This is a genomic window from Sphingopyxis sp. (assembly GCF_036261875.1).
In the GTDB taxonomy this organism is placed as follows: Bacteria; Pseudomonadota; Alphaproteobacteria; order Sphingomonadales; family Sphingomonadaceae; genus Sphingopyxis.
The window spans coordinates 1-56318 of sequence record NZ_DATAJZ010000005.1; the positions used below are offsets into that span (position 1 = coordinate 1).

The 56318-nt window shown below is 65.8% G+C and carries 53 protein-coding genes and 2 tRNA genes (1 of these 55 running past the window's edge); 29 read left to right on the forward strand and 26 right to left on the reverse strand.

The genetic code is table 11. From position 1 onward, the window contains the following. From VHO04_RS01015 to VHO04_RS01025, 3 genes are all read left to right on the forward strand, one after another. Positions 1–1598: ATP-dependent helicase (locus VHO04_RS01015; RefSeq protein WP_329626621.1), on the forward strand; the 1598-nt coding region annotated here is incomplete at its 5' end. Positions 1599–1672: 74 nt separating this feature from the next. Continuing rightward, positions 1673–2560, forward strand: a complete 888-nt coding sequence (locus tag VHO04_RS01020) for a DUF4349 domain-containing protein (RefSeq protein WP_329626622.1) — start codon at positions 1673–1675, stop codon at positions 2558–2560. A gap of 57 nt (positions 2561–2617) precedes the next feature. Further along, entirely contained in the window at positions 2618–3667 is a 1050-nt protein-coding gene (locus VHO04_RS01025) for an aspartyl/asparaginyl beta-hydroxylase domain-containing protein (protein WP_329626623.1), read from the forward strand. 20 nt (positions 3668–3687) lie between these two features. On the opposite strand, the gene VHO04_RS01030 is transcribed toward VHO04_RS01025, so the two are convergent. Further along, positions 3688–3763, reverse strand: a tRNA-Ala gene (locus VHO04_RS01030). Positions 3764–3858: 95 nt separating this feature from the next. On the opposite strand from VHO04_RS01030, the gene VHO04_RS01035 reads away from it, so the two are divergent. Then, positions 3859–4875: an NADP-dependent oxidoreductase gene (locus VHO04_RS01035; protein ID WP_329626624.1), complete on the forward strand. Its 1017-nt coding sequence runs from the start codon at positions 3859–3861 to the stop codon at positions 4873–4875. Positions 4876–4942: 67 nt separating this feature from the next. Here VHO04_RS01035 and VHO04_RS01040 read toward each other — a convergent pair whose 3' ends face one another. Together VHO04_RS01040 and VHO04_RS01045 are read right to left on the reverse strand one after the other, a co-directional pair. Further along, entirely contained in the window at positions 4943–6313 is a 1371-nt protein-coding gene (locus VHO04_RS01040) for a DEAD/DEAH box helicase (RefSeq protein WP_329626625.1), read from the reverse strand. Positions 6314–6426: 113 nt separating this feature from the next. Continuing rightward, positions 6427–6957: a hypothetical protein gene (locus VHO04_RS01045; protein ID WP_329626626.1), complete on the reverse strand. Its 531-nt coding sequence runs from the start codon at positions 6955–6957 to the stop codon at positions 6427–6429. Positions 6958–7140: 183 nt separating this feature from the next. On the opposite strand from VHO04_RS01045, the gene VHO04_RS01050 reads away from it, so the two are divergent. Then, positions 7141–8565, forward strand: coding sequence for an FAD-binding oxidoreductase (locus VHO04_RS01050; RefSeq protein WP_329626627.1), 1425 nt, complete (start codon positions 7141–7143; stop codon positions 8563–8565). A gap of 113 nt (positions 8566–8678) precedes the next feature. Further along, positions 8679–9455, forward strand: coding sequence for a SapC family protein (locus VHO04_RS01055; RefSeq protein ID WP_329626628.1), 777 nt, complete (start codon positions 8679–8681; stop codon positions 9453–9455). A gap of 65 nt (positions 9456–9520) precedes the next feature. Here the strand turns inward: VHO04_RS01055 and VHO04_RS01060 are convergent, their stop codons facing one another. Beyond that, positions 9521–9727 carry a DUF1674 domain-containing protein gene (locus VHO04_RS01060; protein ID WP_329626629.1) on the reverse strand — a complete coding sequence of 69 codons (207 nt, stop codon included), beginning with the start codon at positions 9725–9727 and terminating at the stop codon, positions 9521–9523. A 58-nt stretch (positions 9728–9785) separates the two neighbouring features. Here VHO04_RS01060 and VHO04_RS01065 point away from each other — a divergent pair, with 58 nt between their 5' ends. After that, positions 9786–11081, forward strand: a complete 1296-nt coding sequence (locus VHO04_RS01065; RefSeq protein WP_329626630.1) for an RsmB/NOP family class I SAM-dependent RNA methyltransferase — start codon at positions 9786–9788, stop codon at positions 11079–11081. On the opposite strand, the gene VHO04_RS01070 is transcribed toward VHO04_RS01065, so the two are convergent. The 3 genes from VHO04_RS01070 to VHO04_RS01080 are packed head-to-tail and all read right to left on the reverse strand — an operon-like array spanning position 11070 to position 15761. Then, positions 11070–12845 carry an adenylate/guanylate cyclase domain-containing protein gene (locus tag VHO04_RS01070; RefSeq protein WP_329626631.1) on the reverse strand — a complete coding sequence of 592 codons (1776 nt, stop codon included), beginning with the start codon at positions 12843–12845 and terminating at the stop codon, positions 11070–11072. The genes VHO04_RS01065 and VHO04_RS01070 overlap by 12 nt on opposite strands. Next, on the reverse strand, positions 12842–13987 hold the full coding sequence (locus tag VHO04_RS01075) for a YARHG domain-containing protein (RefSeq protein ID WP_329626632.1): 1146 nt from the start codon (positions 13985–13987) through the stop codon (positions 12842–12844). The genes VHO04_RS01070 and VHO04_RS01075 overlap by 4 nt, the downstream gene beginning before the upstream one ends. Positions 13988–14039: 52 nt before the next feature. Beyond that, positions 14040–15761, reverse strand: a complete 1722-nt coding sequence (locus VHO04_RS01080; RefSeq protein WP_329626633.1) for a DUF885 domain-containing protein — start codon at positions 15759–15761, stop codon at positions 14040–14042. 127 nt (positions 15762–15888) lie between these two features. On the opposite strand from VHO04_RS01080, the gene VHO04_RS01085 reads away from it, so the two are divergent. The 4 genes from VHO04_RS01085 to VHO04_RS01100 all read left to right on the forward strand — a co-directional run bounded on the left by VHO04_RS01085 (position 15889) and on the right by VHO04_RS01100 (position 20274). Beyond that, positions 15889–17199 (forward strand): MFS transporter, encoded by a 1311-nt coding sequence (locus VHO04_RS01085; RefSeq protein ID WP_329626634.1) that lies wholly within the window; start codon positions 15889–15891, stop codon positions 17197–17199. Positions 17200–17498: 299 nt separating this feature from the next. Continuing rightward, positions 17499–18167: an alpha/beta hydrolase gene (locus VHO04_RS01090; RefSeq protein ID WP_329626635.1), complete on the forward strand. Its 669-nt coding sequence runs from the start codon at positions 17499–17501 to the stop codon at positions 18165–18167. Beyond that, positions 18164–19084, forward strand: a complete 921-nt coding sequence (gene cysK, locus VHO04_RS01095; protein WP_329626636.1) for a cysteine synthase A — start codon at positions 18164–18166, stop codon at positions 19082–19084. The genes VHO04_RS01090 and cysK overlap by 4 nt, the downstream gene beginning before the upstream one ends. An 8-nt stretch (positions 19085–19092) precedes the next feature. Further along, the gene (locus VHO04_RS01100) at positions 19093–20274 is read left to right on the forward strand and encodes a cell wall hydrolase (RefSeq protein WP_329626637.1); all 1182 of its coding nucleotides are present in this window, start codon (positions 19093–19095) and stop codon (positions 20272–20274) included. Positions 20275–20435: 161 nt separating this feature from the next. Here VHO04_RS01100 and VHO04_RS01105 read toward each other — a convergent pair whose 3' ends face one another. From VHO04_RS01105 to VHO04_RS01125, 5 genes are all read right to left on the reverse strand, one after another. Then, on the reverse strand, positions 20436–21572 hold the full coding sequence (locus tag VHO04_RS01105; protein ID WP_329626638.1) for a zinc-binding dehydrogenase: 1137 nt from the start codon (positions 21570–21572) through the stop codon (positions 20436–20438). A 76-nt stretch (positions 21573–21648) separates the two neighbouring features. After that, positions 21649–22392 carry a 3'(2'),5'-bisphosphate nucleotidase CysQ gene (locus VHO04_RS01110; RefSeq protein WP_329626639.1) on the reverse strand — a complete coding sequence of 248 codons (744 nt, stop codon included), beginning with the start codon at positions 22390–22392 and terminating at the stop codon, positions 21649–21651. A 2-nt stretch (positions 22393–22394) separates the two neighbouring features. Further along, positions 22395–24296 carry a sulfate adenylyltransferase subunit CysN gene (gene cysN / locus VHO04_RS01115; RefSeq protein WP_329626640.1) on the reverse strand — a complete coding sequence of 634 codons (1902 nt, stop codon included), beginning with the start codon at positions 24294–24296 and terminating at the stop codon, positions 22395–22397. A 142-nt stretch (positions 24297–24438) separates the two neighbouring features. Further along, complete coding sequence (cysD, locus tag VHO04_RS01120; RefSeq protein WP_329626641.1) at positions 24439–25344, reverse strand: sulfate adenylyltransferase subunit CysD; 906 nt, start codon at positions 25342–25344, stop codon at positions 24439–24441. 88 nt (positions 25345–25432) lie between these two features. Next, a complete protein-coding gene (locus VHO04_RS01125; protein WP_329626642.1) occupies positions 25433–26329 on the reverse strand; it encodes a LysR family transcriptional regulator in 897 nt (298 codons plus the stop codon). A gap of 100 nt (positions 26330–26429) precedes the next feature. Here VHO04_RS01125 and VHO04_RS01130 point away from each other — a divergent pair, with 100 nt between their 5' ends. From VHO04_RS01130 to VHO04_RS01140, 3 genes are read left to right on the forward strand one after another with little or no spacing between them, the layout of a single operon-like run. Beyond that, the gene (locus VHO04_RS01130; RefSeq protein ID WP_329626643.1) at positions 26430–27599 is read left to right on the forward strand and encodes an isovaleryl-CoA dehydrogenase; all 1170 of its coding nucleotides are present in this window, start codon (positions 26430–26432) and stop codon (positions 27597–27599) included. After that, positions 27596–27946, forward strand: coding sequence for a hypothetical protein (locus VHO04_RS01135; RefSeq protein WP_329626644.1), 351 nt, complete (start codon positions 27596–27598; stop codon positions 27944–27946). The genes VHO04_RS01130 and VHO04_RS01135 overlap by 4 nt, the downstream gene beginning before the upstream one ends. Further along, positions 27943–28221 (forward strand): hypothetical protein, encoded by a 279-nt coding sequence (locus VHO04_RS01140; protein WP_329626645.1) that lies wholly within the window; start codon positions 27943–27945, stop codon positions 28219–28221. Before VHO04_RS01135 ends, VHO04_RS01140 begins: the two co-directional genes overlap by 4 nt. Positions 28222–28330: 109 nt before the next feature. On the opposite strand, the gene VHO04_RS01145 is transcribed toward VHO04_RS01140, so the two are convergent. Continuing rightward, complete coding sequence (locus tag VHO04_RS01145; protein ID WP_329626646.1) at positions 28331–30418, reverse strand: M13 family metallopeptidase; 2088 nt, start codon at positions 30416–30418, stop codon at positions 28331–28333. 146 nt (positions 30419–30564) lie between these two features. Between VHO04_RS01145 and VHO04_RS01150 the strand changes: the two genes are divergently transcribed. The 6 genes from VHO04_RS01150 to VHO04_RS01175 all read left to right on the forward strand — a co-directional run bounded on the left by VHO04_RS01150 (position 30565) and on the right by VHO04_RS01175 (position 36282). Next, positions 30565–32163 carry a carboxyl transferase domain-containing protein gene (locus tag VHO04_RS01150; protein WP_329626647.1) on the forward strand — a complete coding sequence of 533 codons (1599 nt, stop codon included), beginning with the start codon at positions 30565–30567 and terminating at the stop codon, positions 32161–32163. Between the two features lie 76 nt (positions 32164–32239). Next, positions 32240–32686, forward strand: a complete 447-nt coding sequence (locus tag VHO04_RS01155; protein ID WP_329626648.1) for an endonuclease domain-containing protein — start codon at positions 32240–32242, stop codon at positions 32684–32686. Continuing rightward, entirely contained in the window at positions 32683–34521 is a 1839-nt protein-coding gene (locus VHO04_RS01160; protein WP_329626649.1) for an acetyl/propionyl/methylcrotonyl-CoA carboxylase subunit alpha, read from the forward strand. Before VHO04_RS01155 ends, VHO04_RS01160 begins: the two co-directional genes overlap by 4 nt. Further along, positions 34518–34976: a GNAT family N-acetyltransferase gene (locus VHO04_RS01165; RefSeq protein WP_329626650.1), complete on the forward strand. Its 459-nt coding sequence runs from the start codon at positions 34518–34520 to the stop codon at positions 34974–34976. The genes VHO04_RS01160 and VHO04_RS01165 overlap by 4 nt, the downstream gene beginning before the upstream one ends. Before the next feature lie 2 nt (positions 34977–34978). After that, positions 34979–35431, forward strand: a complete 453-nt coding sequence (locus VHO04_RS01170; RefSeq protein ID WP_329626651.1) for a MaoC family dehydratase — start codon at positions 34979–34981, stop codon at positions 35429–35431. Then, entirely contained in the window at positions 35431–36282 is an 852-nt protein-coding gene (locus VHO04_RS01175; RefSeq protein ID WP_329626652.1) for a CoA ester lyase, read from the forward strand. The genes VHO04_RS01170 and VHO04_RS01175 overlap by 1 nt, the downstream gene beginning before the upstream one ends. A gap of 110 nt (positions 36283–36392) precedes the next feature. Here VHO04_RS01175 and VHO04_RS01180 read toward each other — a convergent pair whose 3' ends face one another. The 5 genes from VHO04_RS01180 to hisI all read right to left on the reverse strand — a co-directional run bounded on the left by VHO04_RS01180 (position 36393) and on the right by hisI (position 41195). Continuing rightward, positions 36393–37880 carry a phospholipase D-like domain-containing protein gene (locus tag VHO04_RS01180; protein WP_329626653.1) on the reverse strand — a complete coding sequence of 496 codons (1488 nt, stop codon included), beginning with the start codon at positions 37878–37880 and terminating at the stop codon, positions 36393–36395. 43 nt (positions 37881–37923) lie between these two features. Then, positions 37924–39726 carry an acyl-CoA dehydrogenase C-terminal domain-containing protein gene (locus VHO04_RS01185; RefSeq protein WP_329626654.1) on the reverse strand — a complete coding sequence of 601 codons (1803 nt, stop codon included), beginning with the start codon at positions 39724–39726 and terminating at the stop codon, positions 37924–37926. A 65-nt stretch (positions 39727–39791) separates the two neighbouring features. Continuing rightward, positions 39792–40223, reverse strand: coding sequence for a MerR family transcriptional regulator (locus VHO04_RS01190; RefSeq protein WP_257549977.1), 432 nt, complete (start codon positions 40221–40223; stop codon positions 39792–39794). A 65-nt stretch (positions 40224–40288) separates the two neighbouring features. Further along, the gene (locus tag VHO04_RS01195; protein ID WP_329626655.1) at positions 40289–40828 is read right to left on the reverse strand and encodes a hypothetical protein; all 540 of its coding nucleotides are present in this window, start codon (positions 40826–40828) and stop codon (positions 40289–40291) included. Continuing rightward, positions 40821–41195: a phosphoribosyl-AMP cyclohydrolase gene (gene hisI, locus VHO04_RS01200; RefSeq protein WP_329626656.1), complete on the reverse strand. Its 375-nt coding sequence runs from the start codon at positions 41193–41195 to the stop codon at positions 40821–40823. Before hisI ends, VHO04_RS01195 begins: the two co-directional genes overlap by 8 nt. A gap of 144 nt (positions 41196–41339) precedes the next feature. Between hisI and purF the strand changes: the two genes are divergently transcribed. The 3 genes from purF (at position 41340) to VHO04_RS01215 (ending at position 43994) form a co-directional block, all read left to right on the forward strand. Further along, positions 41340–42797, forward strand: coding sequence for an amidophosphoribosyltransferase (purF, locus tag VHO04_RS01205; protein WP_329626657.1), 1458 nt, complete (start codon positions 41340–41342; stop codon positions 42795–42797). A 10-nt stretch (positions 42798–42807) separates the two neighbouring features. Next, complete coding sequence (locus VHO04_RS01210) at positions 42808–43536, forward strand: SDR family NAD(P)-dependent oxidoreductase (RefSeq protein ID WP_329626658.1); 729 nt, start codon at positions 42808–42810, stop codon at positions 43534–43536. A gap of 62 nt (positions 43537–43598) precedes the next feature. Beyond that, the gene (locus tag VHO04_RS01215; RefSeq protein WP_329626659.1) at positions 43599–43994 is read left to right on the forward strand and encodes a hypothetical protein; all 396 of its coding nucleotides are present in this window, start codon (positions 43599–43601) and stop codon (positions 43992–43994) included. Between the two features lie 163 nt (positions 43995–44157). Here the strand turns inward: VHO04_RS01215 and VHO04_RS01220 are convergent, their stop codons facing one another. From VHO04_RS01220 to VHO04_RS01245, 6 genes are all read right to left on the reverse strand, one after another. Then, positions 44158–45342 (reverse strand): serine hydrolase domain-containing protein, encoded by a 1185-nt coding sequence (locus VHO04_RS01220; RefSeq protein WP_414713068.1) that lies wholly within the window; start codon positions 45340–45342, stop codon positions 44158–44160. A 17-nt stretch (positions 45343–45359) separates the two neighbouring features. Beyond that, positions 45360–46640 (reverse strand): cyclopropane-fatty-acyl-phospholipid synthase family protein, encoded by a 1281-nt coding sequence (locus VHO04_RS01225; RefSeq protein WP_329626661.1) that lies wholly within the window; start codon positions 46638–46640, stop codon positions 45360–45362. Between the two features lie 145 nt (positions 46641–46785). Further along, positions 46786–47739, reverse strand: coding sequence for a metal-dependent hydrolase (locus VHO04_RS01230; RefSeq protein ID WP_329626662.1), 954 nt, complete (start codon positions 47737–47739; stop codon positions 46786–46788). 40 nt (positions 47740–47779) lie between these two features. Then, positions 47780–48817: a 2-oxoacid:ferredoxin oxidoreductase subunit beta gene (locus tag VHO04_RS01235; protein WP_329626663.1), complete on the reverse strand. Its 1038-nt coding sequence runs from the start codon at positions 48815–48817 to the stop codon at positions 47780–47782. Continuing rightward, positions 48814–49362, reverse strand: a complete 549-nt coding sequence (locus VHO04_RS01240; RefSeq protein ID WP_329626664.1) for a cysteine hydrolase family protein — start codon at positions 49360–49362, stop codon at positions 48814–48816. The genes VHO04_RS01235 and VHO04_RS01240 overlap by 4 nt, the downstream gene beginning before the upstream one ends. Next, positions 49359–51221, reverse strand: a complete 1863-nt coding sequence (locus tag VHO04_RS01245; protein WP_329626665.1) for a 2-oxoacid:acceptor oxidoreductase subunit alpha — start codon at positions 51219–51221, stop codon at positions 49359–49361. The genes VHO04_RS01240 and VHO04_RS01245 overlap by 4 nt, the downstream gene beginning before the upstream one ends. A 185-nt stretch (positions 51222–51406) precedes the next feature. On the opposite strand from VHO04_RS01245, the gene VHO04_RS01250 reads away from it, so the two are divergent. Next, positions 51407–52348, forward strand: a complete 942-nt coding sequence (locus tag VHO04_RS01250; RefSeq protein WP_329626666.1) for an alpha/beta hydrolase — start codon at positions 51407–51409, stop codon at positions 52346–52348. Next, positions 52345–52818, forward strand: a complete 474-nt coding sequence (locus VHO04_RS01255) for an RNA pyrophosphohydrolase (RefSeq protein WP_329626667.1) — start codon at positions 52345–52347, stop codon at positions 52816–52818. Before VHO04_RS01250 ends, VHO04_RS01255 begins: the two co-directional genes overlap by 4 nt. Here the strand turns inward: VHO04_RS01255 and VHO04_RS01260 are convergent. Beyond that, positions 52779–53468: a uracil-DNA glycosylase gene (locus tag VHO04_RS01260; protein WP_329626668.1), complete on the reverse strand. Its 690-nt coding sequence runs from the start codon at positions 53466–53468 to the stop codon at positions 52779–52781. The two genes, VHO04_RS01255 and VHO04_RS01260, sit on opposite strands and share 40 nt — an antisense overlap. Before the next feature lie 23 nt (positions 53469–53491). Here VHO04_RS01260 and folK point away from each other — a divergent pair, with 23 nt between their 5' ends. Both folK and VHO04_RS01270 read left to right on the forward strand, forming a co-directional pair. Beyond that, positions 53492–54040 carry a 2-amino-4-hydroxy-6-hydroxymethyldihydropteridine diphosphokinase gene (gene folK / locus VHO04_RS01265; RefSeq protein WP_329626669.1) on the forward strand — a complete coding sequence of 183 codons (549 nt, stop codon included), beginning with the start codon at positions 53492–53494 and terminating at the stop codon, positions 54038–54040. 42 nt (positions 54041–54082) lie between these two features. After that, positions 54083–54158 (forward strand) — tRNA-Lys (locus tag VHO04_RS01270). 212 nt (positions 54159–54370) lie between these two features. On the opposite strand, the gene VHO04_RS01275 is transcribed toward VHO04_RS01270, so the two are convergent. Continuing rightward, positions 54371–55090 (reverse strand): HAD-IB family hydrolase, encoded by a 720-nt coding sequence (locus VHO04_RS01275; protein WP_329626670.1) that lies wholly within the window; start codon positions 55088–55090, stop codon positions 54371–54373. Between the two features lie 104 nt (positions 55091–55194). On the opposite strand from VHO04_RS01275, the gene VHO04_RS01280 reads away from it, so the two are divergent. Further along, a complete protein-coding gene (locus VHO04_RS01280) occupies positions 55195–56301 on the forward strand; it encodes an ABC transporter permease (protein ID WP_329626671.1) in 1107 nt (368 codons plus the stop codon). Then, on the forward strand, positions 56301–56318 hold the 5' portion of the coding sequence (locus VHO04_RS01285) for an ABC transporter ATP-binding protein (protein WP_257543558.1). 849 nt of this gene lie beyond the right edge of the window; only the first 18 of its 867 coding nucleotides appear in the window; the start codon lies at positions 56301–56303; its stop codon lies off the right edge, out of view. Before VHO04_RS01280 ends, VHO04_RS01285 begins: the two co-directional genes overlap by 1 nt.

Below are 56318 nucleotides of genomic sequence, written 5' to 3' on the forward strand. Positions count from 1 at the left end.
AATATCAGGACACCAACGCCAGCCAATATCTGTGGCTCCGCTTGCTTGCGCAAAGCCGGAAGAATATCTGCTGCGTCGGCGACGACGATCAGTCGATCTATTCGTGGCGCGGCGCCGAGGTGGCGAACATCCGGCGGTTCGAAAAGGATTTCCCCGGCGCGACGGTGATCCGCCTCGAACAGAATTACCGCTCGACGCCGCAGATTTTGGCCGCCGCCTCGGCGCTGATCGCGCAGAACAGCGACCGGCTCGGCAAGACGCTGTGGACCGAACTCGATGCGGGCGACAAGGTGCGCGTCGTCGGCGTGTGGGACGGGCCGGAGGAAGCGCGGCGGATCGGCGAGGAACTCGAAGACCTTCAGCGCCAGCGCCTGTCGCTCGACCGTGCGGCTATCCTCGTCCGCGCGCAGTTCCAGACGCGAGAGTTCGAGGATCGCTTCATCGCGATCGGTATGCCGTATCGCATCGTCGGCGGCTTCCGCTTCTACGAACGCGCCGAAATCCGCGATGCCCTCGCTTATCTCCGTCTCGTCCAGTCGCCAGCCGACGATCTGGCATTTGAGCGCATCGTCAACGTCCCGAAACGCGGGCTCGGCGACAAGGCGCTCGCGCGCATCCACCAGTTTGCACGGCACGAGCGCGCGCCGCTGTTCCACGCCGCGTCGCGGATCACCGAGACCGACGAACTGACGCCGCAGGCGCGCCGCCAGCTCGCCAATTTCGTCGCGCAGATGCGCGGCTGGCAGGGCAAGGCGGCCGAGCTGTCGCATCCTGAACTGACCCAGCTCATCCTCGACGAATCGGGCTATACCGCGATGCTCCAGGCCGACCGCAGCGCCGAGGCGGCGGGGCGGCTCGAAAACCTCTCCGAACTCGTCCGCGCGATGGAGGAATATGAATCGCTCGAGGCGTTCCTCGAGCATGTCAGTCTGGTCATGGACCGCGACAATGACGACAGCAGCGAGACCGTCACGATCATGACGATCCACGCCGCCAAGGGTCTGGAGTTCGATCATGTATTCCTCGCGGGATGGGAGGACGGCGTCTTTCCATCGCAGCGCGCGATGGACGAAGGCGGCACCGCGAGCCTGGAGGAGGAGCGCCGCCTTGCCTATGTCGCGATCACGCGCGCGCGGCGGCGCGCGAGCATCTATCACGCCGCGAACCGCCGCATCTATGGCCAGTGGATGAGCAGCATCCCGAGCCGCTTCATCGGCGAAATTCCGCCCGAGCATGTGACAAGCGAAAACAGCTTCGGCGGCGGGCAGAGTCTGTGGCGCGCGAACTGGTCGGCGCAGGGCGATCCCTTTGCGCATGTCGCGACAAGCAATCCCGCACGCACGATGACGCGCGGCCCGGCGTGGCAGCGCGCCGCGGCGCAGTCCTCGACGATCACCCGCGCCCCCGCACCCAGCGAACGCGGCCCCGCCGCATCGGTCGGCGCCAAGCCGCGCTCCGACCTCGCAATCGGGATGCGGGTGTTCCACGAAAAGTTCGGCTATGGCGAGATCATCGACATCGACGGCAACAAGCTCGACGTCGAATTCGACCAGGCGGGCAGCAAAAAGGTTCTCGACGGCTTCGTGCGCGCGGCCTGAATCTTATTGTCAACTACATCGCTTATGATATTCCGTCTCCTGCGATCGACGAGTCGCGTTTTGGGAGAAATTATATGCGAAACAGGCTCTTGGCGGGCGCGATGGCGCTCGCCCTGGTCGGCTGCGGCCAAAAGGCCTCCGATCGAAGCTCCAGCGAGGCCAGTCCGCCTGCCCTTGCCGAAGCCGCCGATGCCGCCGGCGGGCCCGATGTAGCCGTCACCACGGCACCCGGCGTTGCCTTCAACTACCAATATGCCTTCCGCCTTGAGGACGACCGCATCGCGCGCGTGCAGGAAGAACATGCGGCCGCGTGCGAAGCGCTGGGCATCGCGCGCTGCCGGATTACCGGCATGAGCTATCGCCTCGTTCGCGAACATGAGGTCGAGGGGCAGCTTCAGTTCAAACTCGATCCCGCTATTGCGCGCCGGTTCGGCAAGGATGCCATCGCCAGCGTCGAAAAGGCCGAAGGCGTTCTCGCGCTCGCCAGCATCAGCGGCGAGGATGTCGGAACGCAGATCAGCGACTCGCGGCGCCGCAGCGCGGGGATCGCGGATGAGGTCGCCCGCCTCGAGGCGCGCCTTAAGCAGAGCGGCCTCGGCGACCGCGAACGCACCGAGATCCAGCAGCAGATCGCCGAATTGCGCCAGCAACTCGGCAGCGAGCGCGACACCCGCCGCGCGGGCGAAGCGCTGCTGGCGACGACCCCGATGACCTTCGACTATCAGGGCACGGGCGGGCTGCCCGGCATCGGCTATGGCAATCCGTTCCGCGAAGCCGCCACGGTGCTCGTTCGCAGCGGCGGCACCCTGCTTTCCTTCGTGCTTGTCGTCGGCGCGGCGGTGCTGCCCTGGGCGCTGCTGTTCGCGTTCCTGCTGTTCCTCTGGCGCACCGCGCCCGCCGTCCGCGTGCGGCAATGGCTGGGCGGACGCCGCAAGGCCGATGCGACGGCGGCGACGGTATAGAAATCAACGGCGCGGGCGTCGCTTGCAAAGGTCCGGCGCCGCGTTATGGCTTGGGCCATGACGGGGCAGACGATATGGCTGGACCAGGCGCGCGACGCCCATCGCCGCGGCGACATTGTGGCGGAGACGGCGGCGCTCGACGCTGCCATCCGGGCCGATCGCGGCAATATCGCCGCGATCCTCGCGATGGCCGAACTCAAGCGGCGCCAGCAGGACGATCGCGCCGCGCAGAGCTTTTATCGCCTCGCACTCGGAGTGGCCGCGCAGGCGCGGGCAGTTCACCCTGCCCTGCATTCCGGCCTGGAACGCGCCCAGACGTTTCTGACGGCGAATGAGCAGGCCTTTTCGGACCATCTGCTGGGTCAGCTTCGCGGTGCGGGGATCGACCAGCGGAACGCGGCGCCACGGGTGGCGGAGGCCTTGCGGATGCTGGCGGGCGAGCAGCCGCTCTATCTGCAACAGCCGAGCATGTTCTATTTTCCGGGCCTGACGCAGCGCCCTTTCTTCGAGCGGGCCGCGTTCGATTGGGTTCCCGCGCTCGAAGCCGCCACCGGCGCGATCCGCGCCGAATTGACGTCGCTGATCGAGCAATCCGCCGACCACTTCGGTCCCTATGTAACGGCCAGCGCCGACAGGCCGCCGCCGAACAATCCGCTGCTCGACAACGGTGATTGGGGCGCCGCCTGGCTGTGGAAGGAGGGCGCGGTCGCCGACGGCATGGATGCACTCTGCCCACAGACGCTCGCCGCGCTCTCTCTGGCCCCGCAGCCTGTGATTCCGGCCCGCGCTCCGTTCGCGCTCTTTTCCCGCCTCAGGCCCGGAACGCATATCGAGCCGCATCACGGACTGCTCAACACGCGCTTGATCTGTCATCTGCCGCTGATCGTTCCCGATGGTTGCGGCATTCGAGTCGGCGGCGAGACGCGCGCCTGGCGCGAAGGCGAACTGCTGATCTTCGACGACAGCTTTGAACATGAAGCCTGGAATCGGGGCACCGCCGACCGTATCGTCCTGATCTTCGAGATATGGCGGCCCGATATCGACGCCGACGAACGCGCGCAGTTGACGCGGATATTCTCGGCGATCGACAGCTATGGGGAGGGATAGAGATGGGGGAATATGGTCGCTGGTGGAGCCGAGGGGAATCGAACCCCTGACCTCTGCAGTGCGATTGCAGCGCTCTCCCATCTGAGCTACGGCCCCGCGACCGGGCGGCTCTTAGCGAGACTGGTTGACAGTGGCAACGGCTTTTCTGACGATTGTCGCCGCGACCGGAAAATTTGGGGGAAACGGGCACCATGAGCAAGGCATGGCATTTGATCCGCCGTCCGCAGGGACTGCCGACGCACGACGATTTCGCATTGCGCGACCTTCCCGACAGCCCGCTCGACGCCGACCAGATCCGCGTCCGCAACCTGTGGCTCTCGGTCGATCCCTATATGCGCGGACGGATGAACGACGCGAAAAGCTATGCGGCGGGGTTTCAACTCGATCAGCCAATGACCGGCGGCGCGATCGGCGAGGTCGTCGAAAGCCGGATGGAGGGTTTCGCGCCCGGCGATCTGATCCTGCATATGGGGGGCTGGCGCGATGGCGGCGTCATCGGGCTCGACATGATGCCGAACAAGCTGCCCGCCGAGGCGCTGGCCGCGGGCCTTTCACCCCAGACCTTTCTGCACAATATGGGCCTGACCGGCGGAACCGCGTGGATCGGCCTGCTCCGCGTCGCGGCCGCGAAACCCGGCGACACCGTTTTCGTTTCGGCGGCGGCGGGCGCGGTCGGCTCGGCGGTGGTCCAGATCGCCAAGGCGCGCGAGATGACGGTCATCGGCTCGGCGGGCGGCGCGGAGAAGGGCTGCTGGGTCGAGGAACTCGGCGCCGATGCGGTGATCGACTATAAGGCCGGGCCGGTCCTGCCACAGCTCGCCGCGGCGCTCGAACGCCTCGGCAAGCCGGGCATCGACGTCTATTTCGACAATGTCGGCGGCGAGCATCTGGACGCCGCTTTCGCGGCCGCCAATGATTTCGCGCGCTTCGCGATCTGCGGGATGATCGACGTCTACAACGACGGCAAACCCCAGGAGATGAAGCATCTGATCCGCACCATCCCGGCGCGCATCCGCATGGAGGGCTTCATCTACACCGACCAGTTCATCGACTGCGCCGAGGAGTTCTACGCCGACATGGGCGGGCTGATCGCCAGCGGCGCGGTGACGATGCGCGAAACGGTGCGCGAGGGACTGGATACGGCCCCCGACGCGTTTCTCGGCCTGTTTTCGGGCGAGAATATCGGCAAGATGCTGGTTCAGTTGTAGGAGCGGCTTCTCTTCTCCCCTCCCGCCTGCGAGAGGGGAAAGCGTTACTGCATGTTTTTTGTGCTGGTCAGTTGCCGAAACCGACAGAGAGGAATCCTGGCATCGGGCCGTTCCAGCCGTCGTCGGGACCGTCGTCGTCGTGCCGCGAAGCCGGCGCGGGTTTGCGTCCGCCATCCTTGTTCGGTGCTTCGGGCTTTTTCTCCGCCGCGTGCTTGGGCGTACGAGGCGCTTTCTCGGCGCTGGAGCGGACGCCACGTTCGGAGCGCCCACCGCGCCGTGGTTCGCGCTGCTCGTCGCTGTCGCGCTCGGGCCGCGCCTCCGCCTTGCCGGTGTCGTAGACCGGGATCTGATAGCCGGTCAGCTTCTGGATATTGTCGAGCGCTTCGTCGTCCGACGGCGTCACCAGCGTGAAGGCCCGGCCCTTGGCCCCCGCGCGGCCCGTGCGGCCGATGCGGTGGACATAATCGTCGGGATGCCAAGGAGCGTCGAAATTAAAGACGTGGCTGACGCCCTTCACGTCCAGCCCGCGCGCGGCAACGTCGGATGCGACCAGGATGTTGATCGTGCCGTTCTTGAAGCGGTCGAGTTCGGCAATGCGGCTCGACTGGTCCATGTCGCCGTGGATTTCGCCGGCCTGGTAACCCGAACGCTGAAGCGACTTCGCCAGTTCGCGCACCGTCGTCTTGCGGTTGCAGAAGATGATCGCGGTGCCGACGTCCTCGGCCTCGAGCAGGCCGCGCAGCGTGTCGCGCTTGCCGCGCTCCGCCGTCTTGACGACGAACTGCTCGATATTCTCGTTGCGGCTGGCCGGGCGCGCGACCTCGATCGTCTTGGGGTTCGACAGGAATTTGTCCGCCAGTTTCTTGATCGGCGGCGGCATCGTCGCCGAAAAAAGCAGGGTCTGCCGATTCGCCGGCAGCTTGGTGCAGATATTCTCGATATCGGGGATGAAGCCCATGTCGAGCATCCGGTCGGCTTCATCGATCACGAGCAGGTTGCAGCCGGTGAGCAATATCTTGCCGCGTTCGAACAGGTCCATCAGGCGGCCCGGGGTCGCGATAAGGACGTCGACGCCCTTTTCGAGCGCCTTGACCTGATCACCCATCTGCACGCCGCCGATCAGCAGGGCCATCGACAGCTTGTGATACTTGCCGTATTTTTCAAAGTTTTCCGCGACCTGCGCCGCCAGTTCGCGCGTCGGCTCGAGGATCAGCGAGCGCGGCATCCGCGCGCGGGCGCGGCCATGCGCCAATATGTCGATCATCGGCAGCACGAAGGACGCGGTCTTGCCCGTCCCCGTCTGGGCGATACCGATCATGTCGCGCATCATCAGCACCGAAGGGATCGCGCCGGCCTGGATCGGCGTCGGCTCGTCGTAGCCCGCTTCCGTCACGGCGCGCAAAAGTTCATCGGAAAGGCCGAGGTCGGCAAATTTCATAAGGGCAAACTGTCCGGAAAATGTTTCGGCATGGCGTCCCACGAGCGCCGTCGCTGCGGCGCCCCTTGCGGAAGCGGGGACGAAAAGTCAAGAAAAGGCGTTGATTGCCGCGATTAATCGTCGTCGCGCACGACCGGAACCATCAGGCGGAATTTCTTGATCTGGCATTTGGCGCCGGTGCGGGCGTGAATCTCGTCGCGATCCTCGCAAAGCTGTCCGTCCTTGGTCCCTTGCATATAAAAGCCGGCATAGAAGTCGAGGCCGCGGCATCCGCGGCTCAGTTCGGCGCGCAATCGCTGGCGCTGGCGCGTGATCAGGTCGATGCTGTCATGCTCGGTCGCCTGCATCCCCGCGATGTTCCGCATCGCGATGCATTTCGGCGCCTTCTTTTCCTTCCACTCGACCGGCAGTTGCCGGACGCGCGCCTGCGGAGCCGGGGCGGCGGAGAAATTGTTCAGCGGGGACCGCTGCGCCGGAACGCGGATGATCAGCCGCTGTTCGATCACCATCTGCCAGAATCCCGCCGTCTGCTCTCCAGGCTCCGGCATCGAAACGACGACCAAAGGTTCGGGCGGAATCGACGGCATCGGCGTATCCGCGGCGGGCGCCCAGATCATCGCCAACAGGGTCGCAACGGTCAGCACGGCCGCGCGGCCGTCCTTCCGGCGCCCTGACAGAAGATGATGTCCACCCGCAACTCCCGCTTCGATGCTGGACGAAAAGCCAACTGTCGTCCATCGCCCCCTTTAACGCCCCTGATTGAACATCAAATGAATTGCTGTCGAGACCCATATGGTCGATCGGCATCGATTTCCCGGAGGTCCGCCATGCCCCACGCCCCATCTCCCGCATTGCTCGCGAGGCTCGCCGACATATTGGGACCCAAGGGTTTCAGCACCGATCCCGATGTCATGGCGCCGTGGCTCACCGACTGGCGCGGCAAATATCACGGCCAGACGGCGGCGATGCTGTCGCCTGCGACCACCGCCGAGGTCGCGGCAGCGGTCGGCGCCTGCGCCGCCGAAGGCGTCGCGCTCGTTCCGCAGGGGGGCAACAGCGGCATGGTCGGCGGCGCGACGCCCGATGCCTCGGGGCGGCAATTGCTCCTGAGCCTGCGGCGCATGAACCATATACGGGCGCTCGACACGACGGCGCGGATCGTCGTGGCGGAGGCGGGCGTCATCCTCGAAAATCTCCACCACGCCGCGCTCGACCAGGGACTGCGTTTCCCGCTGACGCTGGGCGGCAAGGGATCGGCGACGGTTGGCGGGCTCGTTTCGACCAACGCGGGCGGAACCCAGGTGCTGCGCCACGGCACGATGCGCGCGCTCGTCGCGGGAATCGAGGCGGTGCTGCCCGATGGCCGTATCTTCGAGGGCCTCGCGCCGCTCAAGAAGGACAATCGCGGCTATGACCTCAAGCATCTCTTCTGCGGCGCCGAGGGGACGTTGGGGGTCGTGACGGCGGCCAGTCTGCGTCTCGTTTCCGCCAATGCGGCGCGGCAGACCGCCTGGATCGGCCTGGCTTCGCCGGACGACGCGCTGCTGCTGCTCCGCCGCCTCGACGCGGCGCTCGGCGACGCGCTCGAAGGGTTCGAGATCATACCGCGCCATGTCCTGGAGGCGGTGCTGCGCCACATTCCCCAGACTCGTCATCCGCTCGCCGAGCCCAGCCCATGGTATGCGCTGGTCGAACTGGCGGGTGACGATGCCGCTATGCTCGGCGAAGAACTGGAGCGTGAATTGGCGGCGGCACTGGATGCGGGACTGATCCACGACGTCGCGATTGCCAAGAACGACCGGGAAAGCGAGGATTTCTGGCGCCTTCGCGATTCGATATCGGAGGCCGAGCGCGCCGAGGGCCCCGCGTTGCAGCATGACATCAGCGTGCCCGTAGACCTGATGCCGCGCTTCATCGCCGATAACCCGGGCCGGCTTGCCGCGGCCTTTCCCGGCATCCGCACCGCCTCCTTCGGGCATCTGGGCGACGGCAATATCCATTATCACGTCCAGCCGCCCGAAAGCGCCGACGGCGCCGCCTGGCTCGCCGAGCACGGCGCGGCGGCGAGCCGCCTCGTCTACGCCCATGTCGTCGAACTGGGCGGCTCAATTTCGGCCGAACATGGCATCGGCCAGATGAAGCGCGACATATTGGCCGAGCTCGACAGCCCGGCGCGCCTCGCCGCGCTGCGCGCGATCAAGGCGGGGCTCGACCCCGCCGGATTGTTCAATCCCGGGAAACTGATCGGCTGATCGGGGCGCCGCTCCGCACCATCGCCCCTTGCGCCGCGCCGCGCCTGCCAATATGGCGCGCCATCAGTCTTTTTGCCCCGACACCTTCGGGGCATCCGATCCGGAGTTTCACCATGGCCACCGCGCCCGCCAACAACCTGCCGATTTTCTATAACGACATCGTTCCGCTTTCGAGCGTCGACCATGCCGATTTCCGCGCCCGTCCGCTCGACAATGCGGGGTTTCTGGTCAACCAGCACGCGGTGCCGCTGACGTCGGACGAGTTCGTGTCGGCCTGCCGTTTCTTTCCGATCGTCTTTTCGGCCGGCGACAATCCGGTGCCGCTGGCGCTGATGGGGCTCAACGAAGGCGTGAACACGTTCGTCGACAGCGACGGCAAGCTGCTCAATCCGGTTTATGTCCCGGCCTATATCCGCCGCTATCCCTTCCTCCTCGCGCGGCTGAACCCCGACAGCGAGGAATTGTCGCTCTGTTTCGACCCGACCTCGTCGGCGATCGGCAAGTTCGAGGACGGCGACGCGCTGTTCGAAGACGGCAAGCCGACCGAGCCGGTCAACGCGATCCTCGAATTCTGCAAGAATTTCGAGGAAGCGGGTCAGCGCACCGGCTTTTTCATGGAAGAGCTCAAGAAGGCCGACCTGCTGATGGACGGCGAAGTCGCGATTCAGCCCGAAGGCAGCGACAAGCCCTATGTCTATCGCGGGTTTCAGATGGTCGATGAAAACAAGCTGCGCGAACTGCGCGGCGACGTGCTGCGCAAGATGATGCAGAACGGCATCCTCGGCCTTATCTTCGCCCACCTCTTCTCGCTTCAGTTGATGCGCGAAGTCTTTGCCGAACAGGTGAAGTCGGGCCGGGTGCCGGAACTGGTTCAGGTTCCGACGGTCTGACGGGAAAGCCGGGATCGTCGCCACGAACGCGGGGGCCGAAGGCTCCCGCGCTTGCGGCCTTGGCTTCAAAAATCGATCGCGAGCCCTTTCAGCTCCCAGTCGCCATAGCGAACGGGATTGCGCCCGCCCGGCTGATCCTCGGCCTTGTCCTCGCGGGGCGGCAGGGGTTCGGGCAGCGGACTATTCGTCCAGTTCGTGGGCGGCTTCACATGCGCCGGGCGCTGCGTTGCGCGGGGCGTTCTACCCATCATCATTTCATCATTCTCGGCCATGGCGCCCCTCCTACAGGATTTCGCTTGCTCCGCGCCAGCCATAACGGGATGGAAAGCTATGGCCGATCCTAGAAAACGCCGCCGCCCGGCCGAAGCCGATCCGCCGGGCACGGCATCTCGCCGCGCCGCGCTGCGCCTGCTCGACGCCGTCCTGCGGCGCGGCGACCCGCTCGACATCGCGGCGCACGCCGCGACGCAGGGCCTGCCGCCCGCCGACCGCGGCTTCGCCATCGCCATCGCATCCGAAACCCTGCGCTGGATGGGCGATATCGATGCCCTGATCGACGGCGCGACCGAACAGGTTCTGCCCGAAGACGTGAAGTCGCGCGCGGTGCTGCGGCTCGCGCTGGCGCAATTGCTCGTCCTCAAGACATCGCCGCACGCCGTCGTATCGACCGCGTTGCCGCTCGTTGCGGGCGGTCCGCGCCGCCTCGTTCACGCCCTCCTTTCGCGCGCCCAGCAGGAAGAGTGGAGCCTTCCCGAAAACGCCAGCCTGCCCGAAGCGGTCGCCGAACGCTGGGCAGCAGAGTGGGGCGACGCGATCGTTGCGGCCGCCGCGACGGCGTGGAGCGCGCCGCCGCCGATCGACCTCAGCTTCGCCGCCGAACCGGACGGCGGGGACTGGGTCGAGGCGACCGCGCTCGCTCCCCTCCACCGCCGCCTGCCGCGCGGGCAGGCGGTCGAGGCAATGCCCGGCTATCGCGAAGGCGGCTGGTGGGTGCAGGATCTCGCGGCGAGCCTTCCCGCGCGGCTTTTGGGGCCGGGGAACGGGCAAAGCCTGCTCGACCTCTGCGCCGCGCCCGGCGGCAAGACGATGCAGCTTGCGGCGGCGGGCTGGCATGTCGTCGCGGTCGATTCGAGCGCCAAGCGGCTGGGGCGCCTTTCGGACAATCTGGCGCGCACCGGCCTTCGCGCCGAGATCGTCCAGGGCGATATTCGCCGATGGCAGCCCGATGCCCCCGTCGACGCGGTGCTGCTCGACGCGTCCTGCTCGGCAACCGGCATTTTTCGCCGCCATCCCGACGTGCTGCACCGGGTCGAACCGCGCCAGGTCGAAGAGATGGCCGAATTGCAGGGTGAACTGCTGGCGCGCGCCGCGCAATGGGTCAAACCCGGCGGCACTTTGATCTATGCGACCTGCTCGCTCGAACGCGCCGAGGGGGAGGATCAGGTTGCGGCCTTTCTCGACTGGCATCGCGATTGGGCCATCGCCCCGGTGACGCCCGATGAACTGCCGGACGGCATCGTCCCCGACGACAAGGGCTTCGTCCGCACACTGCCCGGCGTGCTCGCCGACGCAGGCGGGCTCGACGGCTTCTTCATCGCCCGGCTGCGCGCACCGTCAGCCGCCTGAGCGGCGCGAGAGGCGATAGAGCGCGAGTTCGCCATAATCCTTGGCAAGCCCGACCTTGCCGACATAATCGCAGTCGAAATCGCGCGCATTGTCGAGCGCGAGCATCGCGGCGAGCGGCTGGGTACAGTACACCTGTCCGACCAATGTCACCGGCTCGATCCGCGCGGTGCGCGTAACCTCGGTGCCATACCACAGCTCGTTGCCGACCACCGGGTCGACTCCTCGATAGATCGGGCCGAAGTGGATGCCGGTGCGCATTCCCGCCTTATGCCCCTCCAGCCTCAGTCCCGGAGGCAGGATATCGAGCCTTTCCTGCATGGCGAGCGCGATCCGCGCCGCCGCCGCGGGATTGTCGATCACCGCATAGACCGCATCGCCCCAGGTGTTACGGAACAGCACGGCGTCGCCGAATTGGTCGAGGATGCGCCCGATGCCCCCCATCACCTCCTGCGCGAAGACCGGGAGTTCTGCTTCGCCGAGCTTCGAGAAGCCCGCGAAATCGGCGAACAATATCGCGTAGAGACCGCGCTGCGTGCCCACGGGCGGTTTCGGCGCGGGTGGAAAATCGAGATTGCGATCGAGACCGCCGACCGGGATCGTCAGCGTCTCCCCGCCCCCGCCCTCCCAGAGCGCGATATCGGCGTTGGTTCCGGCGATCTCCGCCCCCGAGCGCGCGGCGACCGCCGGATCGACCACCGCAAGCTGGATCGCCATCGTTTCGAGTTCGCGCGCGCGCAGCTTGGCAAGCCCCATCGCGGTGTGCGAGCCAAGGATGAACTGGCAATCGTCGCTGACATAGCCCGCGTTGCTCGCGAAATGCACCATCGCGGCGCCATCGCGGCAGCGGCGATAGCGCGGAAGCCATTCGGCGCCGCCCGACTGGACCGACTGGGCGATGAAATCATCCTCGGCAAAGGGCAGGACGACGGTCAGGTCGATGCCGCGGTCGAGCGCGGCCTCCGCGAACAGGATGTCGGCGCCGCACGCCAGCGGGCCGATCAGCGCCGAAAGCGGCTGCGCGTCGAGCGTCCCGGCGATCGCCCGCGCCGCATTCGCTTCGCCTGCCCCGCCCGCGCGGAACATGCGGCCGCAATAGACGCCGACCGGCGCGGGACGCAGCAGCGCGGTGATGTCCTGCGCATCGCCCGCGTCGATCGCGCCGCTGGCCGCGAGCCGGGCGATCTGGCGGCAGGTCGAGGCGCGGTCACCCGCGCGCGTTCCTGCCTGTGCATGGGCGCCGCGCGCATGGACGAGCGCGTCCGCGCCGCGCCCGAGCAGCAGCAGCGCCTCGACGAGCGTCGCCTGATCCCAATAATTGTCGGCGGCGCCATGCGCCGCGATCGGTTCGGCCAGCGCCGCCGCGCGCTCGCGCTCGCCGAGCATCGCGTAAAGGCTGGCCGCATTGATGGCCGGGAAATCGGCGCCCGACGCCTGAAACGCATGGTCATAGGCGGCGGCGGCCTTGCGCAGGAAACCAGCGCGCCGGTCGCCGTCATGATCGAAGGCTTCGTCCTTCCAGATGCGCCCCGCGAGCGCGAGGCTGTCGACGTCGCCCGTCGCGCCGAGGTCGAGTTGTTCGTAAAGGTGCATCGCGCCCAGGCTGTCGCCCGACGCCGCGAGCGCGCGCACCATCAGATAGCGCAGCCGCGGGCTATCGATCCCGTCGCGCCGCGCCGCCGCCGCGCAGTCGAACGCGCTCAGCGCATCGCCCTGCCCCAGCCGGTGCGCGACCTCTGCTTCGACGGCGGCGGCCGATGCCGTCATTGCGCGGCGGCTTCGGCCGATTGGAGCAGCGCGACATTCGCCTTTTCGACCGCCGAAAGTGCGACGCTGTCGCTGGCCGGCCGATACCAGGGCAAGGAGCCGAAATAGGATTGCAGGCCGGAGTCCTTGAAGCGCAGGCCGTGGCGCGCGAAAATCTCGTTCCGTGCCAGCCGCGCCTGCTCCGGGGTGAGGCCCGCGACATCGGCCGCGGTCAGCGCGCGCGTCGAGGAATCGGCGATGATCGCGCCCTTGCCCGTGTCGGCGGGCGGCGGCGGAGGCGCGCCCCCTTCGATCAGCCGGATATATTTGCGGAACATATATCCGGTGGTGCCGTCGGCCTTGCGCACCCGCCACCATGAACCGGGCTGACGATAGGTCAGGAATGTCTCGCCCTCGAGCACCTTCCCGATGATGGCCGCCTTGGTGCTCCGCCCCGAGCGGATGTTGGTGAAGCCGTCGGGATCGTCGATCACCGCCGCCAAGGTGAAGGCCTCTGCGGGCGACGTGGCGACCGGTGTCGCTTTTGCATCGGCTTCCTCGGGGGCCGCCGTGGTTTCGGTGGGTGCCACCGCCGTCGCGGGTCCGGGCGACGGTTGAAGGAGTTTCCACGCGAGCAGGGCGACGGCAACGACCGCAAGCCCCAGCAGCGCCCATGGCAGGAAGGATGATTTTCGGACCGGGGGCGGCTCCTGCCGGTCGGCCGCAGCCGGTCTGGGCGGTGCGGGCTGCGAAGCGGCCGCAGGCGCCGCCTCCCGTCCGCACAGTTCCTCCAGGCTCATCATCACCTTGCGCCAGCCGCGATGGCCGGGCTCGCCGTTCCAGTCGGCGAGTTCGGCGAACTGGATCTGGTTGAAGGGCAGCGGCGGCATCACATCGTCGATCGACGTCTGCACCAGCTTCTTCTGGTTGCGCGCAACATCGGCCTCGGCGCGCACCCATTCGGATTGCGCCGAGGTCTGCGACCAGACGACGATCGCGGCCTTGGCGCTGCCGATCTTCTCGGTGATCACGTCGCCGTAGGAGCGATGCGGCGGCAGTTCGGCGTCCCACCAGACGTCATAGCCCGCCGCCGCGACCGCCTCGGCAATCTCGGCCACGCGCGCCTTGTTGTCGCGCGAATAGGAAATGAAGACATCGACCATCGGCTAGCCCCTTTCGCAAGAGGCTAGCCGTGGGGCATTCGATTCGCCAGCCTCAGAAGACCGCCTTCGGCGCGTCCTCCTTCATCATCGCGGCGCGCACCATCGGGATCGGCGGGCCGCCGTAGGAGAGGAATTCGTCGTGGAACGCTTTCCACTTCGTCCGGTCCCCCTTGGTCCAGTCGTCGCGCAGCTTGCGGATCATCAGCTTGCCCATCGTATAGTTGAGATAGAGCGGATCATATGTGCCGCGCGCCGCCTGCTGCCGCGCGTTGCCTTCGTCCTGATAGCATTGATCCTTGAACAGCTTTTCCGAATCCGCGACGCTCATCCCCTTGGTGTGGAGCCCGATCGCCGAGATGAAGCGGCAGTCGCGCAGCAGCGCGTTCGACAACTGGCCGATATGCGTTTCGGGGTCGCCGTTGCCGAGCCCCGCATCCCACATCATCTCCTCGGTATAATGCGCCCAGCCCTCGGCGAAGGCATAGCCGACGAACAGCTTGCCGAAGATGCTTTCCGCGCGGTTCGCGTGGAGGAAATTGAGGAAATGGCCCGGCCACACCTCGTGGACCGAGGTGAAGAGCAGGTCCTTCTTGCCCGGAACGAACGCATCCTGCGTCGCCTTGTCCCAGCTCGGATCGGGCGGCGAGATGTAAAAGACCGACGGCAGGCCTTTCTCATACGGCCCCGGAATATCGATATAGGCGCTGTTCTGGCGGTTGTAGGGCGGCGATTCCTCGACCTTGGCCTGCTCGGTGCCGGGGATCGAGACCAGGTCCTTTTCGACGATGAAGGCGCGAAGCGCCGGAAGCTGGCGCCGCGCCTCGGCGACCGGGCCGTCCGCGGGCTTGTCGTCGTTCATCTTCTTCATGCAGTCGGCGATCGTCATCCCGGCGGCGTAAGTCGCGCAGGCGGCTTTCAGCGCATCCTGGTTGCGCTTGAGGTCGGCCTGGCCGATGCGTTCCAGTTCGCCCAGCGGCGTATCGACCGCTTCGTTGGTCAGGATCATCTTCGCGAACTTGTCGGCGCCGAGCGCATAGCCGTCGGCGGTGCCGGGTTTCGAGCCGATATAGGCGGCGAGACCCTTCATCGCCGTCGCGGCCTTCGCCGCCGCTTCGTCGAACTGCTTTTGAAGCTCGGGGTCCTTGACCTCGGCAAAGGCCTTCTTGGCGTCGCCGGTATAATAGTCGGCGAAACCGCCGAAGCCCGCAGTGCCATATTTGACGAAGGTCGCAGGCAGCGGCAGCTTGATGTTCGCCTTGATCTGCTCGGCCGCCGCCGGAACCTTCTGCGCATAGGCGATGAACGCCTTCATCCGCGTCGGCGCATCGGCATAGGGCCGCGAGACATAGACGTTGGGGTCGAGCTGCCCGACATAATAGGCCGGATTCTTGTGCGGGAAATCGGCGTCCTTCAGGAAGAAGAGCTGCCCCTGGGCGACGTGGACCAGATAGTCGCGCTCGAATTTTTCGGCATCGGTCATCTTGCCGTCGAACGCCTTGGCGTCGGTGATCGTCTTCTCCAGGAACGCGATCTGTTTCTGAAGGCCGTCGGCCGACCAGTCGGGAAGTTGGCCGTCAAATTCATGCTTGCCCTGATAGACCGCGAAATTGGGGTTGAGCGGGAAATAGCCCGCGAGGAAATTGTCGCGAAATTCGGTCCAGCTCTTCGCGTCCGATCCCGACGCGGGCTTGTCGCCCGAAGCGTTGCAGGCGGTGAGGACGAGCAGCGCCGCGGCCATGGCGGCACCGCCGAAGCGGGCAAATTGACGTGTCATTCGATAGTCTCCCTCAATCGATGGCGGGTTTCTGCCACCGCGTCCGACGAATGACACCCGTTAATCGACGAACGGCATGTCCATGCGCTCTGGACAGAGCCGAATTCCCCTCTAGGGCGTGAGGCCGATGGCAACGATATTTCCCCCAGACGGCGAAGAGCCGGAGATGCCGGGCCCGGCGATCCTCGATCCCTCTCCGCTAAGCATCCCCGACTATCGCTATTACTGGATCGCGCGCTTCACCGCGGTGATGGCGACGATCGCGGTGGTCGTGGTGATCGGATACCAGCTCTACGACACCGCGCGCACCGATTACGGCATGACGATCAAGGAAGCGTCGTTCCAGCTCGGCCTGCTCGGACTCGTCCAGTTCGTGCCGATCGCGCTCTTGACCCCCGTCGCGGGCTGGGCCGCCGACCGGTTCGAACGGCGCAGCGTCGCGATCTTTTCCAACGCGATCGATTTCGGAATCGCGGCGGCGCTCGGCTGGTTCACCTGGACCGATGGGCTGACGCTTTCCCTGCTGTTCGGCCTCGCCGCCATGCACGGCGTCGCGCGCGTCTTTTCGGGCCCGGCGATGAGCGCGATCGCGCCCAATATCGTCCCGCCCGCGATCCTGCCCCGCGCGATCGCGATGAGCAGCATCGCCTGGCAATCGGCGTCGGTGATCGGCCCGGCGGCAGGCGGGCTGCTCTATGCCGCGCATCCGACGTCAGTCTATATCTTCGCCGCGATCCTCCTCGTCATTTCGGCCTGGACGATCAGCCGGGTGCGGCCCGTGCTGCCGCCGCCCGCCGAGGTGCGCCGCCATCCGCTACGCGAAATGGTTGACGGCCTGCAATTCGTGTGGGCCGAGCGCTTCCTGCTCGGCACGATCACGCTCGATCTGTTCGCCGTCATCCTGTCGGGGGCGACCGCGATGCTGCCCGTCTATGCCCGCGACATATTGCATGTCGGGTCCGAAGGACTCGGCCTGCTTCGCGCCGCGCCGGCGGTTGGGGCCGCGGTCGTCGCGCTCGGCCTTGCGATCCGCCCGATCGAGCGCAATGTCGGGGTCAAGATGCTGTGGGCGGTCGCGGTGTTCGGCGCCGGGACGGTGGCCTTCGGGTTTTCCACCAACATCCTGCTCTCGCTGACGCTGCTCGTCCTGATGGGCGCGGCCGACATGTTCTCGGTCTTCGTGCGCGGCACGCTGATCCAGCTCAACACGCCCGATCATATGCGCGGCCGCGTCAGCGCCGCGTCGGGCCTCGCGATTTCGGCATCGAACGAGCTCGGCGAGATGCGCGCGGGCGCGATGGCGGCGGCGCTGGGGCCGATCAACGCGGTCGTCGTGGGGGGCGCGGCGGCGATCGGCGTCACCGCGCTCTGGGCGTGGCTCTTTCCCGAATTGCGGCGCGCGAGGACTTTCGAGGCGCGGTTCGATAGGGGCGACTGACGCATTTTCGCGCCGTTTCGGATCGCCTCGATTTTATAAAAAGCCGTGTTCCCCCGCGAAGGCGGGGGTCCATCTCCGGACCGCGCAATTTTGAACCGACCGGAGATGGGTCCCCGCCTTCGCGGGGACACACAATCAGGAACGGCGGCATCCGAATCTCCATAAACCCGGTCGTCGAATCCGCTCGTCGCACGCCGCTGTCCCTTCGCCACAAAGTCATTGTCAATTTATTTGATTGAATTATGTAGATTGCACCCGTCACCGCGGTTTCCCTCCCTTTCATCGATGGAGAACCCGCCATGCAAGACACCCGAATCCGCCATAAAATCCTGACCATTCCGGGCCTGCACAACAGCGGCCCGACCCACTGGCAGAGCCTGTGGGAACGCAAGTTCGCGAACGCCGGGCGAGTCGAACTCGGCCGCTGGTCGCACCCCGACCGCGAAGCGTGGATGCGCCGGATCGCTGAGGCGCTTGAGGCCGAAAGCGCCCCGGTGCTGATCGCCGCACACAGCCTCGGCTGCCACGCCTTCGCGCACTGGTTCGCGGCGGCGAGCACTCCGACGCGCAGCCGCATTGCGGGGGCGCTGCTCGTTGCGCCGCCCGACCTTGGGCGACTGCGGCACGAAAAGCGCATCACCGGCTTCGCCGATACGCCCGGCTTCACGTCGCAAACGCCAATTATCGTCGTGGCGAGCGACGACGATCCCTATGCCAAGACCGCCTATGTCTGGCGCCTCGCGCGCCAGTGGGACGCGCGTTTCGTCAACGCCGGACCGTTCGGGCACATCAACGCCGACTCGGGGCTGGGGGACTGGCCTTATGGACAGTATCTGCTCGCCTCGTTACAACCCGCGCCGACGCCTGCGCTGGCGGACGAAAGCCAGTGGCTGCGCGCCGGAGACTGGCCGAACCGCGTCCGCCGCGACCCGCGGTTTGAATTCAAGGAAAGAGCGTACCGATCATGAAAGCCAATTCGATCCTCGATACCATCGGGAACACGCCGCACATCCGCATGGCAAAGCTGTTTCCAGACGCCGAAGTCTGGATCAAGTCCGAGCGCAGCAATCCCGGCGGTTCGATCAAGGATCGCATCGGTCTGGCGATGATCGAGGCCGCCGAACGCGACGGCAGCCTGAAGACAGGCGGCACCATCGTCGAGCCGACGTCGGGGAACACCGGCATCGGCCTGGCGATGGCCGCCGCGGTCAAGGGCTACAAGCTGATCCTCGTCATGCCCGAAAGCATGTCGCTCGAACGCCGCCGCCTGATGCTCGCCTATGGCGCGACCTTTGATCTGACCCCGCGCGAAAAGGGCATGAAGGGCGCGATCGAGCGCGCGATCGAACTGGTCGAGACGACCCCCGGCGCGTGGATGCCTCAGCAGTTCGAGAATGAGGCGAATGTCGACGTCCACGTCCGCACCACGGGGCCGGAAATCCTCGCCGACTTCAAGGACACGCCGATCGACGTGCTGATCACCGGCGTCGGCACCGGCGGCCATATCACCGGGGCGGCGCAGTTCCTCAAGCAGCATTGGCCGAACCTCAAGGTCTTCGCGGTCGAGCCGACCCAGTCGCCAGTGATTTCGGGCGGTCAGCCCGGCCCGCACCCAATCCAGGGTCTCGGCGCCGGGTTCATCCCGCGCAACCTCCACACCGACCTCCTCGACGGGGTGATCACGGTCGAGGCCGCCGATTCCAAGCGTTGGGCGCTGCGCGCCGCTACCGAGGAAGGGATGCTCGTCGGCATATCGTCGGGCGCGACGCTGGCGGCGATCGAGCAGAAGCTGGCGGAGCTTCCGCCCGGCACGCGCATCCTCGGCTTCAACTACGACACCGGCGAGCGTTATCTTTCGGTTCCCGACTTCCTGCCCGAGATCTGACCCCTCGAATGGGCCTGACCGGCGATTCATCGGCGACGTCGCTGCGGCGCGACTGCCCAGCGGCGACGCCGCGTCTTGACTGGATCGGCTGGCTGTTCGTCCTGATCGCCGCTGCTGCGATCGTCGCGGTGCTTTATGCCAGCGGTCAGACGAGCACCGGCAGGCATGGCGCGCGGCCGCATCCGGTCGCGCCGCCCGCCGATGTCGTCCCCGACGTCCAGCCGATGGAACTCGCGCCGGTGACCGAAGCCGACGCCCGCGCGCAAAATGCGGAGGTTCCGCTCATCACCAAGGGATTCATCGCCGCGCGGCCCTTCCTCTATGCCGGAAGCGGCGACGCCCGCGTCCGCGCGCGCGACTGCCTTGCCGCCGCGATGCTCTATGAGGCGGGCGACGATTCGAAGGGGCAACTCGCGGTCGGCCAGGTCGTGATCAACCGCGCCCGGCATCCCGCCTTTCCCAAGTCGATCTGCGGGGTTGTGTTCCAGGGGTCCGAGCGCACCACTGGATGCCAGTTTACCTTCACCTGCGATGGCGCACTGAACCGCCGCTATTCCGACGCCGCCTGGACGCGGGCACAGGCGAACGCCGACCGGATGCTATCGGGAACGACCGATCCCAAGGTCGGGCTCGCGACCCATTATCACACCGACTGGGTGCGTCCCTATTGGAGCGACAGCCTGGAGAAGATCGCGATCGTCGATACCCACCTCTTCTTCCGCTGGCCGGGCTATTGGGGAACGCCGGGCGCGTTTCGCGGCACCGTGTCGGGGAATGACGCCGGGGTCGCCAAAATGGCGGCGCTCTCCCCTGCCCACGCGCTTGCGGTCGGTGCGTCGCCGGCCGAACTTGCCGGGGTCGATGCCAATGCCGCGGTCGGCGCACCGAAGGTCGTTGCCGGCGCCGGGGAGGCTGCAGGCCGCGACACCATCTATGTCGCGCTCGACCGCCGCGCCGCGCCCGAAAGTTTCGTCACCACCGCGCTCCGGCTGTGCGGCGACAAGCCCTATTGCAAGTTCATGGGCTGGACCAACCCGACGCTGAAACCCGACAGCGACACGATGAGCGACATGCAGCGCGCAGCCATGACCTTCTCCTACCTCCGCGACGACAAGGCGGGGTTCGAGAAGGCGCTGTGGAACTGCAGCGAGTATAAGCGCGACGACACGCGTCAGTGCATGAAGCGGTAGAGGATAGCGATTCCAGCCGCTTCCTGACCTTCGTCATTCCGGACTTGATCCGGAATCCATTCACCCGGCGCTGCGAGAATGGACCCCGGATCAAGTCCGGGGTGACGAGGAAAATTGGTCAGCTTCCGGTCGCAGCGGCCGCTGGTCGACCCAGCGGCTGCTCAACCATGCGGCCGGATCAGATATTTCTCGCCGGTCCGCTTCGCATTATAGGCGTGCGCGGTGTCGAGGTTCAGCGCCTCGGTCAGCGAGATTTCGTGGCTGTAATGGCTCTTGAAAGTGGTCGTCAGTTCATTGACGACGCGCTGGCGCATACGGCCGACGACCTCCATCCCCGCTTTCGCCATGAAGGGGGTGAGCAGAAAGCCCGACAGCGACCAGGTCAGGCCGAAGCTGCGGTTGAGGATCGTCGGACCGACGTCGAGCGCTCCATAGATGTAGACCTGCTTGAACGTGTCCGAACCATAGCGGCTGTAGCTGGTCATGCGCTTCACCGCCGCCACCTCCATCGCCGAGAGAATCTGGCCCGCCAGCTTGCCGCCGCCGATCGCGTCGAAGCCCAGCGTCGCGCCGGTTTCGACGATCGCCGCAACCAACTTGTCCTGAAAATCCTCATCGCTGCTGTTGACGATATGCTGCGCGCCGATGCCCTTCAATATGGCGACCTGCGCGTCGCTGCGTACGATATTGACGAGCGGAATGCCGTCCTTCGCGCAGATCTTCACGAGCATCTGGCCGAGGTTCGAGGCGGCGGCGGTGTGGACGATCGCGCTGTGATTTTCCATCCGCATCGTCTCGGTAAACGCCAGGCTGGTGAGCGGATTGACGAAACAGGAAGCGCCGTCGACCGGATCGGTGCCATCGGGGAGCGGCATCACCATCTGCAAAGGCAGACAGCGATATTCGGCATACATCTCGCCGCCGAGCAGCGCGACGGTCTTTCCTATCAGGGCCTGCGCTTCGGGCGAGTCCCCCGCCTTCACCACGGTGCCGCAGCCTTCGTTGCCGATCGGCAGCGCGTCGCCGATCCGCCCGCCCATCGCGCGCATCCCCGCCGGGGGCACATCGGCGGTAATCATCGGCAGGCCGTCGCGCGTTCCCGCGCGCGCCGTCGTCATGTCGGCGCCGCCGAACAGCAGGCCGAGATCCGACGGGTTGATCGGCGTCGTCAGCACCTTGACCAGCACTTCGTGCGGCTTGGGCTCGGGCATCGCGCGCCGCTCGAAATAGACCTCGAGCTGCCCCTCGGGCTTCACGAGGGTCACCATGACGGTGTTGGTTTCAGGCAGGTCGGTCATCGCGCGTCTCCCGTAGTTCGGTTTTTCGATGCAACCGAATTAGGGCGCGCCAGCCTTGCTGGCAATGGCCTGCCCGTCAGGCGGGCGAATATTCCGCGGCGAGCCGGAGGACGTCCGCGGCCAATTCCGTCCGGCAGATCAACAAATCGGGAAGATAGGGATCCGGCCTGTTGTAACGAAGCGGCGCCCCGTCGGCGCGGCTGACGTGCAACCCCGCGGCCTGCGCCACCGCGACGGGGGCGCAATTGTCCCATTCATATTGGCCGCCGGTGTGGAGGTAGATATCGGCTTCGCCGCGCACCACCGCCATCGCCTTCGCACCTGCCGAACCCATGGCGACAAGCTCCGCACCCAGCCTCTCCGCGACGAACACGGCTTCGGCGGCGGGGCGCGTGCGGCTGACGAGCATCCTGAGCGGCGTGTTCGCAGGGCGGAGCGGTGCGGGAACGCCCGAGGTCAGCGTGACGTCGAGCCCCGGCAGCGCAACCGCGCCCACCGTCGCGGCGCCATCGACCGCCAGCGCGACATGCACGGCCCAATCGTCGCGGCCCTCACCATATTCACGCGTGCCGTCGAGCGGATCGACGATCCACACCCGGTTCCGGTCGCAGCGCGCCGGATTATCCTTCTCCTCCTCGGACAGCAGCGCATCGCCGGAGCGCGCGGCGCGAAGTTCGCGGCACAGCATCGCATTGGCCTCGGCGTCTCCGGCCTTGCCGAGCTCCTTGCCCGCAAGATCGCCCCGCGTCCGAAGCTTCAACAGGATCGCTCCCGCGGCGGTCGCCAGCCTTTCGGCGAGTTGCTCGTCACTCTCGGTCATGCTCACCCCAACAAGCGATCGATGATCAGGTCCGCTGCGTCCTCGGGCGACATCGCGGTCGTGTCGATACGAATTTCGGGCTCGGCGGGCGCTTCATAGGGGCTGTCAATCCCGGTGAAATTCTTGAGCTGGCCGCTGCGCGCCTTCTTGTAGAGACCCTTGACGTCGCGGCGCTCGGCCTCGGCCAGCGGCGTGTCGATGAAGATTTCTAGGAACTCGCCTTCGGGCAGCATCGCGCGCACCATCTCGCGCTCGGCGCGGAACGGCGAGATGAAGGCGGTGATGACGATGAGGCCCGCATCGGTCATCAGCTTCGCGACCTCGCCGACGCGGCGGATATTCTCGATGCGGTCGGCCTCGGTGAACCCCAGGTCGCGGTTGAGCCCGTGGCGGACATTGTCGCCGTCGAGCAGGAAGCTGTGCCGGTTCATCCGGTGCAGTTTCTTCTCGACAAGGTTGGCGATCGTCGACTTGCCCGACCCCGACAGCCCGGTGAACCACAGCAGCGCGGGGCGCTGGTTCTTGAGGTTCGCGCGCATATCGCGGTCGATGTCGGTCGCCTGCCAATGGACATTCTGCGCGCGGCGCAGGCTGAAATGCAGCATTCCCGCCGCGACGGTCGCGTTGCTCAGCTTGTCGATCAGGATGAAGCCGCCGAGCGTGTGATTGTCGGCATAGGATTCGAACACGACCGGCTTGTCGGTCGACAGTTCGACGACACCAATGCCGTTCAGATCGAGCGTCTTCGCCGCCAGATGGTCGAGCGTGTTGACGTTGATCTCATATTTCGGCGCCTGCACCGTCGCCGACACGCTTTGCGTCGCGAGCTTCAGCCAATAGGCGCGCCCCGGGATCATTGCCTCGTCGGCCATCCAGACGAGCGTCGCCTCGAACTGGTCGGCGGCCTCGGGCGGCGCATCGGCGGCGGCAATCACGTCGCCGCGCGAGCAATCGACCTCGTCGGCGAGCGTCAGCGTCACCGACTGGCCCGCGACGGCTTCGGGCAGATCGCCGTCGAGCATGACGATGCGATCGACGGTCGTCGTCTTGCCGCTCGGCAGGATGCGCACCGCATCGCCGGGTTTGACGGTGCCGCTGGCAAGCTGGCCCGAAAAGCCTCGGAAATCGAGGTTCGGGCGGTTCACCCACTGCACCGGCATCCGGAACGGCTTCGCCTCGTCGGCGGCGCTGCCGATTTCGACGCTCTCCAGATGCTCGATCAGCGCCGGTCCCTTGAACCACGGCGTGTTCGCCGAAAGGCCGGTGATATTGTCGCCCTTGAAACCCGAAATCGGAATCGCAGTGAAGCTGGTGATACCGATTTCGCTCGCGAAGGCGCGGTAGGCGAGCGTGATGCGATCGAACACCGCCTTGTCATAGCCGACGAGGTCCATTTTGTTCACCGCGAGCACGATGTGCTTGATCCCGAGCAGATGCGCGAGAAAGCTGTGTCGCCGCGTCTGCGTCAGCACGCCCTTGCGCGCGTCGATCAGGATGACGGCGAGGTCGGCGGTCGAGGCGCCGGTGACCATGTTGCGCGTGTACTGCTCATGCCCCGGCGTGTCGGCGACGATGAACTTGCGCTTTTCGGTGGTGAAGAAGCGATAGGCGACGTCGATCGTGATCCCCTGCTCGCGCTCGGCCGCTAGGCCGTCGACGAGAAGCGCGAAGTCGATCTCCTGCCCCTGCGTGCCGACGCGCTTGCTGTCGGCTTCGAGCGCGGCAAGCTGGTCCTCGAAGATCATCTTGCTGTCGTAGAGCAGCCGCCCGATCAGCGTCGACTTGCCGTCATCGACCGAGCCACAGGTGATGAAACGCAGCAGCGATTTCTTCTCATGGCCAGCAAGATAGGCGTCGATGTCCTCGGCGATGAGGGCGTCGGTGACGTAGATGGGGTCGGTCATATCTTTAACTTCGTCATTCCCGCGAAGGGCGTTGCGAGGCGCGTGACTCGCAGCGCAATCCCGCTTCGTCCATTGGTTCCGAAAGAGGCCCCCGCCTTCGCGGGGGTTGACCCTTCGTCAATCTGAAGATTGACGTGGCGGGTCAAAAATACCCCTCCTGCTTCTTCTTCTCCATGCTGGCGTCGCCGCCGTCCTTGTCGATGATCCGCCCCTGCCGCTCCGACGTCGTAGTCAGCAACATCTCCTGAATGACTTCGGACAAGGTCGCCGCCTCACTCTCGACCGCGCCGGTGAGCGGGTAGCAGCCGAGGGTGCGGAAGCGCACCGAACGTTCCACCGGCACCTCGCCCTCTTTCAGCGGGAAGCGGTCGTCGTCGACCATCAGCAACAGCCCGTCGCGCTCCACGGTCGGTCGCGGCGCGGCGAAATAGAGCGGGACGATCGGGATGTTCTCGCGGGCAATATATTGCCAGATGTCGAGTTCGGTCCAGTTGCTTATCGGAAAGACGCGGATACTCTCACCCTTTGCTTTTCGGGCATTGTAGAAGTTCCACAGCTCAGGCCGCTGCTTCTTGGGATCCCAGCCATGGCTCGCGGTGCGGAACGAGAAGATGCGCTCCTTGGCCCGGCTCTTTTCCTCGTCGCGCCGCGCCCCACCGAACGCCACGTCGAAGCCGTGCAAATCCAGCGCCTGCTTGAGCCCTTCGGTCTTCCACATATCGGTGTGCAACGGGCCGTGGTCGAACGGATTGATCCCGCGCTCCTTCGCCTCGGGGTTCTGATAGACGATGAGTTCCATCCCGCTCTCGCGCGCCATGCGGTCGCGAAGCTCGTACATCGCTTTGAACTTCCACGTCGTGTCGACGTGCAGCAACGGAAACGGCGGCGGCGAAGGATAAAAGGCCTTGCGGGCGAGGTGCAGCATCACCGCGCTGTCCTTGCCGACGCTGTACAGCATCACCGGCTTCGCGGCGTCGGCCATCACTTCGCGCATGATATGGATGCTCTCGGCCTCGAGCCGGTCGAGATGGGTCAGCGTATCGGTCATGCCCCGCCCTTGCCGCCCCCGCATGGGGCGATCAAGCTGTATGGCCTTTCGAGGGGCCAAGCCAGACTTGAAAGCCGCCCAGCCCAAGCTAAGCCTCGACGCGCGCATCCGCCCAATCGGCAGCGGCACGCCGGAGCGCGGGAAGTGAATGCGAAAGGCGTTGCTCTATCCCACCCTGCGCGCGCCAGGCGGGGTCGATCAGCAGGCCGAGTTCGCGGCGGAAATCATAGCCGCTGACCGTGATCGGAACCACGCCGTCGATCGCGAGCGACGCGGGCGCCGTCGTGATGCCGACGCCCGCCGCGACCATGCGCAGGCAGCGGTCGTCGCTGTCGCTGCGGAGCGCAAAGCGGGGGCGAACGCGATGGCGCGTGAAGAAGCGGCTGGTCGCGTCGAGAAACTCGCACGAGCGGCGCGCGATCATTGTTTCGGGTGCAAGTTGTTCGGGCGCAACCTCGTCCTGCCCCGCCAGTGCGTGGCCGGCCCCGACGAACATCAGGATCGGCTCTTCATACAACGGAACGACGTTGGGCTCGCGCTCGCCCTGTCGGAGCGGGATGAGCGCCATGTTCAGGCGGCCGCCCTGGATTGCCGCGCGCAGTTCGGAATCGCTGTTCTCGCTGATCTCGATCGCGAAATCGCGCGCGAGCAGCGCGGCGATAGTCTGGAAGAATTCGCCCGGCGCCGAACGGATCGTGCCGAGCTTGAGCGCGGGTTTCGCGCTTTCCTTCGCGCGGCCGAAGCCATCGGCGGCGCGAAAGCCGCGTTCGAGGTCGCGCGCGATCGGCAGGAAGCGCCCGCCCGCCTCGGTCAGGCGAATCTGGCGGCGATTGCGGATGAAGAGCGGCGCGCCGACGAGCCGTTCGAGATCGGCGATCCCGGTCGAGAGCGCGGGCTGGGTCACACGAATCTGCTGCGCCGCGCGCGTGAAGCTGCCCGCATCGACGACCGCGAGGAACTGCCGGATGTGCGAGCGCTTTATCATAAATTTTCCTTATGCTGAATCGCATGCAGTTTCAATTTTCATATGAACGCGCTTTCGGGCAGACAGGGGCGATGTTCCGCCCCTGACCGAAGGGATGCTCATGCGCGCCACCCCCGATTTCGACTTCGCGCTCGGCGAAACCGCCGACATGATCCGCGAAACCACCGCCCGCTTCGCCGACGAGCAGATCGCTCCGCTCGCCGCCAGGGCCGATGCCGAGGACTGGTTTCCGCGCGCCGAACTGTGGCCCGCGATGGGCGCGCTTGGCCTGCACGGCATCACCGTCGAGGAGGAATGGGGCGGGCTTGGGCTCGGCTATCTCGAACATGTCATCGCAGTCGAGGAAGTGTCGCGGGCGTCGGGCGCGATCGGCCTGTCCTATGGCGCGCATTCCAACCTCTGCGTCAACCAGATCCGCCGCTGGGGCAATGCCGAGCAGAAGGCGAAATATCTTCCCAGGCTGATCAGCGGCGAGCATGTCGGCAGCCTTGCGATGTCCGAAGCCGGTGCGGGCAGCGATGTCGTGTCGATGAAGCTGAAGGCCGAGAAGAAGGGCGACCGCTTCATCCTCAACGGCACGAAGTTCTGGATCACCAACGCGACCTATGCCGATACGCTCGTGGTCTATGCCAAGACCAGCCCCGAGGCGGGATCGCGCGGGATCACCGCCTTCCTGATCGAGAAGGACATGCCGGGCTTCGCCATCGGGCAAAAGATCGACAAGGTCGGGATGCGCGGTTCGCCGACCGCCGAGCTCGTCTTCACCGATTGCGAGGTGCCCGAGAGCCAGGTGATGGGGCCCGAGAACGGCGGCGTCGGCGTGCTGATGTCGGGGCTCGATTATGAGCGCGTCGTCCTCGCGGGACTCCAGCTCGGCATCATGCAGGCCTGCCTCGACACGGTCATTCCCTATGTTCGCGAACGCAAGCAGTTCGGCAAGCCGATCGGGTCGTTCCAGCTCATGCAGGCGAAGGTCGCCGACATGTATGTGATGCTCCAGTCGGCGCGCTCCTATGTCTATAACGTCGCCAAGGCGTGCGACGCGGGGCAGACGACGCGCTTCGACGCCGCGGGCTGTATCCTGCTCGCGAGCGAGAATGCGGTGAAGGTCGCGGGCGAGGCGATTCAGGCGCTGGGCGGCGCGGGCTATACGAAGGACTGGCCGGTCGAACGTTATTGGCGCGACGCCAAGCTGCTCGACATCGGCGCGGGAACCAACGAGATTCGCCGGATGCTGATCGGCCGCGAACTGATCGGCGCCAGCGCGTGATCTGGACCGGGCTGTCAGCCGCCTGCATGGTGGCGGCAGCGCTGGTGCATTCGCTGCTCGGCTACCGGCGCCTGATCGCGCCGCTGCTGCGGAACCGCGGAGGCCTGCTCGCCGACGCGCTGGTCCGTCGGATCGTCCGCTTCGCCTGGCACGCGACGTCGGTGCTGATGCTCGTGTCGGCGGCGGCAGTGAGCTGGCCGGGGACGCCGAAGGCGTTGCTGGTCGTCATCGGCGCGGCCTGGCTGGCGACGGGACTCTTCAACGCCGTTTATACGAAGGGCCGCCACATCGCCTGGCCGGTGCTGAGCGCGGCGGGCCTCTGCGCGCTGATCGGCGGCCTCGCATGAGCGACACCCTGCTCGACGCGCTGCAATATTATGGCGCCGCCGCCGCGACGCTCGCGGCGCTGCTCGTCTCGCTCAACCTCGGCGAGCGGTGGAACGGCTGGGCGTTCGTGATCTTCGTGACGAGCAGTCTCGCGCTGATCGCCTGGGGTTTCCTGCAGCCCGACAGCGAAGGCATCGGCTGGCAGAATGTCGCGCTGCTCTGCATCAATCTGGTCGGCGTCTACAGCCATTTGATCCGCAAGAAGCCGGCGAAGAAGCAGGTCTCCCATGATTGACGTCATTGCGAGCGGAGCGAAGCAATCTCCAGCTTTCAGGGCCTATTTAAGGTCGATGGCTGGAGATTGCTTCGTCGCTCCGCTCCTCGCAATGGCGAGAGATCGGATATTACCCCCACACCCGCACGCGCTTGTCGGGCGCGAGGTAGAGCTTGTCGCCTTCCTTGACGTCGAACGCCTTGTACCAGGCATCGAGGTTGCGGACGGTGAGCGCGCGGTACATCCCCGGCGCGTGGCCGTCGGTCGCGATGCGTGCGCGCAGCGCCTCGTCGCGCATCTTGGTCGCCCAGGTCTGCGCATAGGCGATGAAGAAGCGCTGATCGCCGGTGAAGCCGTCGATCACCGGCGCGGCCTTGCCGCCGAGCGAAGCGTGATAGGCGTCGTAGGCCGCCTGCAATCCCGCGACGTCGGCGATATTCTCGCCCAGCGTCAGCTTGCCGTTCACCGCCAGGTCGGGGAACGGCTTGTAGGTGTCGAACTGCGCGGCGAGCGCAGCGCCGGCTTCCTCAAACTTCTTGAGGTCGGCGGCCGTCCACCAGTTGCGCAGCGCGCCGGTCGAATCGAACGCCGCGCCATTATTGTCGAAGCTGTGGCTGATCTCGTGGCCGATGACGGCCCCGATCGCGCCATAATTATAGGCGGGGTCGGCGGCGGCGTTGAAGAAGGGCGGCTGCAGGATCGCGGCGGGGAAGTTCAGCGCGTTCTGCACCGGCAGGTTGACGGCGTTGACCGTCTGCGGCGTCATCCACCATTCGGCCTTGTCCATCGGCTTGCCGATCTTGGCGAGCTGGTGCGCATATTCGGCCTTCCCGCCCGCGATCTTGTTGGCATAGGCATTGTCGGCGCTGACGGTGTAGCTGCCGTAATCGCGCCAGGTTTCGGGATAGCCGACGCCGACGACGATCGTCTCGACCTTCTTGATCGCTTCCTTCTTGGTTTCGGGGGCCATCCAGTCGATCGCGTTCACGCGCGTGGCGAACGCCGCCTTGATGCCCTTCACCATGTCGCCGACCTCGGCCTTCGCCGACGCGGGGAAATATTTCTCGGCATAGACGCGGCCGACCGCGTCGCCGAGGTCGGTGTTCAGCGCGTCGAGCGCGCGCTTGTCGCGGCTGCGCTGCTGCGGTGTGCCCGAAAGCGTCGTGCCGTAAAAGGCGAAGTGCGCATTATCGAGCGCGCTCGGCAGCACGTCGGTGTGGCTGTTGATCTGGTGAAACGCCAGCCAATCCTTCCACGTATCGAGCGGCTCCGACGCCACGAGCGCCGACAGGCCGGTGATCGCCTTCGCATGATAGGCGCCGAACTTCGCCGCCTTGTCGAGCCCCGCCGCCGCGAAATAAGCGTCCCAGTCGATGCCCGGCGCCTTTTTCGCGAAATCGCCCTTCGCCCAGACGCCCGCCGACTTGGCGAAATCCTCGCTCTCTTCGCGGCTTGCGTGCGCCTTCGCGATCTTGACCTCGAGGTCATAGATGCGCTTCGCCTTCGCTTCGGCGTCGGGTTGACCGGCGGCGGTCAGCAGCTTGGCGATATAGGCCTGATACTGCGTGCGGATCGTCGCCATCTTGGGATCGGCCGACAGATAATATTCGCGCTCGGGCAGGCCGAGACCGCCCTGCAGCACATAGGGGATCACCTCGCCGGGCGTGGCGAGGCCCTGCGTCACGAAGATGCCGAACAGATTTTCGGTGTTGAAATCGGTCGCGTTCAGCGGATCGACGTCGGCGCGCGTCTGCTCGCCCAGCACCTTCGACAGCGAGGCCTTGTCGGTGACCGCCGCGAAGCGCGCGAGATCGGCTTCGACGGGCTTCATCCCCGCGGCGTCGATCGCCTTGGTGTTCATATAGGCATTGTAGAAGGCGGCGATGCGGCCGTCGTCGGTCTTGGGATCGCCGCCGCTCTTGACGATCGCATCGACCAGCTCGCGGGTGCGCTTTTCGGTTTCGAGGAAGGCGATGTAGAAGGCGCCGGTCGACGAGCGGTCCGCCGGGATCGCGGTCGTCTTTTGCCAATTGCCGTTGGCATAGGCGTAAAAGTCGTCGCCGGGCTTCACGCTGGTGTCCATCGCGGTCTTGCTGATGCCGAGTTCGGTGCCGACGGTGTAGCTCGCGTCGGCCTTGTCGCCGCCCTTCGAGCAGGCGACCGGACCCGCGACGATCGCGGCGGTGGACAGAAGGATGGCGAAGACGGTCTTTTTCATGGGGTCGGCCTTGCTTTCATGGGGGATGCGAAGGGGCATAGGCCTGTGACGATCCGGTTTCAATGCCAACCATTTTCGGTCTGCGGTCCTTGTGGGTCGACGAGCGGCGGGGTATCCCGCCAGACTTCAGCGGGAGAGTGAAAGACGTGAGCGCGCCTGTTCTGGGAACGATGATCGATGCGGAAAGCGAGACGTTTCGCGCCAATGCCGCGCACAATCGCGGCCTGCGCGACGAGCTCTATGCGCGGGTCGCCGCGGCGGCGCTCGGCGGCAACGAAAAGTCGCGCGAGCGGCACACGAGCCGCGGCAAGCTGCTGCCGCGCGAGCGGGTCGAGCGGCTGCTCGATCCGGGCTCGCCCTTCCTCGAGATCGGGCAGCTTGGGGCGGGCGATATGTATGAGGGCGAGGTTCCCGGCGCGGGGATGATCGCCGGCATCGGCCGCGTGTCGGGGCGGCAGGCGATGATCGTCTGCAACGACGCGACGGTGAAGGGCGGCACCTACTATCCGATGACGGTGAAGAAGCATCTCCGCGCGCAGGAGATTGCCGAGGCGAACCGTCTGCCCTGCCTCTACCTCGTCGACAGTGGCGGCGCGAACCTGCCGCATCAGGACCAGGTCTTTCCCGACCGCGACCATTTCGGGCGCATCTTCTTCAATCAGGCGAATATGTCGGCGAAGCGCATCCCGCAGATCGCCTGCGTGATGGGAAGCTGCACCGCGGGCGGCGCTTATGTGCCCGCGATGAGTGACGAGACGGTGATCGTGCGCAATCAGGGCACGATCTTCCTCGCCGGTCCGCCGCTGGTGAAGGCCGCGACGGGCGAGGAGATCAGCGCCGAGGATCTGGGCGGCGGCGATCTCCACGCGAAGAAATCAGGCGTCGTCGATCACCTCGCCGAGAATGACGAACATGCGCTGACGATCGTGCGCGATATTGTGTCGAGCTTCGGCGTCGAACAAGGCTTCGAGGTGGCGATGAAAGACCCGCGCCCGCCTAAATATGACGCAGCGGAGCTTTACGGCATCATCCCGCAGGACGTGCGCGCGCCCTATGATGTGCACGAGGTGATCGCGCGCATCGTCGATGGCAGCGAGTTTCACGAGTTCAAGGCGAATTACGGTAGCACGCTCGTCTGCGGCTTCGCGCATATCTGGGGCATTCCGGTCGCAATCCTCGCGAACAACGGCGTGCTGTTCAGCGAAAGCGCGGTGAAGGGCGCGCATTTCATCGAATTGGCGCAGCAGCGGCGCATTCCCTTGCTCTTCCTCCAGAATATCAGCGGTTTCATGGTCGGCGGCAAATATGAGGCCGAGGGGATCGCCAAACATGGCGCGAAGCTTGTGACGGCGGTCGCGACGGCGACGGTGCCGAAGATCACCGTACTGATCGGCGGCAGCTTCGGCGCGGGCAATTACGGCATGTGCGGGCGCGCCTATAGCCCACGTTTCCTCTTCACCTGGCCCAATGCGCGGATCAGCGTGATGGGCGGCGAGCAGGCGGCGTCAGTGCTGGCAACCGTCCACCGCGACGCCGACAAATGGACGCCCGAAGAGGCCGAAGCCTTCAAGGCGCCGATCCGCCAGAAATATGAAGATGAAGGCAACCCCTATCACGCCACCGCGCGCCTGTGGGACGACGGCATCATCGACCCCGCACAGACGCGCGACGTGCTGGGGCTGGCCTTTGCGGCAACGCTGAATGCCCCGGTCGAGGGCCGTGGGTTCGGCGTGTTCAGGATGTGATGATGGCGCGGCGCTGCGAGATCCTCCCCGGAACGGGGAGGGGGACCATCCGCAGGATGGTGGAGGGGCACTCTCGATGATCACCGGCCCCCGCGACACGCTGAAACGCGCCCGCAAATTGCGCAGCGAAATGAGTCTTCCCCAACGGATGCTCTGGCGGGTGTTGCGAGAGCGGCCGGATGGTTTCAAGTTTCGACGCCAGCACCCGGCGGGCATCTATATTCTGGATTTCTATTGTCCGGCCGTGCGGCTGGCGATCGAGGTCGATGGCCGAACGCATGACGGTGAGCGCGCCGCGCGACAGGATGCGGTCCGATCGAATTTCCTGAAGTCGCAGCATGTCGCGACGCTGCGCGTGCCGGCAACGGCGATCTTGACCAATTTGGAGACCGCGATGATGCGGATAATGGACGTGTGCAAGGAACGGGCGATGAAGATCAGCGAACGGCAAGGCAAACCGCCTGTGCCCCTCCACCATCCTGCGGATGGTCCCCCTCCCCGTTCCGGGGAGGATCGGCTGTGATCACCTCCCTCCTCATCGCCAATCGTGGCGAGATCGCCTGCCGCATTATCCGCACCGCGCGCGAGATGGGCATAAGGACCGTCGCGGTCTATTCGGACGCCGACGCCAAGGCGCTCCATGTGCGCGAGGCCGATGAGGCGGTGCATATCGGGCCGTCGCCGGCGCGCGAATCCTATCTGGTCGGCGAGAAAATCATCGCCGCCGCGAAGGCGACCGGGGCCGAAGCGATCCATCCGGGCTATGGATTCCTGTCGGAGAATGCCGAGTTCGCGCAGGCGGTTGCTGATGCCGGGCTCATCTGGGTCGGGCCGAAGCCGTCGTCTATCATCGCGATGGGGCTGAAAGACGCCGCGAAGAAGCTGATGGCCGAAGCCGGGGTGCCGGTGACGCCGGGCTATATGGGCGAAAATCAGGACCCCGCCTTCCTCGCCGAACAGGCTGCCGGGATCGGCTATCCCGTGCTCATCAAGGCGGTCGCGGGCGGCGGTGGCAAGGGAATGCGCAAGGTCGACGCGGCGGACGATTTCGCCGACGCGCTCGCCTCGTGCCAGCGCGAGGCGGCGGCGTCGTTCGGCAACGACCATGTGCTGATCGAGAAATATATCCTGACCCCGCGCCATATCGAGGTGCAGGTGTTCGGCGACACGCACGGCAATGTCGTCCACCTGTTCGAACGCGACTGCTCGCTGCAACGCCGCCACCAGAAGGTGATCGAGGAAGCCCCTGCCCCCGGCATGGACGAAGCGACGCGCGCCGAGCTCTGCGCCGCCGCGGTGCGCGCTGCAAAGGCGGTCGACTATGTCGGCGCGGGAACGATCGAGTTCATCGCCGACGCCAGCGAAGGCCTGCGCGCCGACCGCATCTGGTTCATGGAAATGAACACGCGGTTGCAGGTCGAGCATCCGGTGACCGAGGAAATCACCGGCGTCGATCTGGTCGAATGGCAGCTTCGCGTCGCGTCGGGGGAGCCAATCCCGCTCAAGCAGGACGAATTGGCGATCAACGGCTGGGCGATGGAAGCGCGCCTTTATGCCGAAGATCCGGCGAAGGGCTTCCTGCCGTCGATTGGCACGCTCGAACTCTTCGAGCTTCCCGAGCAACTCGGCCGCATCGACACCGGCGTCTATGAGGGCGCCGAGGTCTCTCCCTTCTATGACCCGATGATCGCCAAGGTGATTGCCTATGGCGAGGATCGCGAGGAAGCGCGCGAAATGTTGTCGGAGATGCTGGAGGATAGCGCGATCTGGCCGGTGAAGACCAACTCCGCCTTCCTGATCGCCGCACTCGATCATCCCGATTTCGTCGCGGGCACGGTCGATACCGGGCTGATCGGCCGCGACGGCGATCGCATGGCCGCCGAGCCGGTGCCGTCGAGCCAAGCGCTTACCAATGCCGCGATGGCGATGGTGCCGCGCTCGCTGCAAGCAGGTTTCCGCCTCAACGCGCCCGATGTGCGCACCGCCCCCTTTCTGCTCGACGGCAAGCGCGTCGACGTGACGCTGCACGGCCCCGGCACCGACGAGCCCGCACCGGCGATGCTCGTTGCCGAAGCGGGTTCGGTCTGGCAATTGTCGCCATGGCGCGCGGCGGGCGCAGCCGGCGGCAGCGCCGGCGACGGCGCGATCCTGTCGCCGATGCCGGGCAAGATCATCGCGGTCGACGTCGCGGCGGGTGACGCGGTGACGAAGGGACAGAAGCTGCTGACCCTCGAAGCGATGAAGATGGAGCATAGCCTGACCGCGCCGTTCGATGGCGTGGTCGCCGAGCTCAACGCCGTCGCGGGCGCGCAGGTGCAGGTCGAGGCGCTGCTCGCGAAGATCGAGGCGGCCGAATGAGCGGCCTCATCCTCCGCGACGCGACGAAGGCCGACCTTCCCGCGATCCTCGCGATGCTCGCCGAGGATGTGATTCCGCCGGGGCGAGAGGCCGACCCGTCGGACCCGCGTTACCTTGCCGCGTTCGAGGCGATCGACGCCGACCCGAGCCAGCGCCTGATCGCGGCGGAACTGGGCGGCCGCGTCGTCGGGACGATGCAACTCAGCTTCTTGCCGGGACTTTCCTTTATCGGAAGCTGGCGCGGACTGATCGAGGCGGTGCGCATCGTCGCCGACCTGCGCGGACAGAGGCTGGGCGAGCAGATGATCCTGTGGGCGGTGGACCAGTGCCGCGCACGCGATTGCAAGCTTGTCCAATTGACGTCGTCGTCTACACGCACCGCGGCGCACCGCTTCTATGCCCGGCTCGGCTTCGTACAGAGCCATGTCGGCATGAAATTGCATTTGAGGGACTGACGATGGCAGGCAGGTTTTTCGACGAATGGACGATCGGCGACACGCTGGCGCACGATATCCGGCGCACGGTGACCGAGACCGACAATCTGCTGTTCACGACGATGACGCACAATCCGCAGCCGCTGCATCTCGACATCGAGGCGGCGAAGGCGTCGGAGTTCGGGCAGATTCTCGTCAACGGCACCTTCACCTTCAGCCTGATGGTCGGGCTGTCGGTCGGCGACACGACGCTCGGCACGCTCGTCGCCAACCTCGGCTACGACAAGCTGGTGATGCCGAAGCCGGTGTTCCTCGGCGACACGCTGCGCGCGACGAGCGAGGTGATCGGCCTCAAGGAATCGAAATCGCGCCCGAATGCGGGTATCGTGACCTTCCTCCACCGTGCCATCAACCAGCGCGACGAGACCGTCTGCCAGTGCGAACGCTCGGCGCTGATCAAGAAGAAGGACGCCTGATGCGCCTCCGCTCCCTGCTCTTCGTCCCCGGCGACCGCCCCGAACGCTTCGCCAAGGCGGCCGCGTCGGGCGCCGATGCGATCATCCTCGACCTTGAGGATTCGGTTTCGCTCGCGAACAAGGAGGCGGCGCGCGCGGCGATCGCCGACTATCTGGTGGGGGAGCGCGAGGTGATCACGCTCGTGCGCGTCAATCCGCTCGACGGGCATATGACCGCGGCCGATGTCACGGCGATCGCCGCCGCGCGGCCCGACGCGATCATGCTCCCCAAGGCCGAGGGCGCGCCGAGCATCCAGCAGCTCGACACGATCCTGCGCAGCGAATCCGCGCGCGATGCTTCGCTGCCGCCGATCCTGCCGATCGCGACCGAAACGCCCGCGGCGGTCTTCACCCTCGGCAGCTATCGCGAGGCGAAGGAGCGGCTCGTCGGGCTGACCTGGGGCGCCGAGGACCTGCCCGCGGCGATCGGCGCGACCACCAGCCGGACCGAGGACGGCAGCTACACCTCGCCCTATGAAGTCGCGCGCGCGCTGACGCTGTTCGCGGCGCATGGCGCGGGGGTCGCGGCGATCGACACCGTCTTTCCGGCGATCAAGGACGAGGCGGGACTCGCCGCCTATGCCGCGCGGGCGCGGCGCGACGGCTTCACCGGCATGATGGCGATCCATCCCTCGCAGGTCGGGCCAATCAACGCGGCCTTCACGCCCTCGGCCGACGAGGTCGCGCGCGCGCAGGCGATCGTCGATGCCTTTGCGGCCAATCCGGGAGTGGGCGTGCTGCAGGTCGACGGCAAGATGGTCGATGCGCCGCACCTCAAGCAGGCGCAGCATATATTGTCGCTGGCGGATTAGGGGCTCCTTCGTCATTGCGAGCGAAGTGAAGCAATCTCCAGCCTTCAGCTTTGCGCCACGTCGAAAGCTGGAGATTGCTTCGTCGCTACGCTCCTCGCAATGACGGCTGTCTATTTGAACGGCCGATGCCGCTTCATCCACGTCTTGCCGCGGTGCCAGCTTTTCTTCAGCCCGCGCTCGGCGATTCCCTCGAACATCGCATCAGGACTCGTCGGATCGAGCAGTTCGTTATCGGCGATGAATTCGTCGAGCGGCCCCGGCGGAACAAGGTCGAGCATTTCGAGCGAGCGGCCGGCGCCGCGCAGCGCCTCGATCGTTTCGATCAGCGATCCCGTGGCGTCGAAACGGCGCGCGACCTCCGCAGGGCCGGCGTCCAGATGCTCGGCAATCAGCGACTCGCGCAGGCGCCGGATGACGGGTTCGACGCCATGGTTCGCGGGCAGCGCGGTGTCGATCGTCACGTCGCACTCGCTGTCGAGCCCCATCGAGCGGTTGTTCATGTTCGCCGACCCGACGCGGAGCATCCGGTCGTCGATGATCGCGGTCTTGGCGTGGACATAGATGGGCTCGCCGTCCTGCGTGCGCGGATAATAGACTTTCAGCCGGTCGCCGTGCTTCGCCTTGGCGACCGCGCGGACGAGCTGCACCCGCGCCGCGTCCATCGCCATCTGTTCGAGCCAGCCGTCGGCGGTCTTGGGCATCACCATCACGAATTCGGGCGGATCGTCCTCGTTCAGTCGCTCAGCGATGGCGGCGGCGATCTTGCCGCAGGTGAAATATTGGTTCTCGAAATAGGCGAAGCGCTTCGCGGCGGCGATCATGTCGAGATAGAGGCGCTCGATCTCGCGGATTTCGGGATGGCCGTCATATTCGGCGCGCGTGCGCGAAATGGCGACGTCGACGCCCTCGAAGTCCGGATCGAGATCGTCCGGCCAATTCTCCCCCTTGCCGTTCAATTCACGCAGCGGCTTCTTCGTCGCGCGCTGCCAGCGCTCGTTGCCGAGGTCGGCGAGCGCGGCCCCGACCGGCCCCGCAAGGATCATCGTGCTGTCGTGCCATGGCATATAGGGCTTGCCGTCGGGCGCGGTGCGATGCGGGTCGCCGTCCTTATGCTCGCGCGTGTCCCAGCGGTTCGCGCCGACATCGATGCCGCCGCACACCGCGAGGTGATCGTCGAACACCGCGACCTTCTGATGATGGCTGCACCCGACCGGATGCGCGCTGTCGAGGCGAAAACTGATCGAGCGCGTGATCTTCCAGCGCAGTACCATCGAGACGATGCGCGGCATCGCGAACTGCTTGAGCCCGCCGAAATTCCAGCGCAGGATGTCGATGTCGCGATCGGGGCAATTCTTCGCGAGGCGGAGCAGATAGTCGCCGAGCGGTTCGCCCTTCCCTTGGCTGTCGGGCTTCAGCGCGATGCGCGGATCGAAATCCCAGCCGATGAGCAGGATGCGTTCCTTCGCGTCGGCCATCAGCCGTTCGAGCAGCGCATAATAGTCGGCGGCATCGACGATCATCCGCACCTTGTCGGCGCGTTCGATCCGCCAGCAATTGCGGCCCTCGACGACGATCGGTGCGAGATCATTCCCCATCATCGCCAGCACGCATCATGGCGGCGATGGTTGCAAGCGCTTTTCGTCAGGCGGCGAAGAATTGCTCCGGGGTCAGCGCCATCATCGCCTCGCTGCCCGCCTCGATCTTGCGGCGCAGCGCGCCGGCGTCGGGGATGAAGCGTTCGCCGAAGTGGCGCGCCGTCACGATCTTCGCCTCGAGAAACTCCTTGTTGCCGCGCCCGTCGTCGAGAGCCTTCTGCGCGGCTTCCGCCATGCGGAGCCACATCAGGCCGAGCGCGACGATGCCGGTGATGTGCATATAATGATGCGCGCCCGCGCCGACATTGTTCGGGTTGGCCATGCCGTTCGCCATGAACCACATCGTCGCGGCCTTGAGCTCGCCGTTCGCCTTTTCGAGGCGTCCCGCAAAATCGGCGAAGGCGGGCTTGTCCTTCGCGGCGGCGCATTCGGCGTCGACGATCGCGAAGAGGGCCTGGATCGCGCGGCCGCCGTTCTGCGCGAGCTTGCGCCCGACGAGGTCCATCGCCTGCACCCCGTTCGCGCCTTCGTAGATCATGGTGATGCGGGCATCGCGGACATATTGGCTCATGCCCTGCTCCTCGATGTAGCCGTGGCCGCCGAACACCTGCTGCGCGTTCACCGCGACCTCGAACCCCTTGTCGGTGCCGTAGCCCTTGATGACGGGGGTGAGCAGGCTGACGAGGTCGTCGGCCTGCTGGCGCTCCTCCTCGCTTTCGGCGGCATGGGCGAGATCGACCTGCAGCGCGCCCCACAGGCAGAGCGCGCGCAGCCCCTCGACCACCGCCTTGCCGTCCATCAGCATCCGGCGCACGTCGGGATGGACGAACAGCGGGTCGGCCTTTTCCTGCGGGTCGGCGGGGCCGGTGAGCGCGCGGCCCTGACGGCGGTCCTGCGCATATTGCACCGCGTTCTGGAAGGCGATGTCGGCTTGTCCCAGCCCCTGGATGCCGACGCCGAGGCGCGCGGCGTTCATCATCACGAACATCGCGGCGAGGCCCTTATTCTCCTCGCCGACCATCCAGCCTTTCGCGCCGTCATAATTCATCACGCAGGTCGCGTTGGCGTGGATGCCCATCTTATGCTCGATCGAGCCGCACGACAGCGAGTTGCGCTCGCCGAGCGAGCCGTCTTCGTTCACGAGGAACTTTGGCACGATGAACAGCGAGATGCCCTTGACGCTGTCGGGCGCGTCGGGGGTCTTCGCGAGGACGAGGTGGATGATGTTGTCGGTCAGGTCGTGCTCGCCCGACGAGATGAAGATCTTGGTGCCGGTGATCGCGTGACTGCCGTCGCCGTTCGGCACCGCGCGGGTGCGGATGAGGCCGAGGTCGGTGCCGCAGTGCGGCTCGGTCAGGTTCATCGTCCCGCCCCATTCGCCGGAGATCATCCGCGGCGCATAGGTCGCCTTCTGCTCCTCGGACCCCTTGACCAGGATCGCGGCGACCGCGGCCTGCGTCAGCCCCGGATACATGGCGAAGGCCTGGTTCGCGGCCATGCGATATTCCTCGACCGGAAAGCCGACGACGTGCGGCAGGCCCTGCCCGCCGAATGCCTCGGGCTGGGTCAGCAGCGTCCAGCCGGCCTCGCAATAGGCCTTATACGCCTCTTTGAACCCGTCGGGCGTCGTCACCGATCCGTCGTCGTGGCGGGTGCAGCCTTGCTGGTCGCCCGAATAGTTGATCGGGAACAGCACTTCCTCGCAGAATTTGGCCGCTTCGGTCAGCACCGCCTCGACCATGTCGGGCGATGCGTTGGCGAACCCCGGCAGGGCCGCATAGCGATCGATGCCGAGCACATCGTTGAGCAGGAACAGCGTGTCTTGAACGGGGGCGCGGTAAACGGGCATGACTCGTCTTTCTGAAAATCACGGGGTTAGCAAACATCTCGCCCGGGGAGGCCAGGAGCCGAAGCTCAGCGCACTTTTCGGCCCGCCTCGACCTTTTTGACCGTATCGATGAATCGTGTCAGTTCGTCGACGGCACTATCGATATCGTCACGCTGGCGCTGCAACAGCGCAATCCGCTGCTCGCACTTTTCGATCGTCACCTGGCGCTGGGTCTTGCGCCCGTCGCCGACGTCGTAGAGGTCGATCATCTCGCGAATGTCGGCGAGGCTGAAACCGGTGCGTTTCGCGCGCAAAATCCAGGCGAGCCGCGCGCGGTCGCGCTTCGAATAGATGCGCGACAAGCCGCGGCGCGACGGGCTGATCAGCCCTTCGTCCTCGTAAAAGCGCAGCGCGCGCGCGGTGACACCGAATTCGGTCGACAGATCGGTGATACTGAACTGGTCGCGGCCGAGGTGATCGGGCGTATCGATATGGGCGTGGCCGTATTCTTCGGTCATGCGGCGAGGATAGTTTCCGTTGACGTGAACGTCAAGGCTGGCCGAGCGGCGGGGAGCCTGCAACATCAATCGCCGCAAAGCCCGATGATATTGCCGCGCCCGTCGCTGATACGCAAGCGTTTCGCATCCTCTTCGGACCAGCTCGCGCGCGGCAGATCGAGCCCGGCGAGCGACGCGCGCGCGGGGCAGAGGCTGTCGCATTGCGACGGCAGCTTCCCGGGCAGGCGAAGCTCGTCCTCCTCCTCGCGCACCAGCATGTTGCAGCCCTCGACACCGGCAAAGCGCATCCGCCAGCCGTCGCGCTCGCTCGTCATCGTGCCGCGCGCGGTGCAGCGCAGGCCGGGGCCGAAAGACGCCGTGACCGCAAAGCGCCAGCGCCCGGCCCCATCGGGGACCGCGCACATCGCGTCGCGCCCCAGTTCATGGCTCCGCTCGAATACGCCGGTGGGTGTCGCCGTGTCGGGGCGAACGACCCCGCGCTCGCGCGCTGCGATCTCGAGCGGGTTGCCCGCGTCGATCTCGCCGCCCGCGCGATCGGGAGCCGCCCGGTCGCAGCCGGCAAGCAACAGCGGCAGGATCAACCAGAGAGCGCGGCGATTAGGCATCGTCATCGAGGAACGTCAGCGATCCATCGCTCTCGACCCGGCGATAGAAGCACGAGCGGCGCCCGGTGTGGCACGCTGGCCCCGCCGGCCGGACGCGCAGCAGCAGCGCATCCTGGTCGCAATCGACGCGCATCTCGATCAGCGTCAGCTCGTTGCCCGACGTCTCGCCCTTGCGCCACAGCGAGCGGCGCGAGCGCGACCAGAAATGCGCCGCGCCGGTCTGCTGCGTCAGCCGGATCGCATCGGCGTTCATATGCGCGACCATCAGCAGCGTGCCGGTCTCCGCATCGGCGACGATCGCGGTGACGAGGCCCGCAGCGTCGAAGCGCGGCAAAAAGCGGTCGGTTTCGTCGGCGTCATGCTCCATGCGCAGCGCCTTAGAGCAGGACCGGGGCCGCTGTCACCCCACCCGCGGCGGCGCTCGATGACAATAGTGTGAAGATGGGGGGCGACATTTGGAACAACCGCTCCTATATGCGCGGCAGTCACCGCCCCCTGCCCCTGGATCGACATGCTGACGACGCATCCTTTCGATGACGACAAACTCCGCGAGGAGTGCGGCGTCTTTGGTATCCATGGCGCCGAAAGCGCCGCCGCCGTGGTCGCGCTGGGGCTGCACGCCCTGCAGCACCGCGGACAGGAGGCCGCCGGGATCACCGCCTTCGACGGCAAGGAGTTCCACACCCACCGCGCGATGGGGCATGTCGCGGGGAATTTCGACCGCGACGACATCATGCGCCAGCTCGCGGGCGCCTCGTCGATCGGCCATGTCCGCTATTCGACGACGGGCGAAACCGCGCTGCGCAACGTCCAGCCCCTGTTCGCCGACCTCGCGACCGGCGGTTTCGCGGTCGCGCACAACGGCAATATCTCGAACGCGACGGCGCTGCGCAAGATCCTCGTCCGCCGCGGCTCGATCTTCCAGTCGACCAGCGATACCGAGGTGATCATCCACCTCGTCGCGACCTCCAATTACCGCACCCTGCTCGACCGCTTCATCGACGCGCTGAAACAGGTCGAGGGCGCCTATTCGCTGATCTGCCTGACCGCCGAGGGGATGATCGGGTGCCGCGATCCGCTCGGCATCCGCCCGCTCGTTCTCGGCAAGCTGGGCGACGCCTATATCCTCGCCTCCGAGACCGTGGCGCTCGACGTCGTCGGGGCCGAGTTCGTCCGCTCGGTCGAGCCCGGTGAACTGGTGATCATCCGCGACGGCGAACTGACCTCGCACCGCCCCTTCGCCGAACGCGCGGCGCGGCCGTGCATCTTCGAATATGTCTATTTCTCGCGCCCCGATTCGATCGTCGACGGGACGAGCGTCTATTCGGTGCGCAAGGCGATCGGCGCCGAACTGGCGCGCGAAAATCCGGTCGATGCCGACCTCGTCATTCCGGTCCCCGATTCGGGCACGCCGGCGGCGATCGGTTATGCGCAGGAATCGGGCATTCCCTTCGAACTCGGGATTATCCGTTCGCACTATGTCGGCCGCACCTTCATCCAACCCGGCGACAAGGTCCGCCACCTCGGCGTCAAGCTGAAGCACAATGCCAACCGCGCGCTGATCGCGGGCAAGCGCATCGTGCTGATCGACGATTCGATCGTGCGCGGCACGACCAGCCTCAAGATCGTGCAGATGATGCGCGATGCCGGCGCGGCCGAGGTGCATATGCGCATCGCCAGCCCGCCGACCCAGCATAGCTGCTTCTATGGCGTCGACACGCCTGAGCGCGCGAAATTGCTCGCGGCGCAGATGACGGTCGGGCAGATGGCGAATTTCATCAACGCCGACAGCCTGTCCTTCCTGACCATCGACGGCCTCTATCGCGCGCTGGGCGAAGCGAAGCGCGCCGACGACGCCCCGCAATATTGCGACGCCTGCTTCACCGGCGACTATCCGACGACGCTGACCGATTTCGACGAGAACAGTATCGACGATCAATTTTCGCTGCTTGCCGAACGGGTTGTCTGACGACATGACCATGAAATCCGAAGAACTGGCGGGCCAGGTCGCGCTCGTCACCGGGGCGAGCCGCGGTATCGGCGAAGCGGTCGCGGAAGCGCTCGCGGCGCGCGGCGCGCATGTCGTGATCACCGCGCGCACCGCGGGCGGGCTCGAGGAGCTTGAGGACCGCATCCACAACGCCGGCGGCAGCGCGACGATCGCGCCGCTCGACCTGACCGACGGCGACAGCATCGCGCGCCTCGCGAGTGCGATGGCCGAGCGATGGAAAAAGCTCGACATGCTGGTCCTGAATGCCGCGATGCTCGGCACGCTGACCCCGGTCGCGGCGATCGACGGCAAGGAATTCAACCGCCTGCTGACGCTGAACCTGATCGCGCAGCAGGCGCTGATCGCCAATTTCGACCCGCTGCTCCGCCGGGCGGCAAGCGGCCGCCTGCTCGCGCTGTCGAGCGGCGTCGCGCGCAATCCGCGCGCCTATTGGGGCGCCTATGCCGCGTCGAAGGCGGCGCTCGAAGCGCTGGTGACGAGCTATGGCGCCGAAATGCGCAATATTTCGGGCGTCCGCACCGCGATCCTCGACCCCGGCGGCACCCGCACCCAGATGCGCGCGCGCGCCTATCCCGGCGAGGACCCGCACAGCATCAAGGACCCGGCGGCGGTCGGCGAGTTCGTCGCCGCGATGATGGTCGAGGGTTTCGACAGCACCGCCTTTCACGCGCTGCCCAAAGTGATGCTCGACGCTTAACCCGTTCTTTGCAACTCTGTGCCAAATACGGGCAGGTTTGAGTTGAGGCGAAGGTTTTGGGAATGAAAAACAGCATCCTGCGATCGGCGATCGCCGCCGTAGTCGGCATCCTCGTCGCCTTCGCCCTGCTCTGGCTGGCGCAATATGCGGGCAGCGAGATCGCCCCCGCGGAATATGACGTCGACACCGGCGAAATCCTGATCCCGCTGGGCTCGACGGTCGCGCTGTTCGTGGGGTGGTTCGTCGGCACCTTCGGCGGCGCCTGGCTCGCGATGCGCGTTTCGGGCGGCAATGGTCCCGGCTGGGTCGTCGCCGGCGCGGTGATCGGCGCGGCGCTCTACAGCGCCGCCGATTTCTCGGATAGCTGGTGGATCATGGGGTTGGGCGTGCTTGTGCCGCTGGCCGCAGCATATCTCGCGCAGCGCGCGACGGGCATGGCGGAGCCGGTGGCGGCGTGAAGCCCATCACACCGCTTATCCTATCTTCGTCACCCTGAACTTGTTTCAGGGTCCATGGCCTTACGTTTCCTTCAGCGCTGCGTCGGACGAGAGTTCAGGCCATGGATGCTGAAACAAGTTCAGCATGACGAGTCTTGAATGCGTAGGGGCGACGAGAGACAGTCTACTTCGCCTCCCGATCCACCGCGGCCTGCACCGCCTTGTAAAAGGCCTCGCGCGCCGCGCCCACGCCCTCGGGGTCGGTGGCGGTCGGCCAGTTGCCGTTCGAGGCGATCACCAGCTTGCGCTTCGGATCGATGAAAATGCCCTGACCGAAAATGCCTTGCGCGGCGAAGCTGCCGTCGTCGTTGGTCCACCATTGATAGCCGTAGCCGCGGCCCGGCAAGTCGATGTCGGCTTGCTTGGTGGTCGCCGCGGGCAGCCAGTCGTCGGGCAGCACTTTCTGCCCGCCCGCGACGCCGCCGTTCAGGATGAATTCGCCGAGCCGCGCGTAATCGCGCAGGCTCGCCGAAATGCAGCAGCCGCTGATCTCGTGCCCCGTCGGCCCGAGCATCCACACCGCATCCTGCTCCATCCCGAACGGCTTCCACACCTTTTCGGACAGATAGTCGGACAGCGTCTTGCCGGTCGCGCTCGACACCAGCACCCCGATCAAATTGGTCTCGCCGGTCTTGTAGACCCATTTCGACCCCGCGGGCGCTTCGCGCGGCAGCGTCTTCATATAGCTGACGGTGATGTCCTCGCCCGCGACCGGCTTTTGCAGGTTGAACTGCGCGACGTCAGACTTGGGGTCGGTATAATCCTCGTTCCATTTGACGCCCGAGGTCATCGTCAAAAGCTGCCGCACGCTGACATCGTCATAGGCCGAGCCGCGCAGGCCGGGGATATAGACGGTCACCTTGTCGTCGAGGCTCTTGATATAACCGTCCTTCACCGCCGCGCCGACGAGCGTCGAGGTAAAGCTCTTGGCGACCGAAAAGCTCGTCCAGCGGCCCGCGGCGCCATAGCCGAGCGCATATTTCTCCAGCCGGATCTTGCCGTCCAGGACGATGATCAGCCCCGCGTTGCGCTGCTGCGCCATATGCGCGTCGACGTCGAGACCGAGGTCGATCGGCTTGCCCTCGGGCAGCGGATAGACAGGGCCGCCCGCCTTGATGGTGTGGACGACGACCTTGGGGACCGTCTCCATCGTGCGGAAAGCGGCGTCACGCTGGTCCTGGCTCCAAAACAGCACGTTCAAATCCTCCGGCAGCTTCTGGGAAATGGTCTCGGCGGTCTGCGCCGTCGCGGGGGCGGCAAGCCCCGCCGTCGCCGTGCAGAGCAGCACGGCCGCCCAAAATCTTCGCATCATCCTCTCCCCTGCTTTCAGGCTGTTTTTTCCAAAGTGACCTGCGCGACGTCGATGCCGCCGCCGCGAAAGCCGCCCTCGCAATATTGCAGATAATAGCGCCAGAGCCGCACGAAGCGCTCGTCGAAGCCCGCGGGGAGCCGCCCGTCCGCGACCGCCGCGTCGAAGCGCTCGCGCCACTGGCGCAGCGTCTCGGCATAGTCGGCGCCGAAGCGGCGGACGTCGCGCCACGCAAGACCCCGCCCCTCGGCGAGCGCGCGAAAACGGCTTTCGGACATCAAGCAACCGCCCGGAAAGATATAGGCCTGGATGAAATCGGTGCTCGCCGCATAACGCTCGAACAATGCGTCGCTGATCAGGATATATTGGATCGCGGCGCGCCCGCCGGGACGCAGCAGCCGTGCAATCGCATCCATATAGGCGGGCCAATAGGCCTGCCCGACCGCCTCGACCATCTCGACGCTGGCAATCGCGTCATAGGGGCCTTCGGCATCGCGATAGTCGCAAAGTTCGATCGCCGAACGGCCCGACAGATCGATCGCGTTCAGCCGCCGGTCGGCGACCTCCGCCTGCGCGGGAGACAGGGTGATACCAGTATAGATCACGTCGTGACGTTCGACGGCTCGTTCGGCGAGCGCCCCCCAGCCGCAGCCGATTTCCAGCAATCGGCTGCCCGATCGAAGGTCGAGCCGGTCGAGGATCGCGTCGACCTTCGCCGCCTGCGCGTCTTCGAGCGACTGCCCCGGATCGGCGAAAAGCGCGCTGGAATAGCTCATCCCCTTGTCGAGCCACAGCCGGTAGAAATCATTGCCGAGGTCATAATGCGCGTGGATGTTGCGGCGAGCGCCTGCGCGGCTGTTGCGGTTCAGGAAATGCGCCGCCCGTGCCATCCAACGCCACGGCCCGCGCGACCGCCCCGCATTGCCGAGCGCCTCGCCATTGCGCATGAACAGGTCGAACAGCGGCACCGGGTCGGGCGAATCCCATTCCCCCATGTCCCACGCGCGATACCAGCCGACCGAGCCCGACAAAGCAAGCCGCACCAGCGCGGTCCAGTTCTTGAGGTGAACGACCGCAGTCGGCCCCTTGCCGCGCCCGCCGAGGATACGCACGCTGCCGTCGGGCAAATAGCCCTCGAGCGTTCCGTGCGCGAGCCCGGCGTCGATCCGGTCGAGCTGGCGATGAAAAAAGCGCGCCGGCGCCAGCGCCATCAGCCGCGCCAGCGCGCCTCCCGAGCCGAACGCCCGGTCGGCGCGAAGCAGTTCCTTGCCGCGGCGGGGACTGACATGCGTGTTCATTATCGCCTTCCTGCCGCAAAAGCGGCATCCTGACAATCGGCCGCGCGCGCCGTCATGGCGTCACACGGCGAAGGGGACCGAAACGCGCGGCGATCGGCGTTTCCAGACAAGGAACGCGCATAGCCTTTTGAGGGTTGCGCGGCGGTCATTCGGGATGGCTGGCGGTGTCGGGCGCCGTCACGCGAACCATGAATCGGTCGCGTGCGAAGGATTGCATATAGCGTTGGTCGTGCAGGACGATCGCATCGCCGTCGCGCTCGGTGATCGGCATCCGCGCCCAGAACAGAAAAGCGCGCGCCGCCGGGTCGGCCTTCACCCAGGTCGCAAGGCGCGGATCGTCCATCCCCGTCGGCTTGCCGACAATGTCGAGCGTGCCCCCGACGCCGGGCACGAAGGTGCCGCTGCCGTAGCGATCGCCGGCGCGCCAGAAGATGTCGCGTTTCCAGAAAGCCAACGGCGGTGGACTGGCGACGGCGACTATGTCGGTCTTTCCGGTCGCGCGCAGCGCTTCGGTCGTCGTTCGCTCCGCAACATTCGTGATCAGGCCGTTCGCGGCGATATAGACGCACACCACCGCGAATCCGACCCAGGCGGGACGCCGCCAACCGGCCTCGCCACGCCGTTCGCTCCGTAACGACAGCCAGACCGACAGGCCGAGCGCGAGCCATATCCAAAGGTCGATGATGAACAGCGTGTCACCGTAGAACCAGCGATGACTGAAAGGTTCGAGCAGCCGGATGCCGTAATTGTTGAACCAGTCGAACGCCGGATGGCTGAGGCAGCCAATATAGCAGAGCGCGAGGAGCCATCCCCTATGGATCGGCGGGCGATTCGCCGGACGCGTTCCGCGCCGCGTCTGCCAGCGATCGATCGCGATCAGCAGCGCCCATAGCAGCAGCGGCAGCACGAGCAGCGCAATGGGCCCATGCGTGATCCCGCGCCGCATCGCGAGCGATTCGATGCCATAGACGGTGCAACCCGCATCGATGTCGGGCAGATTAGCGGCCAGAATCAACGCCGGCATCGCTAGACCGGTCTTCCGCTTGAGCCCCATCTGGCCGAGAATGGCACCGACGAGGCTATGGGTCAGATTGTCCATGAGCGCCTATAGAGCCGACCCAGCCCGGCCTCGCAAGGCGTCAGAGATCCGGTCCGCCTTCGGTCACCGTCCAGGTCTGCCCCTTCTTGAGCAGGCTTTGCAGGTCGGCGGTCTTGCCTTCGCTGGCGGCCTTGTTCTGGCGCCAGACGTCGGCCTCGAAGGTCGGGCGCGGGTCGTCGTAGAGGACGCCGAGCGCCATCGGGAATTCGCCGAAACGCATCTCGACGAGCATGTGCGCCACGCTGCGGTTGGTGACGTCGTGGACGATCACCCCCGCCGCCTGCCAGTCGCCGTCAACGACATCGACGACCTTTAGCGTCAGCGCCTGACTATCGAGTGCGATGCCCTTCGTGCCCTTGGCGAACAGCATCGGCTCGCCTTGCTTCAGCCAGAGCTGGCGGTCCTCGGCGCCCTTGGGCGCAGCGAAATCCTCGAACACGTCTTTATTGTAGACGATACAGTTCTGGAAAATCTCGATAAAAGCCGCGCCCTTGTGCGCGTGCGCCGCCTTCAGCACGTTCGGCAGTTCCTTCGAGACGTCGAACCCGCGCGCAACGAAGCGCGCGCCGGCACCGAGCGCGAAGGCCGCGGGCTGCGCGGGGCGGTCGACCGAGCCATAGGGGGTCGAGGGGCTGGTCGTGCCGACGCGGCTGGTCGGCGAATATTGCCCCTTGGTCAGGCCGTAAATCTCGTTGTTGAACAGCATGATCTGGCAGTCGAGATTGCGGCGGATCAGGTGCATCGTGTGGTTGCCGCCGATCGACAGCCCGTCGCCGTCGCCGGTGACGATCCACACGTCGAGTTCGGGATTGGCGAGCTTCAGCCCGGTCGCGAACGCCGGCGCGCGGCCGTGGATCGTGTGGAAACCATAGCTTTCCATATAATAGGGGAAGCGCGACGAGCAGCCGATGCCGCTGATGAACACCGTATTCTCCGGCACCGCGCCGATGTCGGGCAAGGTGCGCTGCACCGCCTTCAATATCGCATAGTCGCCGCAGCCGGGGCACCAGCGGACCTCCTGATCAGTCTCCCAATCCTTGAGCGTCGTCGTCCGCGCGATGGTGGTCATTTCGTTCATTGGAGCGCCTCGTACTGCTTGAATTCAATATCCGCCGCGGTCCCGACCTTTGCGAAACCATTGCCGAGAACCTCATTATAGTGCCGCACGATCATGTCGGCGTTGATGCCGGGCTTCGAGAATGTCGTATGCGCATCGCTTGCCAAGACGACATCATATCCCAGCGAAAAAGCGCGGCGGCAGGTCGTGTCCACGCAATATTCGGTCATCATCCCGGTAAGAATGAGCGTGGAGACATCCAGATCCGCGAGGCGTTCTTGCAAATTGGTATCCTGAAAGGCGTCAGGATAGTGCTTTTCGACCACCGCATCGCCCGCGCGATAGCCTGTGCCCGAATGCACGCCCCAACCTTCGGTCGGCTTTTCGAGCGGGTGGCCCGCCCCGCCATCATGCTGGACGAAGATCAAAGGCGTCGATGTTTCGCGCGCGCGCGCCACGAGATCGGCAATCCGCGACAGCACCGCCTCTCCGTCGTGCGGCGGCTGGTCCGGAAAGGCGAACATGCCCCTCTGAACATCAATCACTATCAGGGCGGCCTTGCTCACCCCAGCGCCTCCTCGATCGCGCTCTCGATTTCGGCGATGGTGAAGGGCTGGCCCGACACTTTGTTCACGGGCTTCGCATCGACCAGATACTGGTCGCGCAGCACGGTCTTGAGCTGCCCCGTGTTCATTTCGGGGACGATCACCTTGTCATAGTTCCCCAGCAGCGCGCCCAGATTCGCCGGCAACGGCCAGATGTGGCGGATATGGATATGGCTGACATCGACGCCCTCGGCGCGCTTGCGGCGCACCGCCTGGTGGATCGGGCCAAAGGTCGAGCCCCAGCCGACGACCGCCAGCTTGCCGCCCTCGGCGCCGAGCTCGACGATCTGGTCGGCGACCTTGATCCCGTCGATCTTCGCCTTGCGCAGGTCGGTCATCGCCTGATGATTGGCGGGGGCGTAATTGAGGTGGCCGGTATCGACCTCCTTCTCGATCCCGCCGATACGGTGCAGCAGGTTCGGCGTGCCCGGCTTGACCCACGGCCGCGCGAGCTTTTCGTCGCGGCTATAGGGTTTGAAGCCACCTTCGGGGACTTCGGTCAGAAATTCGACCGGGAAGGCTTCGTAGGCCGTCAGGTCGGGGACCGCCCAGGGCTCGGCCGCGTTGGCGATATAGCCGTCGGTCAGCAGCATCACCGGGGTCATATATTGCACCGCGATCCGGCACGCCTCGATCGCGCATTCGAAGGCGTCGCCGGGCGAGCGCGCCGCGATCACCGGCATCGGCGCGTCGCCGTTGCGGCCGTAGACTGCCTGATAGAGGTCCGACTGCTCGGTCTTGGTGGGAAGGCCCGTCGAAGGCCCGCCGCGCTGTGAATTGACGATGACGAGCGGCAGCTCGGTCATGATCGCGAGCCCCATCGCCTCGCCTTTGAGGGCGATGCCGGGCCCGGACGAGGAGGTCACGCCGAGCGAGCCGCCATAGCTCGCGCCGATCGCCGAGCAGATGGCGGCGATCTCGTCCTCGGCCTGAAAGGTCGTGACGTCATATTCCTTGAGCCGCGACAGATGATGCAGGATCGCCGACGCGGGGGTGATCGGATAGCCGCCGAAGAACATCGGCAGCTTCGCAAGCTGCGCCCCCGCGACAAGGCCGAGTGCGATGCCCTCCGCCCCCGTCAGCGTGCGGTAGAGGCCCGGCGCGACCGGCGCGGGATCGACATGATGCTGCTTGAGCGGGCCCGCGAGTTCGGCGGTCTCACCATAGGCGTGGCCCGCGTTGAGCGCCGCGACGTTCGCCGCCGCCAGTTCGGGCGCCTTGGCGAATTTGGCATTCAGCCAGTCGATCAGCGGCTGACGATCGCGGTCGAACATCCAGAGCGCGAGCCCCAGCGTCCACATATTCTTGCAGCGCAGCGCTTCCTTGTTGCCGAGCCCGAACGGCTTCACCGCATCCATCGTGAGCTGGCTGATGTTGAGCTTGAGGAGTTGCCATTTCGCGAGGCTGCCGTCGCCCAGTGGATTCGACTCATATTTCGCCTTGGCGAGGTTGCGGTCGTTGAACTCGCCCTCGTCGGCGATGATCAGGCCGCCGATCTTGAGATTGCCGACATTGGTCTTGAGCGCCGCCGGGTTCATCGCGACGAGCACGTCGGGCGCGTCGCCCGCGGTGTCGATCGACGAGGAGCCGAAATTGATCTGAAAGGCCGAAACGCCGAACAATGTTCCCTGCGGCGCCCGGATTTCCGCCGGAAAATCGGGGAAGGTCGCGAAATCATTGCCCGCCAGGGCCGACGACAGCGTGAACTGACCGCCGGTCAGCTGCATCCCGTCGCCGCTATCGCCTGCAAATCGAACCACCACTGCGTCGGAAAGAGGGGACTGCCGCTGGTCGGCTTCGTCCGCTACCGCTGTCGCCATTTTCTGTATCTGCCTTTGAATCGTGCGAACCTCTGACATGGGCCTAGGCCCCTGCGCCGCAAGCCGCAATTCAGAAAAAATTGTGCGCCGCAAAGGCGAAGCGCGTGACGGGTTTCAGTTTGCGATTGAATATCGGCGGGCGATGCCGAATAGCTGGGGCCGAAAAACAATCGAGGGATGACAGGATGACCGACGGCACGACCCACTATACCCGGCCCGACGTGGCCGCCTTTCTCGCTTTCCTGAATGCCCAGGAAGGCCCGAAGATGGAGGAGATGCCGCCCGAGGCGGGCCGCCAGATGATGCGCGTGATGGGGCAGATGGCCGACGTGCCGCGCGGCGAGATCGCCAGGGTCGAGGACAAGGCGATTCCCGGCCCCGCGGGCGACATCCTGATCCGCATCTACGACAACCGTCCCGACCGTGCGGCGGGGCCGGTGATGGTCTTCTATCACGGCGGCGGCTGGGTGATCGGCGACCTCGAAACCCACGATCCCTATTGCGCCGAAGCCGCGCGCATCCTCGACATGCCGGTGGTCGCGGTCGATTACCGGCTCGCGCCCGAACATCCCTTTCCCGCCGCGCCGATCGACTGCGAGGCGGCGACGCGCTGGGTCGCGGACAATTTTCCCTGCACCGGCCTCGTCCTCTCGGGCGACAGCGCGGGCGGCAACCTGACCATCGTCACCGCGCTGGCGCTGCGCGACGCGCCTGCGTCGAAGCCGGTAGTGGCGATCCATCCGATCTATCCCGCCGTGACGACGCACAACGACTGGCAGAGCTACCGCGATTTCAGCGAGGGTCATCTGCTGACCGAAGCCGGGATGATCTGGTTCGGCGAACAATATGCCGCCGACCCCGCCGATCGCCGCGCCTCGCCGATCGATTTTCCCGCCGAGGGCCTGCCGCCGACGCTGCTGGTCACCGCCGGGCTCGACCCGCTCCGCGATCAGGGCCGCGCCTATGCCGCGAAGCTGATCGAAGCCGGCGTGCCGACGACCTATCGCGAGGCGAAAGGCAATATCCACGGCTATATCTGCCTCGCGCAGGGCATCCCGAGCGCGAAGGACGACATTCGCGGTGCCTTGACAGTGCTGAAGGCGATCGTCACCGAAGCGACCGCATGAGCGACGCCTCCCTCCCTTACCGCCCCTGCGCCGGCGTGATGCTGGCGAACCGCGACGGCCGCGTCTTCGTCGGCCAGCGACTCGATTCGTCGGCCGACGCGTGGCAGATGCCGCAGGGTGGAATCGATCCGGGCGAGGAAGCTGAGGAAGCCGCGATCCGCGAGCTCGGGGAGGAAACCGGCATTCACGGCGGCCTCGTCGAGATCATCGCGCGCAGTCGGACCGAGCATTTCTATGACCTGCCCGACCATCTGATGGGCAAGATGTGGGGCGGCCAATACCGCGGCCAGCGCCAGCACTGGTTCCTGATGCGCTTCATGGGCGAGGATGGCGACGTCAATATCGCCACCCCGCACCCCGAATTCCGTTCGTGGCGCTGGGCCGAACTCGACGATCTGGAAAAGCTGATCGTGCCTTTCAAGCGCCAGCTCTACCGCGCCGTTGTCGAGGAATTCCGCTCGCTCGTCTGATCGCGCAGCGCGAGCGCGGTGCGAAAGACATCGGCGAACATCGCGGGCGTCAGCCGTCCGGTATTCGTATTGTAGCGCGAGCAATGATAGCTGTCGACGAGATGCCGTCCGCTCGGCAGCGGATGGACCGCGCCGTGCGCGAAGGGACAGGCGGCGAGCCGGACGCCTTCCGCCCTCAACGCCGCGTCATGCGCGATCCGCCCGAGCGCGATGACTACCTTCACCTTCGGCAGCGCCACCATCTGGGCTTCGAAGAACGGCCGGCAATGGGCGATTTCGCTGGGGATCGGCTTGTTCTGCGGCGGCAGGCATTTGACGCTGTTGACGATGATCGCCCCGTCGAGGGTCAGCCCATCGTCGATGCGCGCCGCATACTGCCCCTTGCTGAGCCCGAATTCGGCGAGCGTCGCGAACAGCAGATCCCCCGCATAGTCGCCGGTAAAAGGCCGCCCGGTGCGGTTCGCGCCATGCTTGCCGGGCGCGAGTCCCGCGAAGGCCAGCCACGCATCGGGATCGCCGAAAGCGGGAACGGGCGCGTTCCACCAGTCGGGATATTCGGCCTGACATTCGCGGCGCAGCGCGACGAGCCGCGGGCAGCGCGGGCAATCGCGCGGCGGCTCGGTTCCGGGCAAGGGGCTGTCAATCTCCACGCGGCTGCGATAGGCGCGGGGGGATGACCAGCGCAACGCCCTTCCCGGCCCCCCTGCCGCTTTATGCCATCGGACTCGGCTCGAACCGCCGGCACGCGCGCCACGGCGATCCGCGGCGGGTGCTGCTGGCGGCGCTGGCGGCGATCGAGGCCGACGACGTCGAGCCAGTCGACGTCAGCCCGATCGTCACCAGCGAGCCGATTGGCCCTTCGCGCCGCCGCTACGCCAATGCGGTCGCGCTGGTCGCCTCGCCGCTCAGCCCGCCCGAAATGCTTGCGCGCCTCAAACGGATCGAGGCTGCATTCGGACGCCGCACCGGCCAGCGCTGGAGCGCGCGGACGCTCGATCTCGATATATTGCTCTGGTCGGGCGGCGCGTGGAGCGACGGCGCACTCCACATCCCGCATCCCGCGATGGCCGAGCGAGCCTTCGTGCTCGGCCCCCTCCGCGCCATCGCGCCCGACTGGCGCCATCCGCTGAGCCGCCGCACGATCCGCCAACTTGCCGCGCGCCTTATCCGTCCCAGGCCGGTTGACCCCAAGGTGGTTGACCGGCGCGCCGCAGCGCACTAGGGCGACCGCTCCTTTTCTGGCGCCGACCATCGGCGCCACGATGGGCCCTTAGCTCAGTCGGTAGAGCAACTGACTTTTAATCAGTAGGTCGCTGGTTCGAACCCAGCAGGGCTCACCATATAACGGTCACGGTTGATTGCGACATGATGTTCGCCGGCGAACGGCCGGGTTTCGGCAGCCGTGCGGGTTTGATCGACGTCTGATTCCGGGCATAAAACCGCCGTTCTTACCCCCGGGAAAACGTCAAATGGCCAGTTCCAGCGAGTTGTAACAAAAGTGCGTCACGAAGGCAGGGATGACGGATGAATATACAGCCGGATCGATCGCCGGCTATCTCCTACCCCGCCAGTCGACCACCTGCCAGCCCATCGCCGGTGCCAGCTTCTTCAGCTTGCGCGACGGTGTCGTCGCGACTGCTTCGTTGGCGAAGTGCAGCATCGGATGGTCGGACACATGGTCTGAATAGGCGCGGATATGCGCTTGATCCCGCGTGATTTCATTCGCGGCGAGCCAGTCCGAGATGCGCGCGAATTTGGCCTCGCCATAGCAATTGTCGCCCGCCAGCCGCGCGTGGACATGGTCACCGCCATCGGCCTCGTCGAGCCGCGTCGCAAGCACGTCGTCGATCCCGAGCCGCCGCGCGATCGCATCGACATAAAGGTGGAAGGACGCGGTCGCGAGCAGCAGCCGATACCCCGCCGCGCGGTCGGCGGCGATCTGGTCGAGCGCCGCGGCGTGCAGGCCGCGCGCGACCACCTTGTCGGCATAGCTTTCGGCGAGCGGCGCGATCTCGCTGCGGCGGAAGCGCTTGCCGACGAGCAGGCGCAAATTGATCGCTTTCAGCCGCGACCGGTCGATCAGGCGCAGCGCATAGCCCACCCCCGCGAGCCCGACGAGCGGCAGCAGCAGCAGGCGCCACGGCTGGCGCCGTCTTGCAGCATGCATCAGAAACCCGCTGTAAGTCCCTGATCGCGTTATCGTCCGGTCCATGTCGTACATCGCGACGCGATGGACGGGATCGGTCGCGGGCGGGGCGGATGACGTTTCCATGGAACCGACAATAGGGTGCCGCGCCGCTGCGGCCAAGGGGCGGGGATTGCTTGCCGTGGAATAGCTTGCCGTGTCGGGGCAAATAAGACAATGTCCCCCGCGAGATGGTGGCCAGGGCGGACTTTGACTATAGCGACGGCGCCGATGGGGCCGCGGTTCGCTTCACCGGCCGGTTGACGCTGGCGCGTCTCGGCGACCTGCCGCAAAGGCTGGACGCGGTCGGGGCGGTCGCGTCGATCGACTTGTCGGGGGTCGAAAGGATCGACACCGTCGGCGCCTGGATCGTCACCCGCACCGTCAACGAATATGGCGCCAAGGTCACCGGCGCGAGCCCCGAGGCCGAAAGGCTGCTCGAAGCGCTGAAGGACGACAAGAGCGAATATCGCGTCCACCGCGACCGCCGCTCGGCGATCGAGCGGATGCTCGAACAGGTCGGCACAGCGAGTCTCGCGGTCTGGGGCGAGTTGATCGGCATCATCGATTTCTTCGGCGCGATGATCATCGCGCTGGGCATTCAGATTCGCGCGCGGCGGCGGCTGCGCTGGCACGCGGTCGTCACCCGTTTCCAGACCGTCGGCGTCGACGCCCTCCCCATCATCGGCCTGATGAGTTTCCTGATCGGTATCGTCATCGCGCAGCAGGGCGCGGTGCAGCTCGAGCAATTCGGGCTGGAGGTGTTCACCATCAACCTCGTCGGTCGCGCCTCGATCCGCGAGCTTGGCCTGCTGATGACCGCGATCATGGTCGCGGGGCGATCGGGCTCGGCCTTTGCGGCGCAGATCGGCACGATGAAGCTGACCGAAGAAATCGACGCGATGCGGACGATCGGCGTGTCGCCGATGGAAGCGATCGTGCTGCCGCGCGTCGCCGCCTCGACGATCACCATGCCGCTGCTCGGCTTCTACGCGAGCATCTGCGCGATCATCGGCGGCGGCGTCTTCTGCTGGGCGGGGCTCGAAATCCCGCCGCTCACCTATGTGCAGCGGCTGCGCGAAATCATCCCGATGCACGATTTCTGGATCATGCTGATCAAGGCGCCGGTGTTCGGCATATTGATCGGCGTCACCGGTTGCTACGAAGGAATGCAGGTGCGCCAGAATGCCGAGGAGGTCGGCAAGCGCACGACCTCGGCGGTCGTCGCGGCGATATTCCTCGTCATCGTCCTCGACGCCTTTTTCGCGGTCTTCTTCTCTTCGCTGGGATGGAATTGATGAGCGAAGAGATACAG

Coding starts and splice junctions, on each gene's coding strand:
- VHO04_RS01020 (WP_329626622.1), top strand. CDS start 1,673: ATGCGAAACAGGCTCTTGGCGGGCGCGATGGCGCTCGCCCTGGTCGGC.
- VHO04_RS01025 (WP_329626623.1), top strand. CDS start 2,618: ATGACGGGGCAGACGATATGGCTGGACCAGGCGCGCGACGCCCATCGC.
- VHO04_RS01035 (WP_329626624.1), top strand. CDS start 3,859: ATGAGCAAGGCATGGCATTTGATCCGCCGTCCGCAGGGACTGCCGACG.
- VHO04_RS01040 (WP_329626625.1), bottom strand. CDS start 6,313: ATGAAATTTGCCGACCTCGGCCTTTCCGATGAACTTTTGCGCGCCGTG.
- VHO04_RS01050 (WP_329626627.1), top strand. CDS start 7,141: ATGCCCCACGCCCCATCTCCCGCATTGCTCGCGAGGCTCGCCGACATA.
- VHO04_RS01055 (WP_329626628.1), top strand. CDS start 8,679: ATGGCCACCGCGCCCGCCAACAACCTGCCGATTTTCTATAACGACATC.
- VHO04_RS01060 (WP_329626629.1), bottom strand. CDS start 9,727: ATGGCCGAGAATGATGAAATGATGATGGGTAGAACGCCCCGCGCAACG.
- VHO04_RS01065 (WP_329626630.1), top strand. CDS start 9,786: ATGGCCGATCCTAGAAAACGCCGCCGCCCGGCCGAAGCCGATCCGCCG.
- VHO04_RS01070 (WP_329626631.1), bottom strand. CDS start 12,845: ATGACGGCATCGGCCGCCGCCGTCGAAGCAGAGGTCGCGCACCGGCTG.
- VHO04_RS01075 (WP_329626632.1), bottom strand. CDS start 13,987: ATGGTCGATGTCTTCATTTCCTATTCGCGCGACAACAAGGCGCGCGTG.
- VHO04_RS01080 (WP_329626633.1), bottom strand. CDS start 15,761: ATGACACGTCAATTTGCCCGCTTCGGCGGTGCCGCCATGGCCGCGGCG.
- VHO04_RS01085 (WP_329626634.1), top strand. CDS start 15,889: ATGGCAACGATATTTCCCCCAGACGGCGAAGAGCCGGAGATGCCGGGC.
- VHO04_RS01090 (WP_329626635.1), top strand. CDS start 17,499: ATGCAAGACACCCGAATCCGCCATAAAATCCTGACCATTCCGGGCCTG.
- cysK (WP_329626636.1), top strand. CDS start 18,164: ATGAAAGCCAATTCGATCCTCGATACCATCGGGAACACGCCGCACATC.
- VHO04_RS01100 (WP_329626637.1), top strand. CDS start 19,093: ATGGGCCTGACCGGCGATTCATCGGCGACGTCGCTGCGGCGCGACTGC.
- VHO04_RS01105 (WP_329626638.1), bottom strand. CDS start 21,572: ATGACCGACCTGCCTGAAACCAACACCGTCATGGTGACCCTCGTGAAG.
- VHO04_RS01110 (WP_329626639.1), bottom strand. CDS start 22,392: ATGACCGAGAGTGACGAGCAACTCGCCGAAAGGCTGGCGACCGCCGCG.
- cysN (WP_329626640.1), bottom strand. CDS start 24,296: ATGACCGACCCCATCTACGTCACCGACGCCCTCATCGCCGAGGACATC.
- cysD (WP_329626641.1), bottom strand. CDS start 25,344: ATGACCGATACGCTGACCCATCTCGACCGGCTCGAGGCCGAGAGCATC.
- VHO04_RS01125 (WP_329626642.1), bottom strand. CDS start 26,329: ATGATAAAGCGCTCGCACATCCGGCAGTTCCTCGCGGTCGTCGATGCG.
- VHO04_RS01130 (WP_329626643.1), top strand. CDS start 26,430: ATGCGCGCCACCCCCGATTTCGACTTCGCGCTCGGCGAAACCGCCGAC.
- VHO04_RS01140 (WP_329626645.1), top strand. CDS start 27,943: ATGAGCGACACCCTGCTCGACGCGCTGCAATATTATGGCGCCGCCGCC.
- VHO04_RS01145 (WP_329626646.1), bottom strand. CDS start 30,418: ATGAAAAAGACCGTCTTCGCCATCCTTCTGTCCACCGCCGCGATCGTC.
- VHO04_RS01155 (WP_329626648.1), top strand. CDS start 32,240: ATGATCACCGGCCCCCGCGACACGCTGAAACGCGCCCGCAAATTGCGC.
- VHO04_RS01165 (WP_329626650.1), top strand. CDS start 34,518: ATGAGCGGCCTCATCCTCCGCGACGCGACGAAGGCCGACCTTCCCGCG.
- VHO04_RS01170 (WP_329626651.1), top strand. CDS start 34,979: ATGGCAGGCAGGTTTTTCGACGAATGGACGATCGGCGACACGCTGGCG.
- VHO04_RS01175 (WP_329626652.1), top strand. CDS start 35,431: ATGCGCCTCCGCTCCCTGCTCTTCGTCCCCGGCGACCGCCCCGAACGC.
- VHO04_RS01180 (WP_329626653.1), bottom strand. CDS start 37,880: ATGATGGGGAATGATCTCGCACCGATCGTCGTCGAGGGCCGCAATTGC.
- VHO04_RS01185 (WP_329626654.1), bottom strand. CDS start 39,726: ATGCCCGTTTACCGCGCCCCCGTTCAAGACACGCTGTTCCTGCTCAAC.
- VHO04_RS01190 (WP_257549977.1), bottom strand. CDS start 40,223: ATGACCGAAGAATACGGCCACGCCCATATCGATACGCCCGATCACCTC.
- VHO04_RS01195 (WP_329626655.1), bottom strand. CDS start 40,828: ATGCCTAATCGCCGCGCTCTCTGGTTGATCCTGCCGCTGTTGCTTGCC.
- hisI (WP_329626656.1), bottom strand. CDS start 41,195: ATGGAGCATGACGCCGACGAAACCGACCGCTTTTTGCCGCGCTTCGAC.
- purF (WP_329626657.1), top strand. CDS start 41,340: ATGCTGACGACGCATCCTTTCGATGACGACAAACTCCGCGAGGAGTGC.
- VHO04_RS01210 (WP_329626658.1), top strand. CDS start 42,808: ATGAAATCCGAAGAACTGGCGGGCCAGGTCGCGCTCGTCACCGGGGCG.
- VHO04_RS01215 (WP_329626659.1), top strand. CDS start 43,599: ATGAAAAACAGCATCCTGCGATCGGCGATCGCCGCCGTAGTCGGCATC.
- VHO04_RS01220 (WP_414713068.1), bottom strand. CDS start 45,342: ATGCGAAGATTTTGGGCGGCCGTGCTGCTCTGCACGGCGACGGCGGGG.
- VHO04_RS01225 (WP_329626661.1), bottom strand. CDS start 46,640: ATGAACACGCATGTCAGTCCCCGCCGCGGCAAGGAACTGCTTCGCGCC.
- VHO04_RS01230 (WP_329626662.1), bottom strand. CDS start 47,739: ATGGACAATCTGACCCATAGCCTCGTCGGTGCCATTCTCGGCCAGATG.
- VHO04_RS01235 (WP_329626663.1), bottom strand. CDS start 48,817: ATGAACGAAATGACCACCATCGCGCGGACGACGACGCTCAAGGATTGG.
- VHO04_RS01245 (WP_329626665.1), bottom strand. CDS start 51,221: ATGGCGACAGCGGTAGCGGACGAAGCCGACCAGCGGCAGTCCCCTCTT.
- VHO04_RS01250 (WP_329626666.1), top strand. CDS start 51,407: ATGACCGACGGCACGACCCACTATACCCGGCCCGACGTGGCCGCCTTT.
- VHO04_RS01255 (WP_329626667.1), top strand. CDS start 52,345: ATGAGCGACGCCTCCCTCCCTTACCGCCCCTGCGCCGGCGTGATGCTG.
- folK (WP_329626669.1), top strand. CDS start 53,492: ATGACCAGCGCAACGCCCTTCCCGGCCCCCCTGCCGCTTTATGCCATC.
- VHO04_RS01275 (WP_329626670.1), bottom strand. CDS start 55,090: ATGGAAACGTCATCCGCCCCGCCCGCGACCGATCCCGTCCATCGCGTC.
- VHO04_RS01280 (WP_329626671.1), top strand. CDS start 55,195: ATGGTGGCCAGGGCGGACTTTGACTATAGCGACGGCGCCGATGGGGCC.